Raw genomic sequence first — 57671 nt, forward strand, 5'->3', positions numbered from 1 at the left:
GGCTCAGAACAAATCTTTGTCCAAGCCCAAAAAGACTTCGACCAACTAACAAAAAACAACCACACCATAGAAGTAAAAAACAATAGTCACCTACAAGTTCAAAATGAACATTCAGAAACTATTGTTAAAAACAGATACACCAAAAACCAAAGTGAAGAACATCATCTAACCCAACTAGATAGAAAAACCCAAATACTACAAAACGACTACAAAGATGTAGCCCTATCAGAACATACCAGTATAGGTACAATTAAAACCACTGAAGCAGGTATGGAAATACACCTCAAAGCAGGTGCTCAATGTGTAGTTGATGGAGGCTTATCCCTCACTCTCAAAGCAGGTGGACAACATATCGTACTTAATCCTGCTGGAATATGGATGACTATGCCTGTATGGACTGGTGGTGTACCAATGGAAGGTACTCCTGCTATACCACTTCCACCTCTGACCAAAAACAAAGCAGTGGAACAAGTGACAGCACCGCCTGTAAACCTACAAGCCTCCGCTAAAAACCTAACAGACCAAGAAAAAGGAGAAGCAACAGACTTCTTCCTCTTCTCTGAATAGCAAACCAATAGGTTTAATAAAACGAACTAATACTTAAAACGAATGGAAACAGTGATACTAAAAAATGAATTTTAAATACCCAATTAGCAAAGAAGATGGTACTGACTACAAAGCAAGCGAACTCTACGGTATTCTTTCCAGAGAAACATCAGGACACTACCTACTAGGTAACCACCAATTTTGGCATGGTGGTATCCACTTTACCAGCAATACAGTAGAACAATGCGTGCTTAAACAACCTATTCGCTGTATAGCAGATGGTGAAGTAATAGCCTATCGCATCAACAAAAAATACGAAGAGTCCAAACTTAATACCACTACCTTACAATACTCAAACTCCTTCTGCTTAGTTAAACACCAATACAAATCACCCTCAGAGCCTGTTAAAGAACCAGCAAAAGACCCAACTAAGCTTAATGACACATGGCAGGGTAAAAAGATTAGAACCTTAGCAACAGGTTTTTCCTCTTATAGCGATGAAGCTTATAGCAAAGACCGAAAGGTAATGCCTAAAGGACTTATGCTAGAAATACTGCAAGTAAACAATACTACTAAAACAATAGCTAAAACCGAATACTATTTAACCAAAGCCAAAGTACTACAAGCTGTAGCAGCAGCTACCAAACTTACAACAAGTGCCTATGCTAAAGATGAAGAAATCTGGTTTGCAGGATTTAAGAAAGATGGTAGTCTTCAATACAGTACAGACAACAAAACAGACCTATTTAAAGATATTACCCCTCAAGAGTGGACAAACAAAACCATTACTCTTAGCAAGACTTTTACAGGCTATAAAGCCCTGAGTGATGCCAGTGAAAAGAGCCGTGAACAAATAGTCATTCCTGAAAAAACAGCCTTACAGATAAAAGAAGTTCAGACAGCATTAGTCAATGATTATCACTATAGTAAAGTCACGGCTTCCACTGCCTTAAAAATACAGGATGCTCACGGTAAAGTATTAGCAAGCGAATGGCCAGCTAACCAAGAGTTTTGGATGGCATTAACAGACCAAGAAGGCTATGTACCTGTAACAACAGACAACAAAGAACTCTATACTGATACCACACCGCCACCAGAGCCTAAAACCAATAAACTAACCTTTTATAGTTTATATATGCACCTACTGCCCTATGAAGAATATCCCACAAAACAGGGTGAAGTGACCAAGCAATACAAAATGCTTAAAAGTATTAGAGTCCGTAATAAATTTATGGAAACTAAAGACCTTGAAGATAAAAAACAAGATACAGATACCGTATTAGGCTCTATCAGCAAAGACAGTATCATCAACCTAATAGGACAACCGAAAGAAACAGAAGATGGTAAATATTGCTTAATACAAGGTACTATTGAAGGTACTACAGGCAAAATTACTCAAGGTGGAAAAGACGTTACCATAGGTAAAGATGGTTTTTGGGTGGCTATTAATAAAGAAATAAGTACAGGTAAACGAGATATTTATGCACAAGAGCTGCCATCAGCTAAACGTGAATATCCTAGTTATTGGGCGCAACAAGTTACAGCTAAAGTCATTACAACAATGGATGTTCGCCAAGCACCTACCAGTAAAGGTATAGCTGGAGCAACATTAGATGTAAAACTTGCTATTGGTGATGAGGTTACCTACAACAACAAAAAAATAAAAGAAGTAACCTTAGATAAGACAACCTATCTAATGGCTGAATGCAAACTAACAAAAGAAAAACCAGACTTTACTAAAAAAGGTATTACCACCTTCTGGGCGATTGTTGATAGTAAACATATGACCACCACTAAAGCAAATCCCGTTAGCTTTGACAAAGTAGAAACAGCTTATCCTGTAAAAATTAGTGCTGGAGACCCAATAGGTTATTTAGGTCTTTATGAAGTACCTACCTCAGCAACAGGTGGCAAAAGCGATAAACCAAAAAAACAAGTACATATTGAAGTATTTACCACAACAGACGAAGCCGAACTAAAGAAATTTCTTGATAATGAAGCAGGGCTAACTGGTGGTAAACAATATATACAGATTCCAAAAGACACAATACTACAAAAAAATGCTCCTAATAAAGACACTAAGTCTACACAACCTGAAACAACAGAACAGCTAAAAGAAGCTTACTATAAAACTCAACAGCAACATATTATCTCCCCTGATAATATAAAAGAAGTAAATGGAACTTACCAAATATCCATCTATGAAAATAAACAATCCATCACAGGCTATATATCACCAAGTAAAACTCAAAAAATAAGCCAATACGAATGGACAAAACTAGGTTTTACCATCATAAAAGAAGAAAACACCACTACAGATGGTTCAGTTACCACCAAAACAGATGGCTTTATTGACCAAACTGATATGAGTAAATTCTATCAGGATATTTGTAAAGAAATGGACAGCAAAGATAATGGTGGTGATGGAGATGGTAAACTCTCCTTACCTGAGCTAAGAAGTGCTTTAAAAGACCCTGTACTAAGCAATAAATGGTCAAAACTAATAGCTTATCATCCTACAGAATGGCAAGCTAAAGGAGATGATCCTAAATGGAATAGACTAGAAACAGATATACTCAAAGGGGAAACTAACAAAGCCCTAAGAGAACATGAAAAAGAACGTATTACAAAGCTAGTTTTTTGGGATGAAGGTATAGCAGACTTAGCAGGTAAAAAACAAGCTTATCATTTTCATCCTATTGCTTTCGTTGAGAGTATCTCAGGTAATAGACATCCTATAATTTATATTGATGATAAACCAATAGAGTTAGATTTTTTATGGTTTTATGATGGTAGTAAAATTACAGAAAATGATTATGTGGAAGCTGCAAATAAATTAGGATGTGAAGTTGCAGCAATAAAAGCTGTTGCCAAGACTGAAACGGGAAGTAGTGGAAGTTATTTCTCTTTTCCAAAGGATGATAAAGTTCCTGCTATTTTGTTTGAAAGGCATCATTTCCATAAATACACAAATGGAATATATAGCGCTAAAAATCCTGATATATCAAATGCAAGTGCAGGGGGCTATGGCTCAACTAAAATACAATATAAGAAATTGCTTAAAGCATATAATCTTGATAAGGTTGCTGCATTGAAATCAGCTTCTTGGGGTATGTTCCAAATATTAGGTTCAAATCATGTAGCTGCTGGGTATAAAACAGTTGAAGATTTCGTTATGGGGATTAGTCTTTCTGAAAAGAACCACCTAAAAGCATTTGTAAATTTTATTAAAGCAGACTCTAGATTATCTAGTTCAATCGTTAGTAAGGATTGGACAAAATTTGCAAAAGCTTATAATGGTCCTGCTCAGCAAGGTTATGATACAAAGATGGAGGCACATTATAATGCTCTTACAGCAAAATAATAGAAAATGTATTTGTTTTATGTTTTTTTTATTAATAATAAGTAATGCTTATGCAACTGATTCTATATGTGATACTGATGAAGATGTATTATTCTCTTGTACTATGCAAAATGGTAAGCAATTATCTATTTGTGGGGTAAAGAAAGAAAATCAACTATTAATTAATTATAAATATGGTAAGCCTAAAAAAATTGAGCTTATTTTTCCTCAAAATGCACAGGATAATAATGACTTATTTAAATATAATCATTATTTTAGATACCAAACTGACTATTTTCGGATAGTTTTTGTGAATAATGGTTATGAATATGAAATTTATAGAAATTATGATGGAGAGAACTCTAATGAAGTAACTGCTGGAGTCAATGTTTCTAATTTACTCTCAGCAAAAACTTATAATAATCAATGTAAAACATTACAAACAGATAGGATAAATCAACTATCTGATTTATTAGATTGTGATAATGACAATGCACTCGGTTGTGAATTTAATAAATCTAACTAATAAAAATGTTGTTATTGATATCGTTTTTGACTTTTCTCATGAACGATATTGGTCATATCCTCATTCTAAAGTACCATGGGGTACAGATAAAAGTTCATGACCTCCTGTCTTAGAAGGCAATCCACATAAATAGTGGAGAAGTTGATTATGAAAAAAGTTAAAATTATTGTTATTCTGTTTTTATATTTTTTTACATCACATTTATTATTTGCAAAAGAAATATTTATAGATGAGTCTTCAGGTAAAGAATATCTATTTTTAGGTAGTGTTGAAGAAAACCAAAAAAAATGGTTAGATTTGAAAAATAATAAAATAGAATGGATTGAAAATAGTAAGTTACAGCAACAAAGTGGTCAATTAACACCTGAAGAGTTTTTTGAAAAAATAATCAAAAGTGGCTTAATATTTTATGCTGATGGGGCTGAACCATTCTGGAATGCTACTATTTCTGAAAACAAATTAAACATATCAATATCTGGTGAAAAAGAGCAAGAATTAGCTATCAAAATGGAAATGGATAAAAAACCTTTAGATGGTGTTTTTTTATTAATGTTTCAATCAAAAGATCATGAAGTTTATGGACTAATTAGAAAACTTTGGTGGGATACACCCTGTGATATTAGTGTTACTGATGAAACATCCACTTTTGAAGTATTCATCAATTATCGAGGAAAAATTGTTAAGGGTTGTGCTAGGCTAGATAAGAAGTAGCTTTTATGTGTATGTTAAATTATAAGTGTATATTGCTTACTATTTTAATTCTGATAACAATGGCTGCTAGAGGAGAAGAAATTCAAATAGAGTCAATTAAGTCTACAGAAGGTGCTGGTATAGAGTGTACTTCAACAATGTCAGGAAATTTAACATTAGATATCATGGGAGAAATAGGTAAAAGAAGTATCTCTATTATAAAAAAAGATAAATACCTATATATAAGTGATAAAAATATTCGTTATTCTCAACCTATCTATGAAGATAGTAAAAATATTTTTAATGTATTAGAGGTTTCAAGGAGTATGTACTTTTTACATGGTGAACCTGTACGTGGTACTTTGGGAGATGAAGAATTAGAAAAATCAAAAGAGTCTTATAACATACTTAAGGAAGCATTAGAGGAAGCACATGAAAAAGGGAGTTGTTTGAATTGGAAACTATAAAATAATATTTACTATTAATAGCATATGATTATAAAAGAGGATAAATCGATCAAAATAAAAGATATGATATTTGTAATTACCTTTTTCTTGGTATCCCCATTAATTTCTTTAGGCTCCTCTTTGGAAGAAGATTATGATGGAGATGGAATTAATGATAGAGTCCAAGAAGAAACAGTAGATAATACGTTACATTTAAAGATGTGGCTTTCTTCCATTGATAAAGAAAAGTCTTACATTATAAAGCCAGCAGATGAAGATAAAATCCCAACAGTTCATCAGAGTTATAAAAAAGGATATTTAGAGTTAGATAGCACATATTATAGTGTGCAAGGGCAGATCTATATAGAATTATATAAATGGTCGCTTGAGAAAAAAACTGGATTTTAACAAAAATAATAACTGGAGAAAGACCAGATCCTGCTAATGCTATATTGATCCCATCATTAGAAGTAGCATACGCAGAAAGTTGTTTTGCTTTAGGAGTGTATCCTCATATAAAGAAGTAACAGAATCAAGAGTTCAGAAAGATATCAACGAAAGATTAGAAAAGAGAATATCTTTATATAATAATGGTAAGGTCGATGAAGCTATTAAAGATATTGATGTGTATGATGCAGTATCTTATTCAACAGTTTTAAATGATGAGAATTTGGTGTTTCTTAATGATTTAGCATTTTATTTAGAGAAAGAAAATCCCACTGCTAGTGCCTTAATTTTAGAAAAAATATTAGCAAAATACCCAAATAGAATGGTAGCTAAACTTAACTTGGCAGATGCATACTGGGCAATTTTGGAAGGTAATTCTCCTAAGATTAAGCAACTATATCAGGAATATAAAGAAACAATGATTCCGAAAGGTTTAGCTAAGAAAATACCTGCAAGAGTATTTGAACGTACTGAATAAGGTAAAGGTTTTGCCTTATCTGTGTAATTAAAAACTAAAATTTGTTTAATTTGACCTTACAGCAAATTGAAATAGGGGTATAAATCGGGGTATATTTTACTTTATTCAATAAAAAAGCCTAGTTAAATCAATTAACTAGGCTTTATATATGGAGGCCGGGGTCGGAATCGAACCGGCATAGACGGATTTGCAATCCGCTGCATAAGCCATTCTGCCACCCGGCCATAAGAGTCGGCTATTCTAGCTTTCGAGCATAAGACTGTCAAATAATTTTGGGTTATTTTTTAATAGGAAGGAAGTTTTGTAGGTGGAATGCAAAAGCCGCACAGATAGGTGCGGCTTTAAGCAGTTGTAGTAATTAGTTACCAGAGTTAGAGGTAGTAGAGTCTGCTTCTGCTTTTTCTTTCATTTGTTCTGTGTCATTTTTTAGGTTTTCTGATTTTTGTTGCATGGTTGCATCCATTTTGTCTTTGCTATCAGAAGTTGATTGTTTAGCGTCATCCCAAGCTTCAGAGGCAGATTTTTTTGCTTCGTCCCACTTTTCAGAAGTGGCTTGCTTAGCATCATCCCAGTTTTCAGAGGTAGTTTGTTTAGCGTCATCCCATGTTTCAGAGGCAGACTTTTTAGCTTCGTCCCATTTTTCAGAAGTAGCTTGTTTAGCGTCATCCCATTTTTCTGCTGTAGCACTTTTAGCTTGCTCAGTTTTAGCTGCAGCGGTGTCTTTTACATTACTAGCAGCTTCTTTAAGATTCTCAGAAGTTGTTGAGGTATTTTGAGGTGTTGTAGTTACTGTTTCTTTTTTATTGTCATCGCAACCTGTTAGAGCCAATAATACTAATCCACCTAACAATATTTTTTTCATAAGAAGAACCTCTGTTAATTAAGAATAAGTTGTTCTTATGATATAAATAATTAGCTATTAAGTAAGTTAGACGATGGTCATAGTATTTGCTGTGGTTTAAGAGTATGTTAAAAGTGGTTAGAGGGTGTTTTTAGAGGTTGTTTTATAAATCTGTAACAAGTAATAATTTATCGTAAACAAATGGTTTATTCAATGGTCTTAATGTAATAGTAGGTTAAGGGTGATATTGTATATTTGCCCTTGAATAGTTGGCGCATAATACCCATTTAATTAAAAAACTTGAGGGTTGATATTGATATGCAATTTATTGATTATTATAAAGTATTAGGAGTAGAGCCTACTGCTGATGATAAGACGATTAAGGCTGCTTATCGTAAGCTGGCGCGGCAGTATCATCCTGATGTAAATAAAGAGGCAGGAGCAGAAGATAAGTTTAAAGAGGTTGCTGAAGCCTACGATGTATTAAAAAGCCCAGAAAAAAGGGCTGAATTTGATCAGTTACGTGAATATGCACAACATGGAGGTAATTTTGAGGTACCTCCTAATTGGCAATCACAAGCAGGTGCTGGAAATGGTGGTTTCCATTTTGAAACAGATGGGGATATGGGCGATTTCTCAGACTTCTTTGAGTCTATATTTGGTGCAGGACGTCGTGCAAGCAGCGCACGAAGTAATACTGGCAGTGCTGGATTTTCTTTTAAACGAGCTGGGCGTGATATTGAGTTAGAGTTACCCATCTTTCTAGAAGAAGTTGTTTCTGGTGATTCAAAAGCGATTAGTTTCAAAGTTCCTAGCTATGATGCTAATGGTCAGAGACAAGCGGATATTACTAAAAGCTTAAATGTAAAAATCCCAAAAGGAGTTGTATCAGGTGAACGTATCCGTTTAAAAGGACAGGGCGCACCTGGAATTGGAGGCGCAGCTTGTGGTGATTTGTATTTAATTATAAAATTTGCTCCTCATCCTGATTTTGATGTTAAAGACTATGATTTGACTTTATCATTACCAATAGCGCCTTGGGAGACTGCATTGGGTGCTAAAGTAGCTATCCCTACATTAGCAGGTAAAGTAAATATTAATATTCCTGAAAATAGTCAAGCAGGCCAAAAGTTTAGGGTTAAAGGCAAAGGTTTACCTAAGAAAAAAGATGGCGATGCTGGTGATTTATATGTGATGTTAAAGGTAGTTATGCCTCCAACATTAAATGAAGAATCCAAGACTTTATGGCAAGAACTTGCAGCTAAGAATTCTTTTGATCCACGTACAGGGGGTAAAAAGTAATGGTTACTGTGTATGTTTATAATGTACGAGAATTATGCCAAGCTATTCATATTTCTGAACATTCTCTAGTTGAAATTGTAGAGCATGGTATTGTCGAACCAGAAGGTGAGTCTATCTCAGAGTGGGTATTTGATACACAAGCATTAGCACTGGTTAGAAAGGCAGTGCGTTTACAACGTGATTTGGAACTGGATTGGTCTGCTACAGCCTTAGCTATTAGTTTGTTGGAGCAAATTGATCAATTACATACAGATAATGAATACTTGAAACGGCGCTTAAAAAGGCTAGAGTTGACTCAAATTAAGTTGCTTTAAAGTATTAACTATTTGTTAGTTCGATAGTTATCTTTTTTGATACAAAAAAAACGTGCATATTTTTCCGTTATTGGGTATTTTCAGGTAAACTAACCAATAGTTTTAATCCTACGTTTAGAGATGAGTTGAATTTATATGTCAGACGCTCATGCCACCTTATTAATAATTGATGATGATAGAGTGGTACGTGCGAGTATAGCGGCCTATCTAGAAGATAGCGGCTTTACCGTATTACAATCAGCAGATGGTGCCGAGGGGCTAGCGATATTTGAAAGCAAGCGTCCTGATTTGGTTATTTGTGATTTACGAATGCCAAGACTAGGTGGCATTGATCTGATACGACATATTGTGAAGATAGATCCAGAGCTTCCCGTAATAGTCGTTTCTGGTGCAGGCGTTATGAACGATGCTGTAGAAGCTTTACGTTTAGGCGCTGTTGATTATTTAATTAAACCTATTGAAGACTTAGCTGTTCTTGAACATTCAATAAAACGCAGTTTAGAACGTGCCAAGTTAGCAAAAGAGAATCATCTCTATCAATTGCAGTTGCAAGAAAGCCTTAATTTATTAAAAGAAGACCAAGATGCAGGGCATCGGGCGCAGATGAATATGCTACCTGAAACGCCTTGGAATACTAATGGTTTGCATTTTGCTCACAAAGTTATTCCTTCATTGTATCTGTCTGGTGACTTTGTGGATTATTTTCGCATAGATGATGAACGAGTTTTCTTTTATTTGGCGGATGTTTCTGGGCATGGTGCTTCTTCTGCATTTGCTACTGTTTTATTAAAATTTATTACAACTAGTTGGTTGTATAAATTGCATCGCAAGGGATTGGTTAGGGATTTAAAGCCATCTATTTTATTAGGCCATATTAATAAAGGACTGATAGATAGTAAAATAGGCAAGCATGTAACCATGGTAATGGGTATAATTAATGAAAAAAATAATACACTCACTTATACAATGGGGGGGCATTTGCCGCTCCCTGTGCTGAATAGCGAAGGAAAAGGGCATTATTTAGAGGGAACTGGGAAGGTTGTAGGCTTGTTTGAGGACGCTGTGTTTGAAGATATTAAAATACAGTTACCAACAAGTTATACATTAACGTTATTGTCTGATGGTATTTTGGATTTATTGCCTGGTAATGATCTTAAGGAAAAAGAGGTATTGCTTCCCAAATTGATTGCAGAAAATGATGGTTCATTAGAGTCATTATTAAACGCACTAGGTTTGGCTGAGTTAGAAGCATCACCAGATGATATATCATTATTGTTTATACGCGGAAACGCCATATGAGTATTGAGCATTCAACAGGGAAGATTTTATACACTGAACAGGATGATCTATTTGTTTTAAAATTAACAGGAGATGTTCGTTTAACATTATGTACAGCTCTTGATACAGCAATTTCCAAGCTGTTTGCTGAAAATAAATTTAAAGGTGTTACTTTAGATTTAACAGAGGCAGTGAGTTTAGATAGTACAACATTGGGTTTATTAGCTAAGTTGTCTATTTTAGCTAAGCAATCAATTAATGTGTTGCCTACTTTAGAAACTTCTAATGAAGATATTATTCGTTTATTAGATTCTATGGGTATTAAAGATTCTTTTAATATAACAGAAGGTAAGCAAGAACAATGGCTTGACCTTAAAGATTTAACTTCTGATGTTTGCTCTGAAGCTTTTGTAAAAGAGAAAGTATTAGAAGCTCATAAAATCTTAATGGATGTTAATGATAATAATAAAGCGGCATTTAAGGACCTAGTAAGTACTTTAGAGGCACAATAACTAAAATGACATAGTTTTTAATTAGAAAAGACCACTTATAAGTGGTCTTTTTTATGTGAGCTAGTTTTTTACACGCTGTAAGCGAACGCGTAGTTTACGATTAGAGATGTATTGTGCATACGCATTACCACCAACAGCAGTAGCAATCCCTATGATTACAATAGCAAAAAATACTTGCGTGGGTAGTGAGGTTAAATAACCTGATACAGAAGCAATTACTAAGCTTACAGCGATCAATACTAGGACTATACGAGGCACTATAGTGATATATAAGCAAGGATTACCAAAGTTGGCAAAACGGCTTCTTTCTTCTTTATCTACTAGTGCAATAGGATTTTTACAAAAAGGACAGCTAATACTTTGTTCAGCGCGCAATGCTTGTTGTTGCTTAGAATTAAGATGAAAAGGTCTGTTACAGCAATCAGGAAAGCCTTGGGCTCCTAATACAAATTTAATCATAAAGGCTCAATCATTGGTTAAAAAGTAAATTAATTAATAGTGGTTATCTACTATAATAACATCATAAAGTAAAAATAAAGGTGTTTAATAGCAATTTTGCTGAGAGTTTAGGTAATGGCAGATAAAGTTAAACGGTTTTGGGAAACTAAAACATTACAGGAAATGACCACAGAGGAGTGGGAAGCCTTATGTGATGGCTGTGGACTATGTTGTTTACAGAAATTGCAAGATGATGAAGATGATAGTGTTTACTACACACGTATTGCCTGTAAATTATTGGATTTAAAAACCTGTCAATGCCAACACTATACTGATCGTAAACAATATGTGGCCAATTGTATTCAGATTACGGTAAAAGATATTGATAGTTTTCATTGGTTACCCCCTAGTTGTGCTTATCGTCGTTTAGCGGAAAATGATAAACTGCCCGATTGGCATCCATTATTAACGGGTGAACCTGCAACGACTATTAAGTCAGGGATCACTATGTCAGGTAAAATGTTAAGTGAAACAACTGTTAGTGAAGATAAATGGGAAGATTATTTAATTTTTAGGGTAGGATAAATTATTATTGGTTAGAACGTAGTTCTAATTTAAACTCAATATGGATTGATAGGTTAAAGCAGCATGATTCAATTTCGTAATGTAGGTATTATAGGTCGGTTAGGTAGTCAACAAGTTATTGATACGGTATTTCGGCTGAAACAATTTTTAGCAGCGAAAAACCTACATGTGATGTTAGAAGAGTCCATTGCTGAAGCAATCTCAGAACATGATATGCAAGTTGCCTCTTATAACCTAATGGGAGAGAGCTGCGACTTAGCCATTGTGGTGGGTGGTGATGGTAGTGTGCTAGGTGCTGCAAGAGAGTTAGCCCCTTATAACATTCCTTTATTGGGTATTAATCGAGGTAACTTGGGTTTTTTAACCGATATCAAACCAGATGAATTAGAAAATCAGATAACAGAAGTATTAGAAGGACGTTATATGGTAGAAGAGCGATTTTTATTAACTGCCCATTCCTATCATAATGATCAATCTACAGGTTGTGCTGATGCGCTGAATGATGTGGTACTGCATGCAGGCCAGTCAACACGGATGATTGAGTTTGAGATTTTTTTAGATGGCCAATTTATTAGCAGTCAACGTGCTGATGGGTTGATTATTTCTACCCCAACAGGTTCTACAGCCTATGCTTTATCGGCTGGCGGCCCTATTATGCATCCTAAACTAGATGCTATTGTAGTGGTGCCTATGTATCCACATACACTTTCAAGCCGACCTATAGTGGTGGATGCACGTAGTGAATTAAAAATTGTGATTTCGCCTAATATTGATATTCATCCACAAGTATCTTGTGATGCTCATAATCACTTATATTGCGCACCTGGCGATGTTATTACCGTTCGTAAAAATAGGCATAAAGTTAAGTTATTGCATTTATTAGGTTATAACTACTATGAAATTTGTCGTAACAAGCTTGGTTGGGGTAGCCGCTTGGGAAGGGAACACGATTAATGTGGCTTGACCCAAAGAGGGGATATGACATTATAGGAGATATACACGGTTGCGCGAATGCATTAAGCCAGTTATTGGAGCAGCTAGGCTATATCAAGCAAGATGGTGTTTGGCAACATCCAAAACGGATGGCTTTATTTTTAGGTGATATTGTTGATAGAGGCCCCCATATTAGAGAAGCATTGCATATAGTTAAAGCGATGGTTGATAAGGGGCAGGCTGTTTGTTTGATGGGTAACCATGAGTACTATAGCTTAGGCTGGTTTACACCGCGTCAAGATAATCCTACTAAGTTTGTACATGCACATAATGCAAGAAATAGACGTATTATTACTGAGACACTTCAGCAATTTGAAGCCTACCCTGAAGAATGGCAAGCGTTTTTACAATGGTTTTATACTCTGCCTTTATTTATTGATGCAGGACGCTTTCGATTAGTTCATGCCTATTGGGATCAGCAATTAATTAATCAATTTAAAGAGCTTTGTCCTGATGAACAGATCACACCTGAGTTATTACAGCAATCTGCTGATTATAATAGTGTGGCTTATAAGATATTTGATCATTTATTAAAGGGACTGAGACTGCCTTTATTAGATGGCCAAGTGTTAGTCAGTAAAGATGGTTATGCTCGTAATGTCTTTAGGGCAAAATTTTGGGCAGATCATCCACAAACATATGAGGATGTAGTATTTCAACCTGATGCTTTGCCGCAGACTGCAATGGTTACTCCTTTAACTGAACAACAAAAATATAGTTGCTCCGTTTATTCAGTAGATGAACCACTATTATTTGTAGGCCATTATTGGTGTGATGGAATGCCAGCACCTATCCAAAATAATTTGGCTTGTCTTGATTACAGCGCAGTAAAATATGGCAAGTTAGTGGCTTATCGTCTGGATGATGAAACGCAGATAGATAGCAATAAGTTTGTCTGGGTAAATGTGGAAAGGCCTCATTAGTCTTATATCAAGAGGCAACCATTTTCGGTATATTAATTTTATTTAGAGCAGATCAATAAACTGTTTTATATTGTTTATAGCGATATGGAATCTCTACTGATGATGAAAAAAATAATTGTTTTACTATTACTATTAAATATAAGTGGTTATTACAGTTATTTGCAAGCAGCAACTACTGTATATCAAGCTAATCAAGTAGTAGCAGAAAATGATGCTTTTCTACGTAAGTTAATTAATAAAACTCAGCAAGGATTTTTAGTACAGGATTTTTACCAAGAAGGTATGAAGTACACTGATCCTTATCTCTTGTTAGATCAACAGCAACTAACACAAAATAATTTTGAATTAGATGATTATTTAAATTATCGTATTGATGGTGTTTTAATTGTCTGGCGCAGTGATGGACAAAAATTTCTAGAAGCTAATTTCTTAAAAGGTAAACCACAAGGTACTTGGACTTATTGGAACTTTTTAGGTGGCAAAAGCCTACAGGGTAATTATCAGCAAGGCGATAAAGTGGGTGAATGGATATCTTGGTATAACAACCAACAAATAAAACAGCGAGGCAGTTATACAAAAGGTAAACAGCAAGGCCATTGGCAAATGTGGCATACCAATGGACAGCAACAATATAATGAGTTCTATAATAATGGTTTGCTAGAGGGAGAGTGGCAAAGTTGGTTTTATGATGGTAAAGCAGAAATCACGGGGCAGTATAAACAAGGTAAAAAAGAGGGGCTTTGGCAAGGCTTCTATGAGTCAGGGGATAGATTTATTTATCATTATCAAAATGGTATTGAAGATGGTTTATGGCAGCGTTGGTATGCCAATGGTCAAAAAGGCTATGAAGGGTATTATCAACATGGCAAACGCAATGGTATTTGGCAATATTGGCATGATAATGGTCAATTATCAGCCAAAATAACCTATAAGCAGGGTGAGCCTGTTGGCCAAGTAACCAGAATGCACCAGAATGGACAAATTGCACAACAGGGGAATTATATAGAGGGTAAACGGCAAGGAATTTGGCTAGCTTGGTATGATAATGGCGAAAAAAGAGAACAAGGGAATTATCAGCTTGATTTACAACAAGGACTTTGGACGCTATGGTATCCCAATGGCAATAAATTTATAGAAGCTAATTATCGAGAGGGTAATAAGCAAGGCAAGTGGTCGCAATGGTATGACAATGGCAAACCATTATTAATAGGCGAATATAACCATAATTTAGCAGAAGGAACGTGGCAATATTGGGCAGAAGATGGTTCAAAGTATATGCAACAACTTTATATAGAAGGTAATTTGCAACATTAGCATGATGTTTTACAGTCTAAGTTAATAGTGATACATTAAAAAGCTTTATTGCATAAATGTGTTTTCACTAATTAATTTTCTAAAGAGGAAAGCTAATGGCTGTAATATTACAAATCGATTTTACTATGTCAGCTGATATGTTAGGTGATCGTTTGGTTAATTCTGCTATAGAATTAGCTAACAGCATTACTAAAGAACATGGCTTTATTGCAAAAATATGGACTGAGAATAAAGCAACTAGTGAAGCTGGAGGTATTTACCTATTTAAAAACAGAGAATCAGCGCAAAACTATCTAGATATGCATCAACAACGAGTAGAAAAAATGGGTGCAAGCAATATTAACTATAAAATCTTTGAGATTAATGAAGCATTAACTAATATAACTAAAGGCCCTTTAAACTGGGACTAATAGGCAATAATTGATAATTACCTAAAGGATAGTTATTTTCCGTTATAATAGTCACCGTTTATTTTTAGTAGGAAATCAGCAAATGTTAGTATTGGGGTTAGAAACCTCTTGTGATGAAACAGGTGTGGCACTTTATGACAGTGACAAGGGGCTACTGGCTGATGCGTTATTTAGCCAAATTGACTTACACCGTATTTATGGTGGGGTAGTACCTGAGTTAGCATCACGCGACCATATTAAGCGTTTAATTCCTTTACTAAATCAAGTATTAGCTGAAGCAGGTTGTGAAAAATCAGCTATTGATGCAATAGCTTATACAGCAGGACCAGGCTTAGTAGGTGCTTTGTTAGTAGGTGCTTCATTTGCTCAAGCACTGTCTTTTGCATGGGGTATTCCCTCTGTAGGTGTGCATCATATGGAGGGCCATTTATTGGCGCCTATGTTAGAAGAAAACCCTCCACAATTTCCTTTTGTAGCTTTATTAGTGTCTGGTGGTCATACTCAGTTAGTAAAAGTTGAGGGCATTGGTCGTTATGAGCTACTCGGTGAGTCTGTGGATGATGCCGCAGGTGAAGCTTTTGATAAAACAGCTAAATTATTAGGGCTTAATTATCCAGGTGGGCCAGAAATTGCTCGTTTAGCAGAACTAGGCATGGCCAAACGTTTTAAATTTCCTAGACCTATGACAGATCGTCCAGGATTAATGTTTAGTTTTAGTGGCCTTAAAACAGCAGCTCTAAATGCATGGCAGCAATGTAAAGCAGATAATGAGGATACTGAGCAAACCAAAGCAGATATTGCATTGGCTTTTCAGCAAGCGGTAGTGGAAACATTAACCATAAAATGTCGTCGTGCTTTAGAACAGACAGGTTTAAATCAATTAGTAATTGCAGGTGGAGTGAGTGCTAATAAAGCACTTCGTTACTCTTTAGAAGAAATGGTTAAACCTTTACAAGGTAATGTGTTTTATGCACGGCCACAGTTTTGTACTGATAATGGTGCAATGATTGCTTATGCAGGTTGCCAACGATTAATGGCAGGAGAACATAGTGATTTGGCAATAGAAGTGAAAGCACGTTGGCCAATGGAGCAGTTACCTGCAATTTAAGTAGTAAAAAGGGTATCACTGACTGATACCCTTTATAACTAACCCTTTAGTTTTTATACTTTGTTTAAATATGCATTGATTATGTGTTATAGATTAATTTTAATTTATAAACAAGGCCTGCTAATACACCACCTAATATAGGGAATACAATAAATACCCATAGTTGTGCTAATGCATGTCCATTAAATAATGCTGGGCCTAAGCTACGAGCAGGGTTAACAGAAACGCCTGTTACATGAATACCAACAATATGAATAAGCACTAAAGTAAAGCCAATAGCTAATCCTGCAAATTTATTCAAAGCTTGTTCATGGGTAGAACCAAGAATAACAAACACAAAGATAAAAGTAGCAATAGTTTCAAATAGTGCAGCAGCCATTAGGTTATATTGACCTTGATAACCTTCACCATAGCCATTATGACCAAGGCCATTTGCTAGTATAAAGTCAGGTGAACCACTGGCAATAAGATAGAGAATAGTTGCGCCCACAATAGCGCCAAGGCATTGAGCGATAATATAAGGTATAGCATCTTGTACAGTAATACGGTTACTGACTAATGCACCAATAGTAACTGCAGGGTTAATATGGCAGCCTGATATAGGCCCTATGGCATAAGCCATTGCGACAATACTAAGACCAAATGCAAACGCGATACCTAGTTGCCCTACTTGAGCCCCTGCTAATACAGCCGCGCCGCAGCCAAATAACACGAGAGTAGCAGTTCCTATAAATTCAGCAATATATTTTTTCATGATAATAAATCCAAAGTTTTTTTAGTATTATATATCTTTCTGATATAAAAGATATTTTTATTCTTTAGTCTACTATCTTTTTTTAAAAATGGTGTTCACGGCCAGCTATTAAATCACGTAAATTACGACGGTGTCGCCAAAGAATGAGAGCGCAGAGTACCAAAATAGGTAAAAGAATAATATGTTCAAAGAGAATGGATATTATCATCATTACTGCCAGTGCTACTAAGGCAGATAGAGAACTGGTACGAGTGAAGTAAAAGGTTATTCCCCAAGCTATAATTGCAATCATACCAATAATTGGAGATACAGCAAGCACCATGCCAGCCGCAGTGGCAACACCTTTACCACCTTTAAAGTGAAAATAAACAGGGTAGAGATGGCCAATAATAGCGCCTATACCAATCCATGCTTGTTGTTCTAGTGTAAAATCTAATTGTTTAGCAATAAATACTGGTAGAATACCTTTTATTAAATCACCTATTAGGGTAAAAATAGCAAGGCGCATGCCTGCAACTCGCATCATATTGGTGGCACCAGGATTACCTGAACCTAATGTGCGAGGGTCTGTTTTGCCTGTTATTTTGCTTAATAAAATAGCAAAAGAGACAGAACCTAATAAATATGAAAAAAGTAGTAACAACCAGAACATGATAATTATTCCTATCCCAAGTGTTGATTGTAGCGAGATATTGTAATGGTGGATATAGTTTTTATTGAAAATCTTGAGGTTAGCTCTGTAATAGGTGTCTATGACTGGGAAAGAACTATTCAACAATGCTTAATCATTGATTTGCAAATGGCGTGGGATAATAAACCAGCCGCAATAGATGATGATATTACAAAAGCGTTAGATTATGCCAAAGTATCTGAAGCGATTGAAAAATTTGCAGCAAATAGCCAATTTCAATTAGTGGAAACCTTTGCAGAGCAACTGGCAACATTGTTAATGCAACAATTTAATATCCCTTGGCTTCAATTAAAGATAACCAAACCTGGTGCTGTACCAGCCGCCAAAGGAGTGGGCGTGGAGATTGAACGCGGATGTCGTTAACACAGGTTTGGTTAGGTCTAGGAAGTAATATCAATCAACAGCAGCATATTTCGGCTGCATTATTGGCACTTTCAAAGGTGTTGCAGAATATGCAATGTTCTCCCGTTTTTGAGAGTGAGTCTGTAGGAATTACCAGTAGTAATTTTTATAATCTAGTAGTGACAGGGTCAACTTCATTGCCTCTCTTAGAACTAAGTGCTATTTTAAAGAAAATAGAAGCAGATAACGGACGCTATGATAAAAATAAGAAGTCCTTGCCGTTAGATGTAGATCTATTATTGTATGGTGAGCAAGTGGGTGAATTTGATCGTATCACCTTACCCCATACAGGTATTTTAAAGAATGCCTATGTGCTATTGCCACTTTCCATGCTATCACCTTTCCATAAACATCCCATATTGGGTATGACCTTTGCTGAAATATGGCAACATTCTCAATCTGAGATAAATCAGAAACTATGGATTATTGATACTCCTTGGCTTAGCTGTTAAGGCTAAAATACTAGAGATATTGGTTGTTAGTTTTATAGTTAAGAGAGATAATTCTATTCGTCTCAACATGAGGAGTATGCCATGAAAGAACGGGGTACATTTGTTATTAATGCCTATGCTGGATTTATTGTTTTAGCGATATTTATAGGGATAGCTGTCTATTTATTAAAACCGATATTAAGCGAACAATTACCAAGCATTAGTCATATAGTGATAGCTGCTGTATTAGTGGTTGTGTCATTTTTATTGCTTACTTCTATGCGTATTATTGAGCCTAATCAAGCACGGGTTATTATTTTCTTTGGTACTTATTTAGGTACTATTCGTAAAAGTGGTATTTTTATGACCGTACCATTGGCTAAATCGATTGATATTTCATTACGGGTTAGAAATTTTAATAGTAATACCTTAAAGGTTAATGATATTGATGGTAATCCAATTGAGATTGCAGCAGTGGTGGTTTATCGGGTAGTTGATACAGCGAAAGCATGTTTTGATGTAGAACACTACGAATATTTTGTGGCTGTACAAAGTGAAACAGCCATTCGTCATGTGGCTACTAAGTATCCTTATGATACCTTTACTGATAGCGATATTTCTTTACGGGGCAATGCTGAGGCAGTGGCAGAGGAGTTAACACGTGAACTGCAAGAGCGTCTTTCAGTAGCGGGGGTAGAGGTAATTGAAGCACGTATTACTCACTTAGCCTATTCGCCTGAAATTGCCAGTGCAATGCTACAGCGCCAACAAGCAAGAGCGATACTTTCCGCTAGACAAATTATCGTTGAAGGGGCTGTTTATATGTCTAAAACAGCTATTCAGCAGTTAGAGCAAGACGGCACGCTAAATTTACAGGGCGAGCAACGCGCTAAATTAGTGAATAATCTATTAGTGTCTATTATTAGTGATCGTGGTACGCAACCAATTATTAATACAGGAACTTTAGACTAATATTTGTGGTAGGAGTTTGATAATGATTAGCCCATCTATACAAGTATTGCCTGCTCCTGATAAAACGGGTGGTAAGCCATTAATGCAAGCTTTAGCTGAGCGTAAGACGATCCGTGATTTTAATGATAAACCTATTACAGAACAGGCCCTAAGTGATTTGTTGTGGGCTACTTGGGGAATGAATCGGGAAGGGTGGCGCACCGCTCCTACCAGCATGAATAATCAACAAATAATAGTGTTTGTGGTTAAGCCAGATGGTATTTGGCGCTTTAATGCAGCACAACATCAGTTAGAAAAAGTATTGGAGCAGAACTACTATGCTGCATTTGGTGGCGCGCCTCTTACTTTTATTTATACAGGTTCACAAGGTAAATATGATGCTTTATCAATAGGGGCTTTATATCAAAATGCAGGGTTGTACTGTGCTTCTATAGGTCTAGGTAATGTGATTGAAACTAATCACAATCAGGTATTAGGTAATAGACTACCCTTGCCTGTGGGTTATAAAATCTATATTACGCAATCGTTCGGTTGGCCAAAGTAATTAAGTAAACGACCCTTATTGCAAGGGTCGTTATTAATTTTACATTAATACATCATCAACAGGCTGGATAGGTTCTGGTAATTCTTGGCCTATTATTTCTTTGACATTGATTTCTAAATTACGGCTCATTGCATCTAAAGGTAGGTCGTTTTGTTGGGCATCAAAGGGATCAGAAATTTGATCACCTAACGCATCTAAACCAAAAAAAGTATAAGCTAAAAAACAAACAGCAAAGGGTGTAGACCAACCAATGCTATCTACTAAGCAGAAAGGTAATACAAAACAATAAATATGTACTGTTCTATGCAGTAATAGAATATAAGGAAATGGCAGAGGGGTATTTTTTATTTTTTCGCAGCCACTTAGCACACCAGAAAGATGGCTTAGTTCACGATCAATACTAGATAATAATACAGCATTGGTATTGGTTTTGTGACAGGTGTTAGCAAATGCTATACCTAATTTACTTAACAACTTGTTAGGAATATTAGGAGAGTTCTCAAGTTCTTGGTATTCCTGCTTTGTAAGATAAGGTTCTAAATCTTGTAAAGGAGCATTATCACGCAGCGTATTACGTAATGCATAACCAAAAGCAATAATTTTATTCGTAATAGCCTGTTGTTCTTCTTTAGACAGTTGCGGAAAGAAACTAACCAATTGCCTAGTTAAGTTACGGCCACTGATTAGCAATTGTCCCCATAAGGTTCTAGCTTCCCAGAAACGTTGATAAGCAACATTATTTCTAAAACTTAAAAAGATAGCTAAGGTAATACCCCAAATAGTAAAGGGGGCAGCAGTAATAATAATTTTATAGTGGTACAGTGTGCCATGACTTAATACCACAAGCGAACTCAGTAATACAGTAAATAATACTCTACGCCATATAATAGGGATAATAGACCCTTTTTTAGTAAATAGTAGGGCAAAGGTAGAGGGCGTTTTTGATTTAACAATCATAAAAGAATAAGTAAGCAATATTAAAGAGTGAATTTTAATACGATATAAGAAAAAAAGCCTTAACTAATTAAAAATTTAATAGAAGGCAATTTTTTTCAATACAACAGACAGCTTATTTGACAATCTTTCCTTATAAAGTTTAATTAGGATGTAGTCTAAATGAGTATAAGTCTTTTTTTATCCATGGCAGTGTATGCTTTAGTCACCTCAATCACACCTGGCCCTGTTAATGTGGTGGCGTTAAGTTATGGTACTCAATATGGTGTGAGAATTTCAGCTATTTATGTGACAGGACAGGCCACAGGTTATACCTTGCTGTTACTTTTAATTGGCTTAGGTTTGCATCATACATTAGAAGTTTATCCCTTATTGATTACCATTATCCAGTGGTCTGGTATCGCTTTTTTACTTTTTCTAGCCTATAAGTTTTTTACCGATAATGGACAATTACAAACAGCTAAACAGCGAAGTAGTAATAGACCTTTTTTATATGGCGCATTAATGCAATGGCTAAATCCTAAAGCATGGCTTTGTTCAGTGGCAGGTATTGGCGCTTACACAATGCAAGGTAATACATTATTAGTTTGGCAGTTTGCTGTTCTCTATTGGATTATTTGTTTTTTGTCTGTGGGATGCTGGGCTTATGCTGGTATTTTTCTACAGCATTTTCTACAAAAGCCTAATTATCTAAAGCGATTTAATCAGTTAATGGCATTGTTATTAGTAGCCAGCGCAGTATTTTTAGCACTGTAGTTCAGTCACTTTTTTTATACTTTATTGAATGATTTAGACATATTATTGCTACTGTCTTTAGCCATCTTGTAAAACGATGGGAACAGCTATAGAGGTTAGGCTTGATACTGTTTTGGGGTAGCCGATAATAGTTTTTTGAAAGTACGTTGAAAATGTGCTTGGTCAGAGAAACCACTAGCCATTGCGGCATCAATAATATTACTACCCTGTCTCAATAGATGTTGACCATATTGAATACGACGGTTAATTAAATAATCATGGGGAGTGATCCCATAATACTTTTTAAAGCTACGAATGAGGTAGTAAGGTGAAAGTTTCACCTGTTCACAAAGGGTATCTAATTGTATAGATTCTGTGCAGTGCGCAGAAATATACTCTGCTACTTGCTGTAACTTATCGTGGGGTAGGGGCAGTTTGTCTGTTATAGCAACAGGAGTAATTTGTTGTTGTAATAATGAAAAGAAATTAATAGCTGCCAATTGTTTATACAATATCTCATGTTCTGAATTAGACAGCGTCGTATAAAGTGCTGTTAGCCCTTGATAGATTGCAGTATTGTGTGTAATGGTTTTTGGGAAAGGGTAAAAATGACCTTCATTAATTCCTAGTTCTTGTTGCAATTGAGTTAACCAAACAACATCCACATAGTACATAAGATAAGACCATGGTTGATTATTGATTGGGTTACAGGCATGTACTGTATCAGGATTGATTAATACAACTGTTCCTAATCTAGTTTGATGATTGGTAGTGCCATCAAAATAGCTACTGGTTCCTGCTGTAATAGCACCTATTGAAAAAGTATTATGAATATGTGGCTGATAGCAGGCTTTTCTACCATCAGCAACGGCACGTACTTCTAAAAAAGGCAAAGCAGAATGACGCCAGAATATTATTGGATTACTTGTATGCAAAGCTGTTACCTGCATTATTGAATAAATTGCATAGTTATACTAAACGGAAGCTATTGATATGGCAAGTAATTTGCTCCTTAAGTAGCTGGATGATTAGCTCCCTGTTTTGGCAGACATAAAGAAATAACAGCCGCTATAATCAGTAAAATACCTGCGCTACCAAAAGAAATCCAATGGTTATGGAAAACTTCATAAGCCCAACCGCCTAGCCATGAGCTGATCATAGCGCCAATCTGATGACCTAAATAAGTCCAACCGTAAAGAATACCAACTAAGCGAATACCATAAATATCAGCAAGTATGGCTGAGGACAGCGCTATACTACCTGACCACACCAAGCCACCAATAGCTGCTACGGTATAAAGTTCCCATTTAGTTGCCACCATCACTAGTGCAATAAAACCTAAACCCCTTACAAAATAAATAGCAGCAAGCAAATGTCGACGTTGGAAAATATCTGAGATACGTCCTAATATCACTGTACCAAAGATGGCTACTAGGCCAATTAAGCCAATACCTATTGAGCTAGTGGTTTCATCAAAACCATGATCTACCAACATTGGTATACCATGTGTGCCGAGTAGATTCATACTAAAACCACAGGTAAATAATCCAACACAAATTTGCCAAAAAGGACGAGTACGAATTGCTTCACTAACTGTTAAAAATGGTGTAGCAGGCTGATTAATTTTACTGGCTTGTGCTTTCTTCGCTATTTGTTCAGGTAATAAGTCAGTATGTTCAGGAGCGTCATCACGAATAATAAGTAAAGCAGTAGGGATGGTTAGCAGTGCAAATATAATAGCATAACCCACCATGGTCGTTTGCCAGCTAAATTGCCCAATAGTATAGGTAAATACTGGCGTCATAACGGCAATACCTGCCATTGAACCTGTTGACAGAAAGAATAGTGCCATGCCACGTTTACGGGTAAACCAACGACTTAAAACAGGGGTTAAAGCCACAGGGCTAGTAAAAGCAAGACCTACTGATAAGGTAAGACCGAAGGCTAAGAAAAAGCTAACTAAGTCAGTAGCAAACACTGTCCAAATTGAAGAGCTAACAACAATAATAGTACCTAGAATAAGTACAAACCGTGTGCCATATTTATTGACTAAATACCCTGCGATGGGCATACCAATACCATAAAACAACATACCAATGGCAATAATGGCTGATAACCAACTACGACTAAAACCAAGATCATGTAACATGGGTAAGAAAAATGGGCCAATACTCATTCTCATACCTACGGTTAACATGGTTAATAGGGTGGCTGCGGCTACAATATTCCAACCGAAATACCAACTACCCACGCTATTTTTAGCCAATTTGAATTCCTCTTTTATTTTTAGTTATTACTATTGCGTTATTGTTTACTTTGTTAATTATTGGGGGATTGTATTAGTCACATCATGTAATTGATGCCAGTACTATTAATAAGTTATTTTTAAAAGTGGTTAGATTATAACAATCTGCTATTAGAAACTCTAATAAATAGTTGGCAAAAAAAAGGGTACAAACTTGTACCCAAAAGAGTGATAAGCGTATTTAATTAGAAAGTATAGCGATAACCCACATTAATTTGTTGTTTATCAAAGCGATTACCATTGGCATAGTTTAAATCAGCATGAATAGTATGTTGCTTATTAATGGTCATACTTACACCTAATTCGTTATCCCAAAAATTACCTTTAAAGCTATGTTTCTCTTTACTGTTGTTTAAACGGTAATTGATATTGTCACCTGTAAATTCTCTAACATACCCTGTTTTAAAGTAAACATTAATAGGATTAGCAGTATTTTTAACTTGATAGCCTACAGCCGTACTTACTCTACCTAAGGTTGAGTCATAATCGCTTAGTTTTATATTTAAACCATTAGATGCACGAACAGTATCACCTTGTTGATGCATGTAACTTAACTGTACTTGCGGTTCTATATACAAACCATCATTAGGGTTTTGCATAAAGAAACGTTTGCCAGCCTCTACAGAGAAACCATAACCATTACTTTTAGCATGACCAGATACTTTATTATTTTGAGTATCTTTAACACTAAAGTTATTTTTAATATGGTCATATTTTAAGAGAGTATCTACATAGAAGTTATTTTCTGTGGTATAGGTACCATATAACCCAAAATTGTAACTACGAACCCCACCATTACCAGCACGGTAATTAGGATTTGCATCAGTGTAACCAGCAGCAACACCTACACGAAGGGCACCTGCTGAAAGATTAATAATTTTATCAGCACCTATTTGGGTACCACGATAGTTCATATCGAAGCCACCAAGATTGCCATCGAATGAGTTTAATTTGCCAGCAAAACCACGCATCCAAATATCAACATCTTTGGTCTGTTCAGTATTACGAAGATCTCCCATGCGTTGCATTAGGTTTTGGGTATTAATATAGCTTACTAGATAACTGGTATTCATAAAGTTAGCTGCTGCTTGAGCAGTAGTGGTTAATGAACCGATTCCACCCGGAGGAACAGGACCTCTAGCACAATTAGCATCTGCACAAAGTACCCAGTTATTGCCTTCTTGGCGTAGCCCAAACTCATAACCACCTTGTTCAACCGTACGATATAAACTAAATTGGTTAGCATTACCACCACTGGTAGTTTCTACTACAGTTAATTTATCTGTTACTTGGGCTGTGGATGCACCGTTGTTGGCTATAAATAGCAGGTTGTTACTATTAGCATCTAACTGATTGACTTTGATAAGGTCGCCTATTTGGTTACCAATATCAGCTTGCATCGCATAGACGCCATTACCTTTTAAATTGTCTACATTTAAGGTAATAGGATCAAAACTATTTACAGGAATGTTACTACCAAGTTGTATTCCACTAAATGAAGCAACGCCATTATTTTCTAGATTGGTAATATTAACAAAGCTATTGCCAGTTCCTGATAAAGCAGAATTAACAATTAGTGTTAAATCACTTTGACTGTCAATAGTCGCATTAGCAATATTCGAGGTTTGGCTTGCAGAGGTTTGTATGGCTAACATACCTTGATTAGTGATATCCAGAGCGCCTTGCGAAATACCACCATCATATATACTGGTATAACCACCATTTACAGTAGTATCTTTAATAATGCCTGCATTGTTTACAACCTGCGCAGCACCTGTATTAATAGTATTATTAATAGCTTGACCATTATCCCATACTTGTTGTAAACCACCATTATTAATAATATTATCAGTAGCTATCGAGTTAGCATTTTGTACTTTTTGTGTACCACCGTTATTGACAGTAGTATTGTTAGCTATACCCGCACTAAAAATTTGCTGTATACCACCATTAACAATGGTATCAGTAGCTATTCCATTACTGTAAACATATTGACTGCCACTATTTAAGGTAGTATTTTTTGCCTCGCCAACACCAGTGCTATTACTGTAAATACGTTGTAAACCACCATTAATGGTAGTATCAGTGACTAGACCGTTACCATAGACGTATTGAACGCCTTGCGTATTAATAGTTGTGTTATGAGCCTGTGAACCAATACCGTACACAGACTGCATACCATTATTAATAATAGTGTTCTCTGCATAACCACCACCATTTTGAGTGGCGTAATTGGCGTTATAAATATATTGTGAACCACCGTTATTAATGATTGAGCCAATAGCCTTAGCACCAGTACCATAAACGTTTTGCTGTCCACCGTTTATAATAGCATTGATAGCAGTACCTGCTTTAGTGTCATTTGCATGCAAGTCGCCTGTCTCTAGGTAAACGTATTGTTTACCACCTGTTTCAATCGTAGAGCCAGTAGATACACCACCTGCCAAAACTTTTTCAATACCGCCATTTTTTATAGTGGTATTAGTAAGTTCTGCTGGAAATGTGTCCCAACGCATACTATCGTCAACAAGTGCGCCAAAGCCTGCTTGGCCAACCAAAACTGTACCACCATTTTCTACTGTAGTATTGTTTGCTGTACCACCCACTCGTAGTTGACTGTCTGTTCCTGTAACAGTAACGCCCTCTGCTGTGGCGTAATAATAATCATCGCTATTGGGATCACAATTGCTATTGCTACAGCCAGGAAGTAATACGAGTTGTCCACCATTTTGCACAGTGGCATTAATATAGTCATGATTAAAGGCATATACCCCTGGATGAGTAACAATTTCATCTTGTAAGATTTGATTAGCTTTCCTTGCAAATGCAGGATTAGCAATTGCTAGTAATAAAAGTGGGTATAGTAAAGTACCAGTAGGTATTTTAACAAACTTAGTATAGGACATTAGGATAATACTCCGATAATTACTGCTAACTCTATCAAAATATCCTAATAAATTTAGGAAGATAAGTTGCTTCCTCAAATATACTATACTTTGGTCTATCTCTTTAAATCCAAGATTCTTTAAGTGTGATGTAGTTCACGATATGTTTAATAATCCACAACTTTTGTTAGCTATTGTTCAGATAAGTTAAAATAATTGGCTTTGTATTTGTGTTATTGCTATTTATTAGAGTGTTGAAGTTATTAATTGTTGAAAGTGTTTAGTTTTTATAAAATCATTGATAGGCATAGGTTTTCCTAATAGATAGCCTTGTAGAAAACGTACTCCTCTTTCTTTTAAATAGATAGCTTGTTCCTCTGTTTCAATACCCTCAGCAAAGGACTCTAATTTACAGTTGTGGGCTATTTCAATAATACTATCTAAAATATTTTTTGACAGGGCATCTGAACCAATACGTGATACAAAACTTTTATCTATTTTTAAATAATCTATTGAAAAATCATACAAATAGCTTAAATTTGAATTGCCTATGCCAAAGTCATCTAAAGCAATTTTGGCATTTAAGGTATGAAGTTCTTTAAACAATAATTTAGTGGTAGTGTTTACCTCAATAAGCTCTCGTTCAGTTACTTCTATAACTAAAGTGGCTTTATTAGTTCTTAAATGTTTAAAAAACCTTCGACAGTCATTTACAAACTCTAGATCTTGGCAATGATAGCGTGAAATATTAAAACCTATATGAAAATTATCAGGTAGCTTTTTAGCATAAGGTGCTAACGTAGTGGCTACTTCTTTCATAATTAATTGGGTCATGGGAATGATTAACCCTGATTTTTCAGCAAGCGGTATAAAGGTGTCTGGCATAATGATTGTTGAGTTAGAGTGGTGCCAGCGGGATAAAACCTCTATGCCTATTATTTGATAATTTTCAGCACTAAATAGTGGTTGAATATAGGCTTTTATTTGTTCATCTTGGATAGCCAGATATAATTCATTATAAGACCCTGATATATTTTTTAGTACCCAATGAGTAAATAAATAACTAATAATTATTAATAGGGTGATTATAAGAAAAGGGTTGCCATAGTAATAAAATAATACTCCTATGGTGGGAGGACTAATATAGGAGGTTTCTACTTTATAGGGTATTTGTCCAAGAGAATGAGTAGCAACTGTATAGTAGTTTTCTGTAGGTGGGGTAACACCTTGATAAGTAATATTGGTATTGTGTAGTTTTAGCGTAACCAGTTGTGTATCAAGTCGAGGCTCTAGAATATCTTTAATCTCTTGATCATCTATTACCATAATAACTGCATTTTTCTCTTTATTGTTATTTGGATAGGGCATATCAAAAATTTGGTTAAATAAAATATAAGAGACTTTAGGTATATCTTGGTAGGTATTACCGTCATTATTAAAATAGGGTTTAGCAACAAATTGAGTGTCTGATGAGCAAAAAAACTGTTGATTTTTTATCAAGTCGATAGATTTAATTTCAGGATTATTTTTTACAATCGCCACTAATAATGGATGAGTGATTTTACAATCAATATCTGTAAGGGGGAGCGTTGCTGTTGCAATAGTGTACATAGAGGACATGATGTCATCTATTTGACTAATCGCCATATAGTTAGTTTGGGTAGAAAATGACCGTCCTTGATATTTAGCATACAAAAAAATTCCTGTATAGCCAATAATACCAGTAAAAAGAGCTGTTATTAAAGGATAAAACTTTCGCAAAATAGCAAAACTTTTTCTTCTTGAAAGCTCCATGCTAATTACCTCAAACAAAATGGTGATGGCAAATAGTATGTGAATTTAGTAGCTAATACTTTGTTCTAACTCTATATTTATTGCGAAAAATACTTATTTATAATACCTGACAGCAGTTTAATTATTGATTGAGTTGATTTTTAAAGTACTCGCTTTTGATAAAGTCTTTAATAGGAACAGGTGGTGAGTAAAAATACCCTTGTAAATAGGTAACGCCTTTGTTTATTAGATAATTAGCCTGTTCTTCAGTTTCTACTCCTTCTGCACAAGATTCTATTTGACAGTTATGAGTAATTTCAATAATAGAGTCTAGAATATTTTTAGAAAGTGCATCAGAGCCAATACGTGACACAAAACTTTTATCTATTTTTAAATAATTAATTGAAAAATCAAAAAGATAAGATAAGTTAGAATTACCTACACCAAAATCATCTAAGGCTATTTTAATATCGAGATCATGTAACTCTTTAAATAGTTTTTTTGTTATATCAGTCACCTCAATAAGTTCTCGTTCGGTAATTTCAATGACTAAGCTAATATTACGAGTTTTTAACTGCTGATAAAACTGTTTACAGTCGTTGGCTAACTGTAGGCTTTCACAATGTTTTTTGGAAATATTGAAGCCAACATGAAAATTGGGAGAAATAATAGCAGCAAAAGGCGCTAATGTTTCAGCTACTTCTTTCATTAATGTTTGTGTTAAAGGGATAATCAATCCTGTTTTTTCAGCCACAGGAATAAACGCATCAGGACTAATTATACCCATTTTAGGATGATGCCAACGCGCTAGTATTTCGATACCCGTTAATTCACCACTTTTAGCATTAATTACAGGCTGAGCATAGGCTTTGATTTGATTGTCATTAATAGCTGTATTTAATTCATAGTAAGTACTAGAAATATTATTAATAAACCAACGGGTAATAAAATATGCAAAAAAAGCAAACAAAGTAACTAATATTAAAGGTATACCATGGTAATAAAACAGGATATGTAAATTTAATGGATATATATAGCCTGTTTCAATTGTATAGTGATAACCAACATATGATTGTACTTTCATTGATTGATAAATTGTTGGTGGTTCTGTATCTATACTTTGATAGGTTATAGTATGGTCATCAAACTTTAAGGTGATGATTTGCGTAGGCACGCGAGGCGTTAAAATCTCTCTTAATGCCTGAAAACTAACCACTGTAATAATAATACGATGTCTTTTTGTCAAATCTATAGAGTGGTCTAACACAATATCGTTATCTAACAACATAAGGGCGGTGTCTGGTGTATGTTGTTTTAATAGTAACTTTGTAGTATTAGATGGTTTTACATCATCAGTATTTTCAGAGGAACAATAAGGTTTCTCATCTTTGAGTAAATTAATGGCCTTTATTTTACTATTTTTAGAGACAATTTCTTTTAGAATAGGTTTGACTACCTTACAATCGAGTTCTATAAGGGGTAAAACTGTAATAGTGGTTGAGTGAAGAGCAGTCAAGAGATCATCAATTTTACTGGTTACCATATGATTAGTTTCAGCGGTAAATTTTTGCCCTTTTGTATAAGCATAAAAATAAATCCCTGAGTAACCAATAATACAAATAAATAGAGCTACCATAAACGGATAAAGTTTACGGAGGATTAATAGGCTTTTTAATGTATGGGGTATCATGTAGCTAGTTCTAGTTATATTTAGTTTTTTAAAGGTAAACCATAAATCCCTTTTAAGTACTACTTTATATAATAATTATTAAAGGATTTATAATATATTATTGTATAGAGTTTCGGGCGTTTTTATATAGTGAATAGGTAGTAGATTTATGTTGGTAAACTATTAAAGCCTGTTAAAACTAACAGGCTTTAATGGTATTTATTGTGCTTCTGCCAAAGTTGTTTCTTCTGGAGCTGACCAAATACGATAACGAACTTCAACATCTTTAGGCGCATAAATTACGATAGGTAATTTGCTGTTATAACGCGCAAAAGTTTGAGTTGTCATTGGCACAAATGCTTCGTGTTTATCATTATTAGGGCAAGCCATCATTGTAGAGGCAGGTTGACCTACTTGTTCTACAATATAGTAGTTATAACCCCAACCTTGTAAATCTTTTTCTTCAACGCTACCACCAAGCATGTAACGATTACAGCTATCAACCATAATTTTTTTGCCAAAAACAAGCTCTACTTTGTAGTTTTGTTCATTCTCTTTAGGATCTACAAAGATAGCATAACGTTTTTGGTCTTCAGTCGCTTCTGGATAAGGCGCAACGTCTTTTAATACCTTAGGTTTCATGCCTTGCTCTTCCTTTTGGAGTAATGTTACATCTGTTTGTGCAGGTTTGGCATCTGTAGTTTGAGTTGTGTTGTCATTAGCTAATGCATAAAAACTTACACAGCCTAATACAGTGGAAAGGCAAAGAGCTGAAATTTTATTCATAACAATACCTGTTAATAATCATTAAATTTTAGTAAATATTAATTACTTTGCTAGCAATTAATTTAGGACTTAATCATACTATAAAATAATCGATAAATAGTCATATACTATTGTACTACAAGATATTAACAGTGATTATTTATTAGCCAGTATCACTGCACGCTTAGGTGCAGGTAAACCTTCTATAGTAAGGTTGTGATCATTAGGGTCTAAAAAATTTGGCAATGATTGATAGGTCATCCAATCAGTAGCTCGTTGTTCTAGAGTCGTAGTCTGGCTAATATCAACACAACGAATATTATGATAGCCAGCACGCTTTAACCATAATTTTAAAGCAGGCACAGAAGGTAAAAACCATACATTACGCATTTGTGCATAACGATCTTCTGGTACGAGAACTTGCTGTTCATCGCCCTCAATAATAAGTGTTTCCAAAACCAGTTCGCCACCTTTAACAAGGCAATCTTTTAGTTCAAGTAAATGATCGATAGGAGAGCGACGATGATAAAGCACGCCCATTGAGAATACTGTATCGAAACTTTCTGATTGTTGGGGGAAATCATCTAAGGTAAAAGGTAACATCCATACAGGTAATTTAGGCAGGTATTTTTTAATGGCTAGAAATTGGCACATAAAGAGTAAGTTTGGATCAATACCTAATACATATTTAGCGCCTGCGCCTAGCATACGCCACTGATAATAGCCATTACCACAACCAACATCTAAAATACGTTTATTTTGTAAATTAAGATGAGGAATTACTCTGTTCCATTTCCAATCAGAATGCCATTCAGTATCTATAAAAGTAGTAAAAATTTGAAAAGGCCCTTTACGCCAAGGCATCAATTTACGTAAGGCTTGTTCTAGTTGGGTATGTTGTTGTTCAGAAACAGCACCATTAATAGCGAACTCTTTAGCTAGTTCAATATGTTCAACAGTAAGCTCAGGAAGTTCTGCTATGGCAGCTTGCCAACGAGGTAGATCACCGTGTTCACAGTTTAGTTTTTGTTCTACCAATTGGGGTAACTGGCTTGCCCATGGTTGTAAATTAGTTTTTGCTAGAAGGGGTATTAAATCAGTTAAGTTAATCATGGTAACGCTATAAGAGAAATAAAGTTAAGACATTGAAACCAAACAGTCACTTTAGAGAAGCCAGCTTCATATAACCTTTGTTGGTGAATGGCCAGCGAATCTATTTTCATTACATTTTCAATAGCTGTACGTTTTTGAGCTATTTCAAGTTCACTGTAGCCATTAGCACGTTTAAAGGCTAGATGTAGTTCATTAATAAGTTGTTGATCATCAGACTGATCAAATCGTATTTTCTCAGAGAGTAGTAGTACACCTTTAGGATCTAGAATATGATATATATTTTTTAGTATAGCTAAACGCTGTTCTGGTTTAATAAATTGCAGTGTGAAGTTCATTGTTACAACTGAGGCTGGCTGCCAATCCATGCTTACAATATCTGCTTCGATGACTTGAGTTGCTACAAGCTCTTGATACATAGCATCCTGTGCCATTAGATACTCTTGGCAACGCTGTACCATGGGCGCAGAATTATCAATCGCTAAAATACGACATTCTGGTTGTTTGACATGACGACGTAATGCTTGAGTAACTGCACCTAAAGAACAACCAAGATCATATAATAAACTATAAGGTTGAGCATATTGAGCAGCGATTACTCCAATATTTTCAACAATAGTAGGGTAGCCAGGAACTGAACGTTTGATCATATCAGGAAAAACGTTTACAACGTCTTCGTTAAAAACGAAATCTGGAACTTTTTCTAGAGCAGCAGCAAAAATATTATCAGTTTTTTTCATAGTAGTTTAAAGTAGATAGAACGCTTTATTTTAGCATTATGCTGATATATATTCCCAGCGTATATTTAATGGTAAGACTTGAGAGGAGAAAACAATAATGAAACTCAAAATGTTTCAGGTAGATGCATTTACTGATACCTTATTTCAAGGTAATCCTGCGGCAGTTGTACCGTTAACAGAGTGGCTATCTGAGTTTCAAATGCAACATATCGCAGCTGAAAATAATTTAGCAGAAACGGCTTTTATCAAACAAGTTGCAGGTAATAAGTATCATATTCGTTGGTTTACTCCTACGATAGAAGTACCTTTTTGTGGTCATGCCACCTTAGCCAGTGCTTTTGTTTTATTTAAGGAAAATGATTCACTTACTGAGGTGGTGTTTACCACTGAACAAGTGGGTGAGTTAATTATTTATAAGGGTGATAATGGCTTTATACAAATGGATTTTCCTAATAGAAAACCTACTGAAGTGATTGATAATCCACCGCAGGAATTGTTAGCAGGGCTAAGTATAAAGCCGCAGCGAGTGGTACGTAATGTACAAGCCTATTTTGCTATTTATGACAATGAGCAACAAGTACGTGATGTGGTGGTTAATAGTGAGCTACTCGCTCGGCTTGATCCTTATTGTGTAACAGTTACAGCTCCTGGCCAAGAGTATGATTTTGTCTCACGTTTTTTTGCAACTAATCATGGTGTTGATGAAGACCCAGTAACAGGTTCTATTCATACAGGTTTAGCGCCTTATTGGGCAGAGCAATTAAATAAGACTCGATTATTGGCTTATCAGGCTTCTGCACGTGGTGGTAAGTTATTGTGTGAGGTGAAAGGTGATCGAGTAGTGATTGAAGGAAAAGCTGTGCTTTATTTAGAGGGTCTATTTTATTTGCCAGATTAAGTAACAATTCACGTCTATTTTGGCACTAAAGTCTAACTCTACCCTAAGGGCTTGCTATTTATAATGAAGTTTAGTTAATGATTAAATTTCATTGTAAATAATAAGCAATTTTTTTTGGGCAAACGGGTAGATATCTCTATGTTATTAAGTATCAAAAGTAATGCTAAGAAACTAATAATAGCTACTTCAATAGTTATTTTATCTACTCTACCTGTATATGCAGCAAAACCACCCATTGATTTATCCTCATTACCCACTGAAAAATTTTATGGCAATCTTGAAGCTGTGGCAGCTTTCAATGGAGCAATGCCAACAGGTGTTACAGTAGCAGAGGATGGCCGTATCTTTGTTAACTTTCCGCGCTGGGGTGATGATGTGCCATTTACTGTGGCAGAGCTTGTTGATGGCGAAGCGGTGGCTTATCCTAGTAAAGAGATCAATAAAGCAAATAAAGTTGATATAAAAAATCATTTTATTAGTGTACAAAGTGTGGTTGCTGATGGCAGGGGAAGACTATGGGTATTGGATACAGCTGCCCCTAAATTTTCTTCTCCTGTAGTTGGTGGAGCAAAATTAGTAGCCATTGATTTAAACACCAATAAAATAGTGAAAACCTTATTATTTCCTGCAGAAGTATTGACACCACAAACTTACCTTAATGATATGCGTTTTGATTTTCGCGTAGGGGAAGAGGGGGTTGCTTATGTAACTGAATCTTCAGCAAGTGGTGGAATTATTGTAATGGATTTAAAAACAGGGAAAGCTCTTAGACGTTTAACAGGAGATGTTGCAGCCGCAGCTGATAAGTCATTTATTGCTATTATTGAAGGAGAAGCATTGCTTAGACGTAGTGCAGATGGTAAAACTTCAGCTTTTGCTGCTGGCTCAGATGGTATTGCTTTATCCAATGATGGCAAAATATTATATTTTTCTCCTTTATCAAGTAGACATCTTTATGCAATCGCTACAGATTTACTACGCGACCCAAATGTAACAGATGCTGAGTTATCAAAAGCGGTTAAGGATTTAGGCGAAAAAGGCGCGTCTGATGGTTTAGAATCTGACGCCAATGGTGCAGTATATGCAGGTAATTATGAGCACAACTCGATCAGAAAAAGATTGCCTAATGGTGAGTGGCAAACTATTGTACACGACCCTCGTATTTTATGGCCTGATACATTAGCAATTGGGCCAGATGGTTATTTATATTTTACAGCGAATCAATTACATCGTCAGGCTGGTTTTCATAAAGGCAAAGATAAGCGAGAGAAACCCTATAGCCTATTTCGTATAAAAATTAATGAAAAACCAAATTGGTAGATGGTGACTAATTAACAATCAGCTATTTAATAACAGAATATTTATTATATAGCTTATTTTAGGCTAGCTTCTACTTGTTTCAGTCGTTCAATAGTGCCTACATCAGTCCAGTTCCCTGTAAATAATTCCCCTGTCACTTGTTGCTTTTGTATAGCTTCTCTTAATAGGGGTGCTAATTTAAAAGTTTTTTCAGTACATTGAGCAAAAAGTTTTGGATGAATAATAGCTATACCTGAATAGGTATATTTTTGTTCTGCTTCATTTAATACAAATTGCTCTTGTGACAGACCAAAGTCACCATTAGCCACATGAGGTGGATTATTAACTAAAACTAAATGTGCTAAATGATCAATAGAGTGTTTTAGTTGTGTAAAAGGGTAATTGCAAAAAACATCACCGTTTACTATTAAAAAAGGTTGCTCACCCAAAAGAGGTAACGCTTTTAGAATACCGCCCCCTGTTTCTAAAGGTTCTCCTTCTGCAGAATACTGAATAGATACACCAAATTGTTGGCCATTACCTAAGTAATCTTCTATTTGTTGGCCTAACCAAGCATGGTTAATGACCAGTTCTGTAAAACCTGCTTTAGCCAATGCATTAATATGGTATTCAATTAAAGGTATACCATTGACAGTGATTAACGGTTTAGGTGTGGTTAAGGTAAGCGGGCGCATACGTTCCCCTTTACCTGCGGCTAGTATCATCGCTTTCATTGTTTATTCTCTGGTAAGGAGAGCTGTTTTAATAGTTCTTGCAGATCATTTAGCTCAGGGCGACGTTGAATCACTTCATTAATATAATTGAAAAAACGTGGTACATCTTTTACATAACGAGGTTTATTATCTCTATGCATTATACGCGCAAAAATTCCAATGACTTTAAGATGGCGCTGTACTCCCATTAAATCACTGACTAATAAAAAATCTTCAAAATTATCCTGAATACTAATACCGTTTTGCTTTGCTTGCTGCCAATACTGTAGTAACCATTGTTGTACTTTTGCTTGTGGCCAACTAATAAAAGCATCTTTAAAAAGACAGGTTATGTCATAGGTAATTGGCCCATAAACAGCATCTTGGAAATCTAATACCCCTGGGTTAATGTTACTGAGCATTAAATTACGTGGCATATAGTCGCGGTGTACAAGTACTTTAGGCTGTTGTAAAGCACTTTCAATGAGTTTTTTACAAATTTTTTCCCATAGTAGTTGCTGAGTTTCTGTAAAGACAATGTTACAATGTTTGTTAAGGTACCATTCAGGAAAGAGTAATAATTCTCTTTGTAAAAGAGCTTCGTTATATTCAGGAAGCTCCGCAGATAAAGGCGCTTGTTGCAGCTTTATTAGGCTGTCAATGGCAAGTGGGAATAGTTTATCTGCATTTTGCTCAGTTAGTATTTCTAGCCATGTTTGGGTACCGAGATCTGATAGCAATAAAAAACCTTGCTCAAGATCAGCAGCGAGAATTTGTGGAACATTTAATCCTTGGTTAGCAAGTAAGCCAGCTACTTTAATAAAGGGTAGGCAATTTTTATTTTCTTGTGGCGGTGGGGCATCCATCACGATTAGTGATTGATTATTCAAGTAAAGTCTAAAATAACGACGAAAACTTGCATCACTACTAGCCGCTTTTAATAATATGTCATCCTCGTTTAATTTACCTTTGAAGAAAGGTAAATCAAGGCTTAGAGAGGATAGCCAAGAGATTAATTGGACTAGACGTAAGTCGTTATTCATAAATTGCTTCTCCAAAAGGGCTAGCAGTTAATGTAATGATGCTTTATTATCCACTATCTTTGCTCGATCATCGAGAATATATTTGCCTGATTTTGGGCTATAGGAATTTTGGATTATTTTAAGATGGCAGTTAAAACTACCGTTTTTCGTACAAAAATACCTTTGTTAGTAACTGGCAGCTTTTTGGTATTGCAGCCTTTGGCCTTTGTACCTGTTGCTTTTGCTGATAATAATCAGTTCGCTTGCCGTCCCTCTGCCTCAGGTGGATGGGATTGTTCTTCAGCTGAACGTTCTGCTAGTTTGCCGCCACGTCCTACAACTTCAGTAGACCCTACTGCAACTATTGCTACAACAGATGGTAAAAAAGCTTCTAAAGCAACAACACCTTTAGCAACTGAGAATAAAGGGCGAGCCTTAACTAGCCGTAGTGCTGACTATAGCCATCTTGACTGGGTGCCAAGAGATCAGTTAACACCTGCACAGCTTGCTGAAATAGGTTTGTATTGTGAAGGTAGTTATATTGAGCCAGATCGCGTTGGTATGAACGATCAAACGCCAATAGGTGAAGCGCCCACTTATATTGCTGCTAATACCTCACGCTATAATCAAGAAAAACAAGTGGGTACTTTGGCAGGTAATGTAGTTCTTCAACAAGGTTCTGTACAGATAGAAGCAGACCAAGCTGATCTATCCCGTGTTGATAATATTGGTACCTTATCAGGCAATGTTAAGTTGCGTGATGTGGGGGCATTGGTCGTTGGTGATAGCGCTGAAGTTAAGCTGTCCGAAGGTGAGGCACAAGTTGAAAATGCTGAATTTGTAGTGCATGAAACCCACTATCGTGGCAATGCTCGTTATATTAAGCGTAGTTCTGATGGTTTAATTCGTTTGAAAGATGGTACTTTTACACGCTGTGAACCTAGCGATAATACGTGGACTATTCGTGGTAATAATGTTGTCTTAAATCGTGAAACAGGTCGCGGTACAGCCACGAATGCTACCTTAAGAGTAAAAGATATTCCAGTGATGTATTCGCCATATATATCATTCCCAATTGATAAACGCCGTCAAACGGGTTTCTTGATGCCTAGCTTTAGCTCTAGTGGCGATAATGGTTTTACTTTATTAGCACCTTATTATGTTAATTTAGCACCTAATTATGACTTTACACTTTATCCCCAGTTAATGACCAAACGTGGTTTACTAATGGAAGGTGAGTTTCGTTATTTAACAGAAAATAGTCAGGGGCAATTTGCTGCTGCTTATTTAAACGATAACGGAGATATGAATGAAGACCGTAAAGTCTATGGTGAAGATAGCCGTAACCGTTGGATGTATAGTTGGCAAAATACAACAGGGATGAATTCACGCTGGTTAGCAGAGGTAGACTTCACTCGTTTAAGTGATCCTTTCTATTTTGAAGATTTAGATATTAATAGTAATGGTGTAAATAGTCGAACTTATGTTAATCAAAAAGGTAAATTAACCTATCGTGGTGATAGTTTTACTGCGGCTGTTAATGTACATGCTTATCAAATGGCTACAGTAAGTAGTATTACTGGTTATGATCGTTTACCACAGCTAACTTTAACTGGTAAATTACCCTTTACCCCAGGTGGTTTAAACTTTAATTATGATGCTGAATATGTACGTTTTGATCGTGATTTAAAAGATAAAACCTATACAAACTTCTATGAACAGCCAGATCCTGCTTTGCAATATATTACTTATCATCCTGATTATTTGATTCAAGGATTGATGAGGGCAAATGGTAACCGTGCTTATGTAGCACCAGAGATTAGTTTACCGCTTCGATCATCATGGGGTTATATTGCTCCCTCTGTGCAATACATGTATACCAATTATGATTTAGATTTGGACAGTAAGGGTAAACAGCAAATGCTTATAGATGGACAACGCTTTAAGAGCAGTGTTGACCGTAGTGTAGTTGCTTACAAAATAGATTCAGGTTTATATTTTGATCGTAAGGTAAATTGGTTTGGTACTAACTTTAAACAAACCTTAGAACCACGTGCAATGTATCTATATGTACCTTACAAGAAGCAGGATGATATCCCTATTTTTGATACATCAGAAACTCCATTTGACTTTGATAGCTTATTTAGAACCAATCGCTTCTCAGGTCGTGATCGCATAGGTGACACTAACCAAGTTTCTGTGGGTTTAACGAGTCGTTTGTTAGAGGATAACGGTTTTGAACGGCAACGGGTTAGTATAGGCCAAGCTTATTACTTTAAAGACCGTAAAGTACAAATGCCTGGTATTGATTGGCGGCAAAGAAGCCTAGCTACTAATGATACCTCACCAATTGCTTTACAATATTTATATCGTTTCAATCGTGATTGGCGGATGTCGGCAGCTTATAACTGGAGTCCTGAGGATAGTAAGACTGAGTCTGGTAGTGTGATGCTTCATTATCAACCAGAAAGTAATCTTAATAAGATATTTAATATAGGCTTCCGTTATCGTGATGATAATGTTGCTTATAATTGGTGGACAAGTAGATGGCAACAATCGGGTGATATGACGCGCCATTACTATCAATATGGTGCTTGGCGAACTGATACCATTAAAGATTACTATAAGATTAAACAAGCTGATACATCTTTTATCTGGCCAATTATTCCTCGCTGGAGTTTAATTGGACGTTGGCAATATGACTACAACCGTAATCGTACTTTAGATTCCTTCGGTGGTATTGAATATGATAGTTGTTGTTGGCAATTCCGTGTAGTAGGACGTTATTGGCAAAAATATGATGATGGTATTCTAAGTCGTACCAATAGTACATCTGATCGAGGCATTTTCTTCCAAATCGTGTTTAAAGGTTTAGGTAATGTCTATGGTAGTGGTGCTAATGGTTTCCTAGAGAAAGGTATTGAGGGTTATCGTAAACGTGAAGATCAAAGTTTCTAATTTTTGGCTAGTATTATTCTCAATATTATTAGTTTTTTCAGGGGTTGCCTCTGCACAAGTAAAAAGTTTAGATCGTGTAATTGCTATCGTCGATGATGATGTCATCATGAAAAGTCAATTAGATAGCAGAGTACAAGAGGTACTTCAAACTGTATCGAAGCGTGGTGGTGATTTGCCACCACAAGATGTTTTAGTAAAACAAGTACTGGATAGGCTCATTGTTGAAGATTTACAGATTCAATTAGCTAATCGTTATGGTATTACGGCTGATGATGATGAAGTTAATCAAGCTGTTGCTGATGTGGCAAAGCGTAATAACTTAAATATGGATCAGTTTCAAAAGGTTTTACTAAATGAAGGTTTATCATTAGCTGCTTTAAGAGACCAGATTCGTCGTGAAATTCTTATTAATCGTGTTCGACAACGTGTGATTGGTGAGAAAATTCGTATTACTGATCAAGAAGTTAAGAACTTTTTAAATTCTGAAATAGGTAAAGCGCAATTATCAGAAGAATATTATTTAGCTAGCATTTTAGTGCCTGTCTCGCAGGGTAGTTCTTATGCTGCTATTCAAAAAGCAGAACAAAAAGCCACGGATATTTACAGACAGTTAGAAAATGGTGCTGATTTTGCTAAGTTGGCAATGACAAGCTCAAGTGGTGATAAAGCATTGGAAGGTGGAGAAATTGGTTGGCGTCAAGCAGCACAGTTACCACCACCTTTTGACCAATTAATAAATGGTTTAAAAGTAGGTGATTTTACCCAACCAGTCAGTACCCCTGGTGGATTAATTATTCTAAAAGTGATGGATAAAAGAGGTGGGGCAGCTCATTTACAAGATGAGACTAGCGTTCGCCATATTTTATTAAAGCCAAGTCAAATCCGTAGTGAAGAAGATACTAAGAAATTAGCTGATCGTTTATATCAACGTATTATGGCTGGGGAAGATTTTGCACAACTAGCTAAAAGTTTCTCAGATGATCCAGGCTCTGCACACCGTGGCGGTAGTTTAAATTGGATTGATCCGAACACATTAGTACCTGAGTTCCGTAATGTAATGGATGGTTTGCCTGTTGGTCAAATATCACAACCCTTTAAATCACGTTATGGCTGGCATATTCTACAAGTAGAAGGTCGTCGCTCTACTGATAACAGTGCAGAGTATCGCAAACAACAAGCCATGAATATTCTTTATGGCCGTAAATATGATCAAGAATTACAAATTTGGCTACAACAGCTTCGTGATGAAGCTTATGTGGAAATAAAACTCTAGTAGTTATCTATAAAAAGCTAGCGATATTTTATTATCGCTAGTTTGTTCCATAGTAAATATCCCTTATTGCTGTTTTAATTTAGTTTTCTATTCTATTTGTCCGTTTGAATTTATTGATAAAATCTGTTGTACATATTGATTGAGTGTAAAGGGTAAATTAGTTTTACCTGCTAAACTAGTATTTGTAGTTGATTTAAACCAATCTAATAAATATATCTCTGGTGTTTGTAATTGTCCTTGTGTTGCTTTGAAATAGTCTAAACAGGCCATTTCTACAGAAGGTAATTGTTTGTCCATAAAGCTAACAAGTTGTTCAATTTGTTTTTGACCTAGTGACTCTACGCCTAAATAGCGACTATTAAGAATCATTGACTTAATCATCACTGAGGCCTTTTTTTTTAAGGCTTGGTATTCGATACTCTGCATATAGCTAGCATTTCCATTAGATTCTTTGATAATGATTAAGCCAAAAATCAATAGAAATGCAGATAGGTATTTTTCAATATAATGATAGTCTAATATATCTCTACCTTGCTGTTGTAAGGCATGTCGATGGGTTTGATTTATTAGCCTCATAAAGGTCTCTGTTTTATCCCTTACTTTTTCAAGTACTATACTGTGCTTTTTGGGACGGCAAAGTTCCTGAAGTAATTTTATTTCTCTTTCATCAATAGCATATTCACTTAAGTTATTAAAAATATAGGGTTGGGCGGATAAATTAATACGGCTTTTTTCTTCAAACCATGCTTGTATAGGTAAAGTTGGATCACTATTGTATTTTTTAGTATAGCTACAATACGTAGTAATTAATTGTTTTACCTGTTCATAATTATTTTTAATGAGTTCAACAATTCTTTCTTTTTTGGTACCACGTGCAATATAAACTTTTTGTAAGGCAGGTATAGTTTTTTCTAATAAAGTATTAAATTGCTTACGGGATACATAGTTTGTTTTGCCTTTTGATTGACGGATACCCACAATGCAAAGCAATAAATACAGTGATGAAATATGTAATCGAGTATTTAGTTGACGAGGATTGCTGTTTTGTGATGATAATAAAGGTTCTTCTAACGCCTTTTGCGCAATAGCCTGTTGTAAAGTGCCAATTAAGTGAGATGCACGTTCAGTCACTTCTAATTCAATAAATTGTTGAGTGTGTTTATCTGTTAGAAATTTCCAAACAAAAAAGCCTACAATTAAAGATATTACTAGAATAATTATATTGTAAGTACCATTTAAAAAAATGCTAGCTAGTTGCAACCCAATAGTGATTAAAAATAATATGAATAAAACTTTTTTGCCATAACTGCTTTGATCCATAAAGTCTCTTCTTATATTTAATTAGTTTTTTTGTAAATCCTATTCTAATAGATATTATTGACGTTTTGGAATGTTTGCATATAAATCATGATAATAATCTATATAATAGACTATATTTTTTAATAATTATTTATTATTGCCTGACTGGACAAAACAAATAGGTTTTACTATGACTGCGCACACCGTGATTGATTTGCCAAATAATTTTATTCATGCTGTAAATTTGTTAATACCAGAAAATCGACGTTTTAGTGATTCTATGACAACCCTAGCGTATGGAACAGATGCGAGCTTCTACCGTTTAATTCCTAAGCTAGTTATTCGTGTTGAAAGTGAGGAAGAGGTAGTAGCTATTCTGAAGAGTGCTTATAAAGAGCAAGTAGCTATTACTTTTAGGGCGGCAGGTACTAGCTTATCTGGTCAAGCCTCTACTGACTCAGTGTTACTAGTATTGGGGGATCATTGGAATGGCAAGGATATCCGTAATGATGGCTTACAAATACGTTTGCAACCAGGTGTGATAGGAGCGCAAGCTAATAAATGGTTACTACCTTATGGGCAAAAAATAGGCCCTGATCCTGCATCTATCGATACTTGTAAAATAGGCGGTATATTAGCTAATAATGCCAGTGGTATGTGTTGTGGTACGGCACAGAATAGTTACAGTACGATCCAAGATATTCGCGTGGTATTATCTGACGGTACGGTATTGGATACTGAAAAACCAGAAAGTGTAGAGGCATTTAAGCAAAGTCATAGTTGGTTATTAGAAGAATTAGCCCAATTAGCCAAGGATACCCGTGCTAACACAGAATTGGCTGATAAAATTCGTCATAAATATCGTTTAAAAAATACCACAGGGTTATCGATCAATGCCTTAGTGGACTACGATGACCCTATTGATATTTTAAAACATATAATGGTGGGCTCTGAAGGTATTTTAGGGTTTATCAGTGCAGTTACTTATAATACAGTACCAGAGCATCCTTTTAAGGCGAGTGCTTTTATTGTATTCCCAGATATTGAAACGTGCTGTAAAGCAGTACCTATTTTAAAGCAACAGCCTGTTTCAGCAGTAGAAATGCTTGATCGACGTAGTTTGCGCTCTGTGGAAAATAAACCTGGTTTGCCTGAATGGGTGAAAACTTTATCAGACAATGCCTGTGCTTTATTAATAGAGTCACGTGCAGTAAGCCCAAGCTTATTAAATGAGCAATTAAAACAAATTATGGAGTCTATTAAGCATTTTCCTACTGAGCAAAAAATAGACTTTACTCAAAACCCTGCTGAATATGGCAAATTATGGGCGATTCGTAAAGGGACTTTCCCCGCTGTTGGTGGTGTTCGTAAAATAGGTACAACGGTAATTATTGAAGACGTTACCTTTCCTATAGAACGTTTAGCTGAAGGGGCAAATCGTTTAATTGAGTTATTTGATAAGCATAATTATCATGAGGCCATTTTATTTGGCCATGCCTTAGATGGTAATTTGCATTTTGTATTTACCCAAGATTTTAGTAATGCTGAGCAAGTAGCCCGTTATTCAGCATTTATGAATGATGTTACACAACTAGTAGCTGTTGAATTTGGTGGAGCATTAAAAGCTGAGCATGGTACAGGACGCAATATGGCTCCATTTGTCGAGTTGGAGTGGGGAACTGAAGCTTGGCAGTTAATGTGGAAGATTAAACGGCTTTTTGATCCTAAACACATTCTTAGCCCTGATGTTGTATTATCCAAAAATAAAGAAATACATTTACAGAATTTAAAACCATTACCTGAAGCTGATGAGTCAGTTGATCGTTGTATGGAGTGTGGTTTTTGTGAGCCTGTTTGTCCTGCTAAAGATTTAACCTTATCGCCACGTCAACGAATAGTTATTTGGCGTGATATTCAAGCAAGAAAAAGGGCAGGTGAAGATGTTAGCACTTTAATGCAACAATACCAGTATTATGGTATGGAGACCTGTGCGGCAACAGGGCTTTGTGCTATGCGTTGTCCATTAGAGATTAATACAGGGGATTTAATTAGAAAGTTACGTGCTGAAACAGCCACTCATAACAAAATAGCTGGTTGGGTAGATAATCATTTTGCTAGTACCTTAAAAGGTGCCCGTTTTACTTTTGCAGTAGCTGCTACAGCGCAGCATATAGTAGGTAGCCCAATGATGGAAAGTATTACTCATGGGCTTCGTAAGTTAAGCTTTAATCATATTCCACGCTGGTCAAATGCTATGCCAACGGCAGCAAAACCTTTAAGGTTTGTGCCAGCACAAACTGATAACCGTCCGCGTGTGGTTTATTTTACTACTTGTGTATCTAGAATGATGGGGACTGCGGTAAATGATATTAATCAAGTGCAATTAGTGGATAAAACTAAACAGCTTCTACAAAAGGCAGGCTATCAAGTGATATTGCCTGAATGGGTAAATGATCTTTGTTGCGGTCAACCCTTTGACTCTAAGGGATATCCAGAGCAAGCTACTAAGAAATTGGATGAGCTAATAGAGGCGTTACTCATAACCAGTCGCAATGGTGAAGATCCAATATATATGGATACAAGCTCCTGTAGTTTACATGTGATTGAGGCGATTAAACAACGGGGAATCAATCTAAATGTTTATGATTCTGTTGAGTTTATTCATAAGTTTTTATTAGAACGTTTAGAGTTTAATCCTATAGAGGAAGATATAGCACTACATATTACTTGCAGTAGTCAGCATTTAGCTGAAAATCAAGCATTTTTAGATATTGTAAGAAACTGCACAACAAAACAAGTTGTGATACCTGAAAATATTCATTGTTGCGGCTTTGCTGGTGATAAAGGGTTTAATACCCCAGAACTTAATGCTCATTCATTGCGTCATCTCAAAGATGCAGTTAAACATTGTAAGCAAGGTGTTTCTAATAGTCGTACTTGTGAAATTGGCTTAACTGAACATAGTGGTATTAATTATCATAGTATTGTGTATTTAGTAGATACTGTGACAAAACCTAAATTTATAGCTGAATAATAGATACTGCTAAGCTTTTTAATTAGTTAAAGCCGACATATTAACCAACTTACTTACTCAATTAATAGGTTGGTTGCACATATCAATAAATAATATTTGAATTATCTATAACCCATTGAATAATATAAAATTATATTTATTTTGTAAGTAAACAGTTGTTTGCTTTATTTAAAACAGTTATTTAATAGCTTTTAGTCAAATAAACGAAGAAAATAGCTTGACTTATACACAGCACTTGAGAAATCTAGCTTTTCTCTGTCAAGCAATTTTATATATTTTTATTTTTATATAAGTTATTGAAAAATATAAAGAAAATTTTAATTTAAAAAATAGTCAATTTGAGTCAAAGCTACTTGTTAGCAAGCTTATAGGGATTTTTTAAACTGTTATCAACAAAGTTATCCACAGATTTTGTGGATAGTTTTTTATGATTTATATACATTTATTGTTTATCCAGAAAAGTGTATAAATTTATTAAAAATACCAGCTATTAACATTGTTACCACAATTATTTAACATAAATTTGACAGCTAGTTTTGTATTCTGCAGCCAACATAGTATGACAAAGTTGGGTATAGTGTGAATTACGTTCAGCAAATTGAAGATTCAAAAAAAGTATTTGATTGGAAAGCATTGGTTTGGTCGCTGTTATTTTTTTGGTATTTTTCGGCTGTAATACAGGGATTAATCTTTTTTTCTGGAACCGCAGGCTTTGAAGGGCTAAGAAATAGTTTTTATTTCAGTACCTTATGGTTGATACCTTTATTATTAATACCAACATACACAAGACAAATAGCAGCAGTAATTGGAATAATATTATGGGCAGCTTCATTAGGTAGTTTAGGCTATTACATAATTTACCAGCAGGAATTTTCTCAAAGCGTAATTTTTATTATGTTTGAGTCAAATCCCGCAGAAGCAGGTGAATATATTAGCCAATACTTTAGCCTGACCTTATTAAGTATATTAATAGCCTATACAATTGGTGGTTTTTTACTATGGCGTAAGGTTAGGGCGATTTATTTACCAAATCCATTAGCAATTTATATGGTGTGCTTATTAATAGTGATAAGTGTGGCAGGTTATCCGCTTGCTAACAGAATGTTAAAAAAACAAGAACCATTTGCTGTTGCCGCCGAAAAAGCATTTATTCGTATGGAGCCAGCAGTACCTTGGCAATTAGTGGTTGGTTATTATCAATATCAACAGCAATTAACTAATATGCAAAAATTATTAGATAATAATGCGGCTTTACCTCCCATAGCTAATTTGCATGATAGTAATGGAGAAACTCCAAGAACATTAGTAGTAGTGATAGGGGAGTCTACGTCACGATTACATATGGGGTTATACGGCTATCCTCGCGATACAACACCCAATTTACAACAAATACAAAAAACAGATAAAGGATTAGTGGTCTTTAATAATGTTGTAGCTGCTCGTCCTTATACTATTGAGATGTTACAACAAGCACTAACCTTTGCTGACCAGCAAAGTCCTAATCGTTATTTATCAGAACCTTCCTTTATTAATTTGATGAAGCAAGCAGGTTATAAAACTTTCTGGATAACAAATCAGCAAACCATGACTAAACGTAATACTATGCTGACTACGTTCTCACAAATAGCAGATGAGCAGTTTTATTTAAATAATCAACGTAGTCAAAATGCAGAGCAACATGATGAGGTGGTGTTTGAACCATTTGCTAAGGTTTTAAATGATCCAGCCCCTAAAAAACTTATTGTGGTTCATTTATTAGGAACCCATATGAATTATAAATATAGATATCCTGATGAATTCAACAAGTTTGAAGGAAGAGATAAAGTTGTGCCTGCTAATTTAGATGATAAGCAAGTCGCTATTTATAATAGTTATGATAATGCAGTGCTTTATAATGATTATGTGGTTTCTACATTAATTAAAAAATTTGCTGCAACAGATCCTTATGGTTTCTTGGTCTATTTATCAGATCACGGTGAGGAGGTGTTTGGCGATCCTCAACATAAGGTGTTAGGGCGTAATGAAGCTGCGCCAACTAAAGGTATGTATACAGTTCCTTTTATGGTATGGAGTTCACCAAGTTGGCAACAAACCCATCAACATAATTTACAAGCAATGGTTAATCGGCCATATAGTTCAAGCCATCTAATTCATACGCTGTCTGATCTAGCTGGTTTAACTTATGATAATTATTTACCTGAAAACAGTTTGGTTAACCCTAATTATGTAGTCAAAACTCGTTGGATAGGTGATCCTAATGGTAAATTAAAATCTTATGATGCGCTATTTCCAGACAGTACCAAGCAATCTACAATGGGCAATCAATTAGCAATCGCCAAGGAAAGACAGTTAAAGACTAAAAAAGAATTGGTTGATTAATAGTTAGCGCAATAAAAAAGCCAATAATTTGTTATTGGCTTTTTTGAGTACTAATAAACAATATTAAAGGTGGAATTCGTGACCTAAGTATACATCTTTTACAATTTGGTCATTTAAGATATCTTCAGAACTGCCTTGGGCAATTATTTTTCCTTCATTCACGATATAAGCTTTTTCACAAATATCTAATGTTTCACGCACATTGTGATCTGTAATGAGAATACCAATGCCTCTATCTCTTAAATGGTAAATAATCTGTTTAATATCATTAATTGAAATGGGGTCCACACCTGCAAAAGGCTCATCAAGTAATATAAATTTAGGATTACTTGCTAGTGATCTAGCAATTTCAACACGACGTCTTTCACCACCCGAAAGGCTCATCCCTGTATTATTTCGAATATGATTAATATGAAATTCATTTAATAAGCTTTCTAAGATTTGGTTACGCTGTGAGGCTGTTATATCTTTACGCAATTCTAAAATAGCCATAATATTTTCTGTAACGGTAAGTTTACGGAAAATAGACGCTTCCTGTGGTAAGTAACCAATACCTGCTTTAGCACGGCCGTGCATAGGTAAGTTAGTAACATCTTTACCATCAATAGTAATTATGCCTTGCTCAGGATGAATTAAACCTACGATCATATAGAAGCTAGTGGTTTTACCAGCACCATTCGGGCCTAGTAAACCAACAATACTGCCACTTTCTATAGATAGGCTAACACCGTTGACAACTTTACGACCATTATAGGCTTTAATTAAGTTACTTGCTGCGAGTGTAGTCATGGTTTAGTTCTTCTTCTCTGGTTCAAGTACCATGTTAATACGGCCAGGTTTGTTGGTTGCAGTTGAGTTTGTTTTGTTGCCTGCACTAATCAATTTACGTTCAGTATCATAAACAATTTTATCACCAGTAAATACATTATTTTTTTGTATCACTTTAGCATTATCAATCAAAATAATTTTTTTGTTTGCTACTTGGTATTGTATAGTTTTACCATAGGCTTTAAGAACAGGATCATTAGGTGAAGGTATTTGTTCATAATAAGCTGGGTTACCTTGAGAGGTCATTACTTGAATACCACCATCTTTATTACGAGTAATAGTAACGGTATGTCCCATAACCTTCATACTGCCTTGAGTAATAATGACATTGCCACGATACACTAATACCCCTTTGTTATTATCCAAATCAGCAGTGTCTGCTTGAATATGAATGGGCTGTTGGCTATCGGAAGGTAGAGCATAGGATGCTGTTTGAGCACTCATTAATACTGCTGCTAAAAAAATAAGGTATTTAATTCGCATTCTGGCCTCTATTTATTTTTGTCCTCACATTAGACAAAATCTGTATTCTGTTTGTTTCAAAATAAGCTTTAACCCCATTACCTGACGTTTCACCATCTGGTGAGGTAACAATAGCGTAGTCACTAGACTCGGCATATTTTTTATCAGGATAGATCATTACTTGACCATATTTTACGGGATCTGATTGATTTTTTGCTTGTCCAATTTCAAAGGTATTGGTTTGACCTTGTTCGTCAATTTGAGTACCTTTGATATTATTAATTAATTTGACTTCATCACCCTTAGGACCGACTTCACCTTTGTCACTTTTGATAAACCAAGGGTGAGCTGCTTCTTTATAAATATGTGCGGTAGGGTTAGTTAAATAACTAATATCTGTTTCTTCAACATGAGTAAGTTTCTCTGTTGTCATTTTATAGTCTGTAGTGCCATCTTCTTTATACTGAATAACATTTACATCACTAGCAAAATAATCAATAGTAGGTTTGTTAGTAAATTTTGTATCTATTTTTATAGCATCTTCATCAAAATACTCAAAAATAGCTACTAGTACTACTAATAGTAATAAAATTCCAAATTTATAAATAAAACTTCTACTCATTGTTTATAAATACTGTTGTTGGAGAGCTTCTAATTGCCCTCGTGCTAGTAATATACGTTCGCAGAATTCTCGAACAGCTCCTTTACCACCTTTAGCTACCGTTGTTGCTAAGGCATGTTGTTTAACAAAATCATTAGCATTGGCTACTGCCATACCAATTCCTGCTTTTCTAATGGCAGGTAAATCAGGTAAATCGTCACCTAAATAGGCTACTTGTTCATGGCTAAATGAGGTTTTTGCCAATAACTCATCTAATGCAGTTAATTTATCTTCACGACCATGAAAATAGTGTTGAATACCAAGATTTTTCACTCGATTTTCTACCACAATACTACTACGGCCTGTAATTACAGCAACTTGTATGCCTACTTGCATTAACATTTTAATACCTAAGCCATCTAGGGTATTAAATGTTTTAAATTCAGTACCATCTGGAAGGAAGTATAGACGACCATCGGTCATAACTCCATCTACATCAAACACCGCCAGTTTGATTTTTTTAGCTCGTTCAGCGAAATTTAACATATTTAAATAACCCCTGCGCGAGTTAGATCATGGATATGTAATACACCTATTGGGTTTTGCTGATCATTAACAATTGGTAATACACTAATTTTGTGATCATCCATAATTTTTAATGCCTCTGCCGCTAGAATTTCAGGGCGTGCAGTTTTACTTTTTGCAGTCATGACTTGCTCGATAGTTAAATGCCGAATATCCGCATCACGATCAAGGGTTCTTCTTAGGTCACCATCAGTAAATACACCCAGTAGTTTGTCTTCAGCATTCACCACTAAAGCGATGCCTAATCCTACTCGTGACATTTCTAAAAGTGCTTGTTTAAGGGGAGTGGTAAGAGAGACTTTTGGTAACTCTTTACCTGTATGCATAATATCAGATACTTTTAATAGTAAACGACGACCCAAAGCACCGCCAGGATGTGAGAAAGCAAAATCTTCTGCTGTAAAACCCCTTGCTTCTAAAAGAGCAATAGCTAGTGCATCACCTAGTACCAATGTTGCAGTAGTAGAGGAGGTGGGTGCTAAATTAAGCGGGCAGGCTTCTTGGGTAACACTCACATCAAGATTAACATTGGCTGCTTGTGCTAAAGGAGAATTGATATTACCTGTCATGGTAATTAAAGTAATACCCAGTCGTTTAATGAGTGGTAATAGGGTAGTTATTTCTGCGGTTGAACCTGAGTTAGAAATGGCTAACACGATATCTTGTTTAGTAATCATCCCCATGTCGCCATGACTGGCTTCAGCAGGATGTACAAAGAAAGCAGGTGTGCCCGTGCTAGCAAGGGTGGCAGCAATTTTACGGCCTATATGCCCAGATTTACCTATACCTGATACAACTATTCGGCCTTGTGCATTTAAGATAAGTTTACAAGCTGTTACAAAATTTTCATTAATATGCTCTTTTAATGAGTCGATAGCTTGTAACTCTAACTCTATAGTACGTTTGGCTGATTCAATAAAGTTGAACTTGTTTTCCATTTAGTAACTACAATCTGGATGATTAAAAGTATAATTATAGCAATAAATTGTTTTGTATATCTAAATATATTATTAAATTTAGTGTAGATTCATTTTATATTTTGAGTTATCGGTTAGAATAGAGAGATATCACTAATTAGATTACATTAAAAAGTAATAATAATTTAAGGAGAATAGAGTGTCGCCTAATAGCAGCTATGCTGTGGAATTGCAAAATATGTCCTTTAAGCGTGGTGACCGTTATATTTTTAAAGATATTGATATGACCATTGCCCATGGCAAAATCACTGCCATTATGGGTCCGTCTGGTTGTGGCAAAACAACCTTATTAAATTTAATCAGTGGTCAACTGTTACCAAATCAAGGAAAAGTAATGATTGACGGTAGGAATATTCCTGATTTAAGCCGTAATGAGTTATTTGATTTGCGTAAAGAAATGGGTGTGCTGTTTCAAAGCGGTGCACTTTTTACAGATATGAATGTTTTTGAAAATGTAGCTTTCCCTTTGCGTATTCATACAGATTTGCCTGAGCAGATGATCAGAGATATTGTCTTTATGAAATTACAGGCAGTTGGCTTACGGGGTGCCGCAAAATTAGCGCCTGATGAGTTATCAGGTGGTATGAAGCGTCGGGTGGCTTTAGCCCGTGCTATTGCTATGGATCCACAAATTCTATTATATGATGAACCTTTTGCAGGGCAAGACCCGATTGCCATGGGTGTATTAGTACGCCTGATTAAATTGTTAAATGATGCATTGGGTATCACTAGTATTATCGTATCCCATGATATTGATGAAACTTGCAGTATTGCTGACTATATTTATGTAGTGGGTAATGCTCAAGTGTTAGGTCATGGCACACCTGAGGAGTTAAAACAGATGGATGATCCTCGTGTTCGTCAGTTTATAATGGGTGAACCTGATGGGCCTATTCACTTCCAATTTCCAGCTGAAGATTATCAAAAAGCATTATTGGGAGCTGAGTAATGGAAAATAAAAGTAAAGGTTTATTAGAGCGTATCCAGTTACTAGGGCGATCAGCTATTGATATTATAGCAAGCTTGGGTAATGCAGGTATTTTTCTTGCTATGTCGCTGATCGGTCGGCCTGGTCCAGGTAAGCATTTTCAATTATTAGTGAAACAAATTTATTTTGTAGGTGTTTTATCACTACCTATTATCGTTGTTTCAGGGCTGTTTATTGGCATGATTATGGCGCTGCAAGGCTATAATATTCTCATTAGCTATGCTTCAGCAGAAGCGGTAGGGCAAGTGGTTGCTTTAAGTTTGCTACGAGAGTTAGGCCCTGTGGTTACAGGGTTATTATTTGCAGGCCGTGCTGGATCAGCATTAACAGCAGAAATTGGTAATATGAAAGCATCAGAACAGTTATCTGGTTTAGAAACTTTTGGTGTTGATCCTCTTAAATATGTAATAGCGCCTCGTTTAATCGCTGGCTTTATCAGCATGCCATTATTAGCTACTATTTTTGTGGTAGTAGGTATTTGGGGTGGTGCAATGGTTGCCGTTGATTGGTTAGGAGTGTTTGATGGCTCTTACTGGGGCAATATGCAAAGTAGTGTTCGTTTTGGTTATGATGTTTGTAATGGTTTGATAAAAGGTATTGTATTTGCTTTTGTTGCTACATGGATTGCGGTTTATCAAGGCTATTCTTGTGAAGCCACTTCTGTAGGGATTAGTAGAGCCACTACCAAAACCGTGGTGTTTTCATCACTAGCCATTTTAGGATTGGATTTTATTTTAACCGCATTAATGTTTGGAGAGATTTAATGAATAACCGTGCCCTTGAGATTACCGTAGGTCTTTTTGTATTGGCCGGTATATTGGCGCTTGCTTTATTAGCCTTTAGAGTAAGTGGTTTGACTTTAGGAGATACTGGCCAAGGTACTTTTAGAGTGACAGCCTATTTTGATAATGTGGATGGTTTGAAAGTTCGTTCACGGGTTGCTTTTGCTGGTGTAACAATTGGTAAAGTAACTGCTATTGAAATGGCGCCTGAACAATATCAAGCTAAAGTAACTTTAGAGTTAAATGGTGATGTTAACTATTTGCCTGAAGATTCTACTGCCATTATTTATACTGCTGGCCTATTAGGTGAAAAATATGTGGGTTTCAGCTTAGGTGGTGAAGAAGAAGTATTAAAAGATGGTTCTGTGATTCGAGATACTCAGTCAACACTAGTGTTAGAGGATTTAATTAACAAATTTGTTATGGGCTCTGATGATAGTGGTAAAGAAGTTGCTAAGCAACTGCAAACAATGAATGATACTTTGAAAGAACTAGTTAAAACTAATCCAAATCTTGCGCATTAATTACGAGGAATAAATATGATGATTAAAAAATACAGTCATTTAGTTTTTACATGCTTATTAGCTATTTTTGCAACCAGTGTTGTAGCCGCAGAGCAAACACCACAACAAGTGGTTCAATCTACTGTAGATGTGTTGTTAAAAGACCTTAATGCAAATAGGGCTAAATATAAAAGAGATCCTGCTACCTTCCATGCATCATTACATAGTATTTTAACACCTGTTGTTGATGTGGATGGTATTGCTCGCACTGTGATGACTGTAAAATATGCGCGTCGTGCTACGCCTCAACAAATGGAAACCTTTAAAGCTAACTTTGAGAAAGGTTTGATGCAGTTCTATGGTAATGCTTTACTTGAGTATGAAAACCAAGGTATTAAGGTATTAAGAACTACACCTACAGATGACCCTAATCGTGTTAGCGTAGCAATGGAGTTAAGAGGTAATAACAACACTATCTATCCAGTTTCTTATACAATGGTTAAATTGGATGGTAAATGGGTTATCAGAAACGTTATCGTAAATGGTTTAAATATTGGTAAATTGTTCAGAGATCAATTTGCAAGTGAAATGCGTAATAATAACGATAATTTAGATTATGTTATCAACAATTGGGCTGATGCAGTAAAACGTGCTCAAGAGTCATCAGATAAAGATTAAGGTATTTATTTGTGAGTGATGTAAATACAAAAACTGCTCTAGCTACCCTGAAAGAGGGTAGTGCTGGTGAATTATTACTCGCTGGTCAGTTAGATTATCGTAATGGCAAACATCTTTGTGAGCTAGGTGAGTCTATTATTAATAATAGTTCAGCTAGTTCTTTTACACTAGATTGTTCGGGTGTCACTCGGACTAGTAGTGTTGGGTTATCATTAGTTTTATCATTAATTCGTGATGCCAAAAAGCAAGCTAAACCATTAATGATAAAAACTTTTACTGAAGACTTGGATGAAATTGCTAAGTTCTCAGGGTTAATAGAAATATTACCTTTAGCGGATGATTTTAAAGTAGTAAATGTAAATTAAGTACAGCGGGATAAGTGAATGCAACCAACTGAAGTAAAGAGTTTTTTAGAAGAACGATTACCTAGTTCACAGGTTGAAGTGGAAGGTGAAGGCTGTAATTTTCAACTAAATATAATTAGTGATGAATTATGTGCGTTAAGCCCTGTTAAGCGTCAACAACAAATTTATAGCCATCTTAATCCTTGGATTGCTGATGGGCGTATTCATGCAATTACTATGAAGTTTTACACGCGTAGTGATTGGGCAGAACGTAATTAAAATCATAATTATTTTAGAGAGAATTGAATGGATAAGTTAAAGATTACAGGTGGTGTTGCGCTTAATGGTGAAATACGTATTTCTGGTGCAAAAAACTCAGCTTTACCTATTTTAGCTTGTACTCTATTAGGAGATACGCCCTCCACTGTATCTAATTTACCGCATTTACATGATATTACTACCATGATTGAGCTTTTTGGCTGTATGGGTATTCAGCCTACCATTGACGAAAAGCTTAGCCTAGAAGTAGATGCATCAACCATAAAAACCCTTATAGCACCTTATGATCTAGTAAAAACTATGCGAGCATCTATTTTGGTGTTAGGGCCAATGCTCGCTCGTTTTGGTAAAGCCGAAGTAGCATTACCTGGTGGTTGTGCCATTGGATCTCGACCTGTGGATTTACATGTTCGTGGTCTTGAAGCTATGGGTGCTATCATTAATATCGAAGATGGTTATATTAAAGCGGAATTACCGCCAGAGGGTTTACATGGTGCTAATTTCCTATTTGATACTGTCAGTGTTACTGGTACTGAAAACTTAATGATGGCGGCAGCATTGGCTAAAGGCCAAACAGTTTTACAAAATGCTGCTAAAGAGCCTGAAGTAATTGATCTTGCTAATATGATTAACCAAATGGGTGGTCATGTTGCTGGCGCAGGTACAGATACTATTACTATTAATGGTGTGGAGCGTTTACAAGGTACTAATTTCCGTGTAATGCCAGACCGTATTGAAACAGGTACATACTTAGTGGCGGCTGCTATTACAGGTGGTAAGGTTAAATTAAAAGATACTGATCCCCATATCCTTGAAGCCGTTTTACTAAAACTACAAGAAGCTGGCGCTTTTATAGATACAGGTAAAGATTGGATTGCCTTAGACATGAAAGGTAATCGCCCTAAAGCAGTGAATATTCGTACAGCGCCTTATCCTGCATTCCCTACTGATATGCAAGCCCAATTTATTGCTTTAAATGCAATAGCAGAAGGTACAGGTACAGTTACAGAAACGATTTTTGAAAATCGTTTTATGCATGTTTATGAAATGAATCGAATGGGTGCCCATATTCTTATCGAAGGTAATACAGCGATTGTGATGGGGGTTGATAAGATGAAAGGTGCCCCTGTTATGGCTACGGATTTACGTGCTTCTGCTAGTTTAGTATTAGCAGGCTTAGTAGCAGATGGTGAAACCTTAATTGATCGTATCTATCATATTGATCGTGGTTATGAGTGTATTGAAGAAAAATTACAGTTACTGGGTGCGAAGATTAAGCGGGTAGCAGGTTAATTTATTTAATACCTTGTTTGTTTTATAAAATATCCTCTAGTGTTGTTCATTAGAGGATATTTTTTTAATAAGAAAAATTTTTACTGCGATTTAATAGCATTGTTTGCCAAGAAACGCCATAATAACGGTTAACCGATAAAAAATTTAAAAGTTAAGTGTTTATTATGTTAACTATTGCATTATCAAAAGGACGTATTCTTGATGAAACTCTGCCATTATTGGCAGAAGCAGGGATTGTACCTACCGAAAACCCAGAAAAAAGCCGTAAACTGATTATTCCTACTAGCCAAGACGATGTGCGTATTTTAATTGTACGTGCTACTGATGTACCTACTTATGTGGAGTATGGTGCAGCGGATTTAGGCGTGGCAGGTAAGGATGTATTATTAGAGTATGGTGGTGATGGTCTCTATGAGCCACTCGATTTGAATATTGCACACTGTAAATTGATGACAGCGGGTGTAACAGGTAAACCAGATCCTAAAGGTCGTTTAAAAGTAGCTACTAAGTTTGTTAATGTGGCCAAAAATTATTATGCTGAACAAGGTCGCCAAGTAGATATTATTAAGCTTTATGGCTCCATGGAGTTAGCACCATTGGTAGGCTTGGCTGATAAAATTATTGATGTAGTAGATACAGGCAATACCTTAAGAGCAAATGGTTTAGAACCTCAAGAGCTAATTGCTTATATTAGCTCACGGTTGATTGTTAATAAAGCCGCTATGAAAATGCAACATCATCGTATTCAAGCATTAATTGATACGTTACGTAAAGCAGTTGAGTCTAGAAAAGAATCTTAAAAGTAACTATGGGAAGATAAAACAATGTCAGTTAAGATACGTCGTTTATCCTATAATCAAGCTGATTTCTCTAAGCAAATGAATGATTTGCTAAGTTGGGAAAGTGTTTCTGATGATGCCGTTAATGGTCGTGTATTGGAGATTATTAGCGAAGTAAGAAAGCATGGTGATAAAGCTGTTGTTGAATATACCCAAAAGTTTGACCGTGTATCTGCTCAATCTATGGCTGAGCTTACTTTTGATAAAGACCGTATTCAGCAATCATTAGCGAGAATCAATCCTGCACAGCGTAAAGCATTAGAGCTAGCTGCTGAACGGGTACGTTTATATCATGAGCACCAAAAACAAGATTCATGGCGTTATACAGAAGCAGATGGCACAGTATTAGGTCAAAAAATTACTCCTTTAGATCGTGTTGGTTTATATGTACCAGGTGGTAAAGCTTCCTATCC

58 protein-coding genes and 1 tRNA gene (2 of these 59 running past the window's edge) are annotated in these 57671 nt (G+C 35.7%); 37 read left to right on the forward strand and 22 right to left on the reverse strand.

The window, feature by feature from the left end; genetic code table 11:
• From tssI to JHT90_RS04445, 7 genes are all read left to right on the forward strand, one after another.
• Positions 1-567: the final stretch of a type VI secretion system tip protein TssI/VgrG gene (gene tssI, locus JHT90_RS04415; protein WP_201094607.1), read on the forward strand. It extends 1587 nt beyond the left edge of the window; the window shows 567 of its 2154 coding nt (coding positions 1588-2154); its start codon lies off the left edge, out of view; the stop codon is at positions 565-567.
• 64 nt (positions 568-631) lie between these two features.
• Positions 632-3910 (forward strand): N-acetylmuramidase family protein, encoded by a 3279-nt coding sequence (locus JHT90_RS04420; RefSeq protein ID WP_201094609.1) that lies wholly within the window; start codon positions 632-634, stop codon positions 3908-3910.
• Positions 3891-4415: a hypothetical protein gene (locus JHT90_RS04425; RefSeq protein WP_201094612.1), complete on the forward strand. Its 525-nt coding sequence runs from the start codon at positions 3891-3893 to the stop codon at positions 4413-4415. The genes JHT90_RS04420 and JHT90_RS04425 overlap by 20 nt, the downstream gene beginning before the upstream one ends.
• A gap of 147 nt (positions 4416-4562) precedes the next feature.
• Positions 4563-5126 carry a hypothetical protein gene (locus JHT90_RS04430; RefSeq protein ID WP_201094614.1) on the forward strand — a complete coding sequence of 188 codons (564 nt, stop codon included), beginning with the start codon at positions 4563-4565 and terminating at the stop codon, positions 5124-5126.
• An 11-nt stretch (positions 5127-5137) separates the two neighbouring features.
• Positions 5138-5572, forward strand: a complete 435-nt coding sequence (locus JHT90_RS04435) for a hypothetical protein (protein WP_201094616.1) — start codon at positions 5138-5140, stop codon at positions 5570-5572.
• A gap of 24 nt (positions 5573-5596) precedes the next feature.
• On the forward strand, positions 5597-5959 hold the full coding sequence (locus JHT90_RS04440) for a hypothetical protein (protein ID WP_201094618.1): 363 nt from the start codon (positions 5597-5599) through the stop codon (positions 5957-5959).
• Between the two features lie 79 nt (positions 5960-6038).
• Positions 6039-6476, forward strand: a complete 438-nt coding sequence (locus JHT90_RS04445) for a tetratricopeptide repeat protein (protein ID WP_201094620.1) — start codon at positions 6039-6041, stop codon at positions 6474-6476.
• A gap of 149 nt (positions 6477-6625) precedes the next feature.
• On the opposite strand, the gene JHT90_RS04450 is transcribed toward JHT90_RS04445, so the two are convergent.
• Positions 6626-6700 (reverse strand) — tRNA-Cys (locus tag JHT90_RS04450).
• Between the two features lie 134 nt (positions 6701-6834).
• Entirely contained in the window at positions 6835-7338 is a 504-nt protein-coding gene (locus JHT90_RS04455) for a hypothetical protein (protein WP_201094622.1), read from the reverse strand.
• Between the two features lie 297 nt (positions 7339-7635).
• On the opposite strand from JHT90_RS04455, the gene JHT90_RS04460 reads away from it, so the two are divergent.
• The 4 genes from JHT90_RS04460 (at position 7636) to JHT90_RS04475 (ending at position 10723) form a co-directional block, all read left to right on the forward strand.
• The gene (locus JHT90_RS04460; protein ID WP_201094629.1) at positions 7636-8619 is read left to right on the forward strand and encodes a DnaJ C-terminal domain-containing protein; all 984 of its coding nucleotides are present in this window, start codon (positions 7636-7638) and stop codon (positions 8617-8619) included.
• Entirely contained in the window at positions 8619-8933 is a 315-nt protein-coding gene (locus JHT90_RS04465) for a chaperone modulator CbpM (protein ID WP_201094631.1), read from the forward strand. The genes JHT90_RS04460 and JHT90_RS04465 overlap by 1 nt, the downstream gene beginning before the upstream one ends.
• 135 nt (positions 8934-9068) lie before the next feature.
• A complete protein-coding gene (locus JHT90_RS04470) occupies positions 9069-10232 on the forward strand; it encodes a response regulator (protein WP_201094635.1) in 1164 nt (387 codons plus the stop codon).
• Positions 10229-10723 (forward strand): STAS domain-containing protein, encoded by a 495-nt coding sequence (locus JHT90_RS04475; RefSeq protein WP_201094637.1) that lies wholly within the window; start codon positions 10229-10231, stop codon positions 10721-10723. Before JHT90_RS04470 ends, JHT90_RS04475 begins: the two co-directional genes overlap by 4 nt.
• 60 nt (positions 10724-10783) lie before the next feature.
• On the opposite strand, the gene JHT90_RS04480 is transcribed toward JHT90_RS04475, so the two are convergent.
• The gene (locus tag JHT90_RS04480; RefSeq protein WP_201094639.1) at positions 10784-11182 is read right to left on the reverse strand and encodes a hypothetical protein; all 399 of its coding nucleotides are present in this window, start codon (positions 11180-11182) and stop codon (positions 10784-10786) included.
• A gap of 114 nt (positions 11183-11296) precedes the next feature.
• Between JHT90_RS04480 and JHT90_RS04485 the strand changes: the two genes are divergently transcribed.
• The 6 genes from JHT90_RS04485 (at position 11297) to tsaD (ending at position 16494) form a co-directional block, all read left to right on the forward strand.
• The gene (locus tag JHT90_RS04485) at positions 11297-11746 is read left to right on the forward strand and encodes a YcgN family cysteine cluster protein (RefSeq protein WP_201094641.1); all 450 of its coding nucleotides are present in this window, start codon (positions 11297-11299) and stop codon (positions 11744-11746) included.
• Between the two features lie 63 nt (positions 11747-11809).
• Positions 11810-12700, forward strand: a complete 891-nt coding sequence (locus JHT90_RS04490; protein WP_201094645.1) for an NAD(+) kinase — start codon at positions 11810-11812, stop codon at positions 12698-12700.
• Positions 12700-13662 (forward strand): metallophosphoesterase, encoded by a 963-nt coding sequence (locus JHT90_RS04495; RefSeq protein WP_201094648.1) that lies wholly within the window; start codon positions 12700-12702, stop codon positions 13660-13662. Before JHT90_RS04490 ends, JHT90_RS04495 begins: the two co-directional genes overlap by 1 nt.
• A 99-nt stretch (positions 13663-13761) precedes the next feature.
• Positions 13762-14976 (forward strand): toxin-antitoxin system YwqK family antitoxin, encoded by a 1215-nt coding sequence (locus JHT90_RS04500; protein WP_201094650.1) that lies wholly within the window; start codon positions 13762-13764, stop codon positions 14974-14976.
• Between the two features lie 95 nt (positions 14977-15071).
• Positions 15072-15386: a monooxygenase gene (locus JHT90_RS04505; RefSeq protein ID WP_201094652.1), complete on the forward strand. Its 315-nt coding sequence runs from the start codon at positions 15072-15074 to the stop codon at positions 15384-15386.
• Between the two features lie 82 nt (positions 15387-15468).
• Positions 15469-16494: a tRNA (adenosine(37)-N6)-threonylcarbamoyltransferase complex transferase subunit TsaD gene (tsaD, locus tag JHT90_RS04510; protein WP_201094654.1), complete on the forward strand. Its 1026-nt coding sequence runs from the start codon at positions 15469-15471 to the stop codon at positions 16492-16494.
• Between the two features lie 79 nt (positions 16495-16573).
• Here tsaD and aqpZ read toward each other — a convergent pair whose 3' ends face one another.
• Both aqpZ and plsY read right to left on the reverse strand, forming a co-directional pair.
• Positions 16574-17248: an aquaporin Z gene (gene aqpZ, locus JHT90_RS04515; protein WP_201094656.1), complete on the reverse strand. Its 675-nt coding sequence runs from the start codon at positions 17246-17248 to the stop codon at positions 16574-16576.
• Between the two features lie 82 nt (positions 17249-17330).
• Positions 17331-17900, reverse strand: coding sequence for a glycerol-3-phosphate 1-O-acyltransferase PlsY (gene plsY / locus JHT90_RS04520; protein ID WP_201094657.1), 570 nt, complete (start codon positions 17898-17900; stop codon positions 17331-17333).
• 48 nt (positions 17901-17948) lie between these two features.
• Between plsY and folB the strand changes: the two genes are divergently transcribed.
• The 4 genes from folB to JHT90_RS04540 all read left to right on the forward strand — a co-directional run bounded on the left by folB (position 17949) and on the right by JHT90_RS04540 (position 20288).
• Positions 17949-18302 carry a dihydroneopterin aldolase gene (folB, locus tag JHT90_RS04525; protein WP_201095761.1) on the forward strand — a complete coding sequence of 118 codons (354 nt, stop codon included), beginning with the start codon at positions 17949-17951 and terminating at the stop codon, positions 18300-18302.
• Positions 18293-18793: a 2-amino-4-hydroxy-6-hydroxymethyldihydropteridine diphosphokinase gene (gene folK / locus JHT90_RS04530; protein ID WP_201094659.1), complete on the forward strand. Its 501-nt coding sequence runs from the start codon at positions 18293-18295 to the stop codon at positions 18791-18793. The genes folB and folK overlap by 10 nt, the downstream gene beginning before the upstream one ends.
• Before the next feature lie 81 nt (positions 18794-18874).
• Positions 18875-19744 carry an SPFH domain-containing protein gene (locus JHT90_RS04535; protein ID WP_201094661.1) on the forward strand — a complete coding sequence of 290 codons (870 nt, stop codon included), beginning with the start codon at positions 18875-18877 and terminating at the stop codon, positions 19742-19744.
• Positions 19745-19766: 22 nt separating this feature from the next.
• Positions 19767-20288 (forward strand): nitroreductase family protein, encoded by a 522-nt coding sequence (locus JHT90_RS04540; protein ID WP_201094663.1) that lies wholly within the window; start codon positions 19767-19769, stop codon positions 20286-20288.
• 39 nt (positions 20289-20327) lie between these two features.
• On the opposite strand, the gene JHT90_RS04545 is transcribed toward JHT90_RS04540, so the two are convergent.
• The gene (locus JHT90_RS04545; RefSeq protein ID WP_201094665.1) at positions 20328-21245 is read right to left on the reverse strand and encodes a bestrophin family protein; all 918 of its coding nucleotides are present in this window, start codon (positions 21243-21245) and stop codon (positions 20328-20330) included.
• 165 nt (positions 21246-21410) lie between these two features.
• Between JHT90_RS04545 and JHT90_RS04550 the strand changes: the two genes are divergently transcribed.
• On the forward strand, positions 21411-21998 hold the full coding sequence (locus JHT90_RS04550; RefSeq protein ID WP_201095763.1) for a LysE family translocator: 588 nt from the start codon (positions 21411-21413) through the stop codon (positions 21996-21998).
• Positions 21999-22093: 95 nt separating this feature from the next.
• On the opposite strand, the gene JHT90_RS04555 is transcribed toward JHT90_RS04550, so the two are convergent.
• From JHT90_RS04555 to cmoA, 8 genes are all read right to left on the reverse strand, one after another.
• The gene (locus JHT90_RS04555; protein WP_201094667.1) at positions 22094-22927 is read right to left on the reverse strand and encodes an AraC family transcriptional regulator; all 834 of its coding nucleotides are present in this window, start codon (positions 22925-22927) and stop codon (positions 22094-22096) included.
• 62 nt (positions 22928-22989) lie between these two features.
• Positions 22990-24243: an MFS transporter gene (locus tag JHT90_RS04560; RefSeq protein ID WP_201094669.1), complete on the reverse strand. Its 1254-nt coding sequence runs from the start codon at positions 24241-24243 to the stop codon at positions 22990-22992.
• Between the two features lie 224 nt (positions 24244-24467).
• A complete protein-coding gene (locus JHT90_RS04565) occupies positions 24468-27188 on the reverse strand; it encodes an autotransporter outer membrane beta-barrel domain-containing protein (RefSeq protein ID WP_201094670.1) in 2721 nt (906 codons plus the stop codon).
• Positions 27189-27413: 225 nt separating this feature from the next.
• Positions 27414-28961, reverse strand: coding sequence for an EAL domain-containing protein (locus JHT90_RS04570; protein ID WP_201094671.1), 1548 nt, complete (start codon positions 28959-28961; stop codon positions 27414-27416).
• A gap of 121 nt (positions 28962-29082) precedes the next feature.
• Positions 29083-30630 (reverse strand): EAL domain-containing protein, encoded by a 1548-nt coding sequence (locus JHT90_RS04575; RefSeq protein WP_201094672.1) that lies wholly within the window; start codon positions 30628-30630, stop codon positions 29083-29085.
• A 198-nt stretch (positions 30631-30828) separates the two neighbouring features.
• Positions 30829-31395 (reverse strand): serine protease inhibitor ecotin, encoded by a 567-nt coding sequence (gene eco, locus JHT90_RS04580; protein ID WP_201094676.1) that lies wholly within the window; start codon positions 31393-31395, stop codon positions 30829-30831.
• A gap of 135 nt (positions 31396-31530) precedes the next feature.
• Positions 31531-32487 (reverse strand): tRNA 5-methoxyuridine(34)/uridine 5-oxyacetic acid(34) synthase CmoB, encoded by a 957-nt coding sequence (gene cmoB, locus JHT90_RS04585; protein ID WP_201094678.1) that lies wholly within the window; start codon positions 32485-32487, stop codon positions 31531-31533.
• The gene (gene cmoA, locus JHT90_RS04590; RefSeq protein WP_201094683.1) at positions 32484-33224 is read right to left on the reverse strand and encodes a carboxy-S-adenosyl-L-methionine synthase CmoA; all 741 of its coding nucleotides are present in this window, start codon (positions 33222-33224) and stop codon (positions 32484-32486) included. The genes cmoB and cmoA overlap by 4 nt, the downstream gene beginning before the upstream one ends.
• Before the next feature lie 97 nt (positions 33225-33321).
• Here cmoA and JHT90_RS04595 point away from each other — a divergent pair, with 97 nt between their 5' ends.
• Both JHT90_RS04595 and JHT90_RS04600 read left to right on the forward strand, forming a co-directional pair.
• Complete coding sequence (locus tag JHT90_RS04595) at positions 33322-34122, forward strand: PhzF family phenazine biosynthesis protein (protein WP_330893056.1); 801 nt, start codon at positions 33322-33324, stop codon at positions 34120-34122.
• A gap of 138 nt (positions 34123-34260) precedes the next feature.
• Positions 34261-35442 carry an L-dopachrome tautomerase-related protein gene (locus JHT90_RS04600; protein WP_201094685.1) on the forward strand — a complete coding sequence of 394 codons (1182 nt, stop codon included), beginning with the start codon at positions 34261-34263 and terminating at the stop codon, positions 35440-35442.
• Positions 35443-35495: 53 nt separating this feature from the next.
• Here the strand turns inward: JHT90_RS04600 and murU are convergent, their stop codons facing one another.
• Positions 35496-36155 (reverse strand): N-acetylmuramate alpha-1-phosphate uridylyltransferase MurU, encoded by a 660-nt coding sequence (murU, locus tag JHT90_RS04605; RefSeq protein WP_201094687.1) that lies wholly within the window; start codon positions 36153-36155, stop codon positions 35496-35498.
• Positions 36152-37177 (reverse strand): aminoglycoside phosphotransferase family protein, encoded by a 1026-nt coding sequence (locus JHT90_RS04610; protein ID WP_201094690.1) that lies wholly within the window; start codon positions 37175-37177, stop codon positions 36152-36154. The genes murU and JHT90_RS04610 overlap by 4 nt, the downstream gene beginning before the upstream one ends.
• A 123-nt stretch (positions 37178-37300) precedes the next feature.
• Between JHT90_RS04610 and JHT90_RS04615 the strand changes: the two genes are divergently transcribed.
• Positions 37301-40114 carry an LPS-assembly protein LptD gene (locus tag JHT90_RS04615; protein WP_201094692.1) on the forward strand — a complete coding sequence of 938 codons (2814 nt, stop codon included), beginning with the start codon at positions 37301-37303 and terminating at the stop codon, positions 40112-40114.
• On the forward strand, positions 40095-41387 hold the full coding sequence (locus tag JHT90_RS04620) for a peptidylprolyl isomerase (protein WP_201094694.1): 1293 nt from the start codon (positions 40095-40097) through the stop codon (positions 41385-41387). Before JHT90_RS04615 ends, JHT90_RS04620 begins: the two co-directional genes overlap by 20 nt.
• 87 nt (positions 41388-41474) lie before the next feature.
• On the opposite strand, the gene JHT90_RS04625 is transcribed toward JHT90_RS04620, so the two are convergent.
• A complete protein-coding gene (locus JHT90_RS04625) occupies positions 41475-42707 on the reverse strand; it encodes a hypothetical protein (protein ID WP_201094696.1) in 1233 nt (410 codons plus the stop codon).
• A 187-nt stretch (positions 42708-42894) separates the two neighbouring features.
• Here JHT90_RS04625 and JHT90_RS04630 point away from each other — a divergent pair, with 187 nt between their 5' ends.
• Positions 42895-45720 (forward strand): FAD-binding and (Fe-S)-binding domain-containing protein, encoded by a 2826-nt coding sequence (locus tag JHT90_RS04630; protein ID WP_379971858.1) that lies wholly within the window; start codon positions 42895-42897, stop codon positions 45718-45720.
• A 579-nt stretch (positions 45721-46299) separates the two neighbouring features.
• The gene (gene cptA, locus JHT90_RS04635) at positions 46300-48099 is read left to right on the forward strand and encodes a phosphoethanolamine transferase CptA (RefSeq protein ID WP_379971839.1); all 1800 of its coding nucleotides are present in this window, start codon (positions 46300-46302) and stop codon (positions 48097-48099) included.
• A 63-nt stretch (positions 48100-48162) separates the two neighbouring features.
• Here cptA and lptB read toward each other — a convergent pair whose 3' ends face one another.
• The 5 genes from lptB to JHT90_RS04660 are packed head-to-tail and all read right to left on the reverse strand — an operon-like array spanning position 48163 to position 51513.
• The gene (lptB, locus tag JHT90_RS04640; protein ID WP_201094705.1) at positions 48163-48888 is read right to left on the reverse strand and encodes an LPS export ABC transporter ATP-binding protein; all 726 of its coding nucleotides are present in this window, start codon (positions 48886-48888) and stop codon (positions 48163-48165) included.
• Between the two features lie 3 nt (positions 48889-48891).
• The gene (gene lptA / locus JHT90_RS04645) at positions 48892-49410 is read right to left on the reverse strand and encodes a lipopolysaccharide transport periplasmic protein LptA (protein WP_201094711.1); all 519 of its coding nucleotides are present in this window, start codon (positions 49408-49410) and stop codon (positions 48892-48894) included.
• Positions 49400-50011 (reverse strand): LPS export ABC transporter periplasmic protein LptC, encoded by a 612-nt coding sequence (lptC, locus tag JHT90_RS04650; protein WP_201094712.1) that lies wholly within the window; start codon positions 50009-50011, stop codon positions 49400-49402. The genes lptA and lptC overlap by 11 nt, the downstream gene beginning before the upstream one ends.
• A 3-nt stretch (positions 50012-50014) precedes the next feature.
• Entirely contained in the window at positions 50015-50536 is a 522-nt protein-coding gene (locus JHT90_RS04655) for a KdsC family phosphatase (protein WP_201094713.1), read from the reverse strand.
• 2 nt (positions 50537-50538) lie between these two features.
• Positions 50539-51513, reverse strand: coding sequence for a KpsF/GutQ family sugar-phosphate isomerase (locus JHT90_RS04660; RefSeq protein WP_201094714.1), 975 nt, complete (start codon positions 51511-51513; stop codon positions 50539-50541).
• Between the two features lie 178 nt (positions 51514-51691).
• Between JHT90_RS04660 and JHT90_RS04665 the strand changes: the two genes are divergently transcribed.
• From JHT90_RS04665 to hisD, 9 genes are all read left to right on the forward strand, one after another.
• On the forward strand, positions 51692-52501 hold the full coding sequence (locus JHT90_RS04665; protein ID WP_201094716.1) for an ATP-binding cassette domain-containing protein: 810 nt from the start codon (positions 51692-51694) through the stop codon (positions 52499-52501).
• The gene (gene mlaE / locus JHT90_RS04670) at positions 52501-53304 is read left to right on the forward strand and encodes a lipid asymmetry maintenance ABC transporter permease subunit MlaE (RefSeq protein ID WP_201094717.1); all 804 of its coding nucleotides are present in this window, start codon (positions 52501-52503) and stop codon (positions 53302-53304) included. The genes JHT90_RS04665 and mlaE overlap by 1 nt, the downstream gene beginning before the upstream one ends.
• Positions 53304-53846, forward strand: coding sequence for an outer membrane lipid asymmetry maintenance protein MlaD (mlaD, locus tag JHT90_RS04675; protein WP_201094718.1), 543 nt, complete (start codon positions 53304-53306; stop codon positions 53844-53846). Before mlaE ends, mlaD begins: the two co-directional genes overlap by 1 nt.
• 18 nt (positions 53847-53864) lie before the next feature.
• Positions 53865-54503 (forward strand): MlaC/ttg2D family ABC transporter substrate-binding protein, encoded by a 639-nt coding sequence (locus JHT90_RS04680; protein WP_201095769.1) that lies wholly within the window; start codon positions 53865-53867, stop codon positions 54501-54503.
• A gap of 11 nt (positions 54504-54514) precedes the next feature.
• The gene (locus JHT90_RS04685; protein ID WP_201094719.1) at positions 54515-54868 is read left to right on the forward strand and encodes an STAS domain-containing protein; all 354 of its coding nucleotides are present in this window, start codon (positions 54515-54517) and stop codon (positions 54866-54868) included.
• Positions 54869-54886: 18 nt separating this feature from the next.
• Positions 54887-55126 carry a BolA family protein gene (locus JHT90_RS04690; protein ID WP_201094720.1) on the forward strand — a complete coding sequence of 80 codons (240 nt, stop codon included), beginning with the start codon at positions 54887-54889 and terminating at the stop codon, positions 55124-55126.
• 27 nt (positions 55127-55153) lie between these two features.
• Positions 55154-56419 (forward strand): UDP-N-acetylglucosamine 1-carboxyvinyltransferase, encoded by a 1266-nt coding sequence (murA, locus tag JHT90_RS04695; protein WP_201094722.1) that lies wholly within the window; start codon positions 55154-55156, stop codon positions 56417-56419.
• A 164-nt stretch (positions 56420-56583) separates the two neighbouring features.
• On the forward strand, positions 56584-57219 hold the full coding sequence (gene hisG, locus JHT90_RS04700; protein WP_201094724.1) for an ATP phosphoribosyltransferase: 636 nt from the start codon (positions 56584-56586) through the stop codon (positions 57217-57219).
• A gap of 24 nt (positions 57220-57243) precedes the next feature.
• A protein-coding gene (gene hisD / locus JHT90_RS04705; RefSeq protein WP_201094726.1) for a histidinol dehydrogenase crosses the window boundary here: on the forward strand, positions 57244-57671 show its start. 877 nt of this gene lie beyond the right edge of the window; 428 of the gene's 1305 nt are visible here — the first part of the coding sequence; it begins with the start codon at positions 57244-57246; the stop codon falls past the right edge of the window.

It is taken from the genome of Entomomonas asaccharolytica, from assembly GCF_016653615.1.
Classification (GTDB): domain Bacteria; phylum Pseudomonadota; class Gammaproteobacteria; order Pseudomonadales; family Pseudomonadaceae; genus Entomomonas; species Entomomonas asaccharolytica.

Bases quoted from the DNA above. Each gene is read 5' to 3' on its own strand.
- tsaD (WP_201094654.1), top strand. From the start codon at position 15,469: ATGTTAGTATTGGGGTTAGAAACCTCTTGTGATGAAACAGGTGTGGCA.
- aqpZ (WP_201094656.1), bottom strand. From the start codon at position 17,248: ATGAAAAAATATATTGCTGAATTTATAGGAACTGCTACTCTCGTGTTA.
- JHT90_RS04690 (WP_201094720.1), top strand. From the start codon at position 54,887: ATGCAACCAACTGAAGTAAAGAGTTTTTTAGAAGAACGATTACCTAGT.
- JHT90_RS04500 (WP_201094650.1), top strand. From the start codon at position 13,762: ATGATGAAAAAAATAATTGTTTTACTATTACTATTAAATATAAGTGGT.
- JHT90_RS04425 (WP_201094612.1), top strand. From the start codon at position 3,891: ATGCTCTTACAGCAAAATAATAGAAAATGTATTTGTTTTATGTTTTTT.
- mlaD (WP_201094718.1), top strand. From the start codon at position 53,304: ATGAATAACCGTGCCCTTGAGATTACCGTAGGTCTTTTTGTATTGGCC.
- JHT90_RS04430 (WP_201094614.1), top strand. From the start codon at position 4,563: ATGAAAAAAGTTAAAATTATTGTTATTCTGTTTTTATATTTTTTTACA.
- JHT90_RS04460 (WP_201094629.1), top strand. From the start codon at position 7,636: ATGCAATTTATTGATTATTATAAAGTATTAGGAGTAGAGCCTACTGCT.
- folK (WP_201094659.1), top strand. From the start codon at position 18,293: ATGTCGTTAACACAGGTTTGGTTAGGTCTAGGAAGTAATATCAATCAA.
- JHT90_RS04565 (WP_201094670.1), bottom strand. From the start codon at position 27,188: ATGTCCTATACTAAGTTTGTTAAAATACCTACTGGTACTTTACTATAC.
- hisG (WP_201094724.1), top strand. From the start codon at position 56,584: ATGTTAACTATTGCATTATCAAAAGGACGTATTCTTGATGAAACTCTG.
- JHT90_RS04505 (WP_201094652.1), top strand. From the start codon at position 15,072: ATGGCTGTAATATTACAAATCGATTTTACTATGTCAGCTGATATGTTA.
- murA (WP_201094722.1), top strand. From the start codon at position 55,154: ATGGATAAGTTAAAGATTACAGGTGGTGTTGCGCTTAATGGTGAAATA.
- JHT90_RS04495 (WP_201094648.1), top strand. From the start codon at position 12,700: ATGTGGCTTGACCCAAAGAGGGGATATGACATTATAGGAGATATACAC.
- JHT90_RS04535 (WP_201094661.1), top strand. From the start codon at position 18,875: ATGAAAGAACGGGGTACATTTGTTATTAATGCCTATGCTGGATTTATT.
- JHT90_RS04660 (WP_201094714.1), bottom strand. From the start codon at position 51,513: ATGGAAAACAAGTTCAACTTTATTGAATCAGCCAAACGTACTATAGAG.
- JHT90_RS04610 (WP_201094690.1), bottom strand. From the start codon at position 37,177: ATGAATAACGACTTACGTCTAGTCCAATTAATCTCTTGGCTATCCTCT.
- JHT90_RS04455 (WP_201094622.1), bottom strand. From the start codon at position 7,338: ATGAAAAAAATATTGTTAGGTGGATTAGTATTATTGGCTCTAACAGGT.
- lptC (WP_201094712.1), bottom strand. From the start codon at position 50,011: ATGAGTAGAAGTTTTATTTATAAATTTGGAATTTTATTACTATTAGTA.
- JHT90_RS04435 (WP_201094616.1), top strand. From the start codon at position 5,138: ATGTTAAATTATAAGTGTATATTGCTTACTATTTTAATTCTGATAACA.
- JHT90_RS04420 (WP_201094609.1), top strand. From the start codon at position 632: ATGAATTTTAAATACCCAATTAGCAAAGAAGATGGTACTGACTACAAA.
- JHT90_RS04600 (WP_201094685.1), top strand. From the start codon at position 34,261: ATGTTATTAAGTATCAAAAGTAATGCTAAGAAACTAATAATAGCTACT.
- JHT90_RS04655 (WP_201094713.1), bottom strand. From the start codon at position 50,536: ATGTTAAATTTCGCTGAACGAGCTAAAAAAATCAAACTGGCGGTGTTT.
- lptA (WP_201094711.1), bottom strand. From the start codon at position 49,410: ATGCGAATTAAATACCTTATTTTTTTAGCAGCAGTATTAATGAGTGCT.
- cmoB (WP_201094678.1), bottom strand. From the start codon at position 32,487: ATGATTAACTTAACTGATTTAATACCCCTTCTAGCAAAAACTAATTTA.
- JHT90_RS04545 (WP_201094665.1), bottom strand. From the start codon at position 21,245: ATGATTGTTAAATCAAAAACGCCCTCTACCTTTGCCCTACTATTTACT.
- JHT90_RS04615 (WP_201094692.1), top strand. From the start codon at position 37,301: ATGGCAGTTAAAACTACCGTTTTTCGTACAAAAATACCTTTGTTAGTA.
- cmoA (WP_201094683.1), bottom strand. From the start codon at position 33,224: ATGAAAAAAACTGATAATATTTTTGCTGCTGCTCTAGAAAAAGTTCCA.
- JHT90_RS04575 (WP_201094672.1), bottom strand. From the start codon at position 30,630: ATGATACCCCATACATTAAAAAGCCTATTAATCCTCCGTAAACTTTAT.
- eco (WP_201094676.1), bottom strand. From the start codon at position 31,395: ATGAATAAAATTTCAGCTCTTTGCCTTTCCACTGTATTAGGCTGTGTA.
- JHT90_RS04470 (WP_201094635.1), top strand. From the start codon at position 9,069: ATGTCAGACGCTCATGCCACCTTATTAATAATTGATGATGATAGAGTG.
- JHT90_RS04480 (WP_201094639.1), bottom strand. From the start codon at position 11,182: ATGATTAAATTTGTATTAGGAGCCCAAGGCTTTCCTGATTGCTGTAAC.
- JHT90_RS04680 (WP_201095769.1), top strand. From the start codon at position 53,865: ATGATTAAAAAATACAGTCATTTAGTTTTTACATGCTTATTAGCTATT.
- plsY (WP_201094657.1), bottom strand. From the start codon at position 17,900: ATGTTCTGGTTGTTACTACTTTTTTCATATTTATTAGGTTCTGTCTCT.
- JHT90_RS04490 (WP_201094645.1), top strand. From the start codon at position 11,810: ATGATTCAATTTCGTAATGTAGGTATTATAGGTCGGTTAGGTAGTCAA.
- JHT90_RS04440 (WP_201094618.1), top strand. From the start codon at position 5,597: ATGATTATAAAAGAGGATAAATCGATCAAAATAAAAGATATGATATTT.
- JHT90_RS04475 (WP_201094637.1), top strand. From the start codon at position 10,229: ATGAGTATTGAGCATTCAACAGGGAAGATTTTATACACTGAACAGGAT.
- JHT90_RS04625 (WP_201094696.1), bottom strand. From the start codon at position 42,707: ATGGATCAAAGCAGTTATGGCAAAAAAGTTTTATTCATATTATTTTTA.
- murU (WP_201094687.1), bottom strand. From the start codon at position 36,155: ATGAAAGCGATGATACTAGCCGCAGGTAAAGGGGAACGTATGCGCCCG.
- JHT90_RS04570 (WP_201094671.1), bottom strand. From the start codon at position 28,961: ATGGAGCTTTCAAGAAGAAAAAGTTTTGCTATTTTGCGAAAGTTTTAT.
- JHT90_RS04465 (WP_201094631.1), top strand. From the start codon at position 8,619: ATGGTTACTGTGTATGTTTATAATGTACGAGAATTATGCCAAGCTATT.
- JHT90_RS04485 (WP_201094641.1), top strand. From the start codon at position 11,297: ATGGCAGATAAAGTTAAACGGTTTTGGGAAACTAAAACATTACAGGAA.
- lptB (WP_201094705.1), bottom strand. From the start codon at position 48,888: ATGACTACACTCGCAGCAAGTAACTTAATTAAAGCCTATAATGGTCGT.
- mlaE (WP_201094717.1), top strand. From the start codon at position 52,501: ATGGAAAATAAAAGTAAAGGTTTATTAGAGCGTATCCAGTTACTAGGG.
- JHT90_RS04540 (WP_201094663.1), top strand. From the start codon at position 19,767: ATGATTAGCCCATCTATACAAGTATTGCCTGCTCCTGATAAAACGGGT.
- JHT90_RS04595 (WP_330893056.1), top strand. From the start codon at position 33,322: ATGAAACTCAAAATGTTTCAGGTAGATGCATTTACTGATACCTTATTT.
- JHT90_RS04555 (WP_201094667.1), bottom strand. From the start codon at position 22,927: ATGCAGGTAACAGCTTTGCATACAAGTAATCCAATAATATTCTGGCGT.